At 68.3% G+C, this 56,010-nt stretch carries 52 protein-coding genes and 5 pseudogenes (1 of these 57 only partly in view); 35 read left to right on the plus strand and 22 right to left on the minus strand.

Annotation, left to right across the window (positions count from 1 at the left end):
* Nucleotides 1-54 precede the first annotated feature (54 nt).
* Both ACXIZN_RS42480 and ACXIZN_RS42485 read right to left on the minus strand, forming a co-directional pair.
* Complete coding sequence (locus tag ACXIZN_RS42480; RefSeq protein ID WP_457960352.1) at nt 55-480, minus strand: DoxX family protein; 426 nt, start codon at nt 478-480, stop codon at nt 55-57.
* Between the two features lie 187 nt (nt 481-667).
* Nucleotides 668-1,099, minus strand: a complete 432-nt coding sequence (locus ACXIZN_RS42485) for a DoxX family protein (RefSeq protein ID WP_457960354.1) — start codon at nt 1,097-1,099, stop codon at nt 668-670.
* Between the two features lie 141 nt (nt 1,100-1,240).
* Between ACXIZN_RS42485 and ACXIZN_RS42490 the strand changes: the two genes are divergently transcribed.
* Nucleotides 1,241-1,708, plus strand: coding sequence for an NUDIX domain-containing protein (locus tag ACXIZN_RS42490; protein WP_126732747.1), 468 nt, complete (start codon nt 1,241-1,243; stop codon nt 1,706-1,708).
* Here ACXIZN_RS42490 and ACXIZN_RS42495 read toward each other — a convergent pair.
* Entirely contained in the window at nt 1,698-2,342 is a 645-nt protein-coding gene (locus ACXIZN_RS42495) for an HAD-IA family hydrolase (protein WP_457960356.1), read from the minus strand. The two genes, ACXIZN_RS42490 and ACXIZN_RS42495, sit on opposite strands and share 11 nt — an antisense overlap.
* A 196-nt stretch (nt 2,343-2,538) precedes the next feature.
* Between ACXIZN_RS42495 and ACXIZN_RS42500 the strand changes: the two genes are divergently transcribed.
* From ACXIZN_RS42500 to ACXIZN_RS42510, 3 genes are all read left to right on the plus strand, one after another.
* A complete protein-coding gene (locus tag ACXIZN_RS42500) occupies nt 2,539-4,077 on the plus strand; it encodes a discoidin domain-containing protein (protein WP_457960738.1) in 1,539 nt (512 codons plus the stop codon).
* Nucleotides 4,078-4,143: 66 nt separating this feature from the next.
* A complete protein-coding gene (locus tag ACXIZN_RS42505; protein ID WP_457960357.1) occupies nt 4,144-5,388 on the plus strand; it encodes an MFS transporter in 1,245 nt (414 codons plus the stop codon).
* Entirely contained in the window at nt 5,385-6,368 is a 984-nt protein-coding gene (locus ACXIZN_RS42510) for a hypothetical protein (RefSeq protein ID WP_457960359.1), read from the plus strand. Before ACXIZN_RS42505 ends, ACXIZN_RS42510 begins: the two co-directional genes overlap by 4 nt.
* Nucleotides 6,369-6,502: 134 nt before the next feature.
* Here the strand turns inward: ACXIZN_RS42510 and ACXIZN_RS42515 are convergent, their stop codons facing one another.
* The 4 genes from ACXIZN_RS42515 to ACXIZN_RS42530 all read right to left on the minus strand — a co-directional run bounded on the left by ACXIZN_RS42515 (nt 6,503) and on the right by ACXIZN_RS42530 (nt 9,785).
* Entirely contained in the window at nt 6,503-7,048 is a 546-nt protein-coding gene (locus tag ACXIZN_RS42515; protein ID WP_457960361.1) for an O-acetyl-ADP-ribose deacetylase, read from the minus strand.
* A gap of 13 nt (nt 7,049-7,061) precedes the next feature.
* Nucleotides 7,062-7,859: an alpha/beta fold hydrolase gene (locus ACXIZN_RS42520; protein WP_457960363.1), complete on the minus strand. Its 798-nt coding sequence runs from the start codon at nt 7,857-7,859 to the stop codon at nt 7,062-7,064.
* Nucleotides 7,860-7,882: 23 nt separating this feature from the next.
* Entirely contained in the window at nt 7,883-8,527 is a 645-nt protein-coding gene (locus ACXIZN_RS42525; RefSeq protein WP_457960364.1) for a DUF998 domain-containing protein, read from the minus strand.
* A gap of 124 nt (nt 8,528-8,651) precedes the next feature.
* On the minus strand, nt 8,652-9,785 hold the full coding sequence (locus ACXIZN_RS42530; protein ID WP_457960365.1) for a metallophosphoesterase: 1,134 nt from the start codon (nt 9,783-9,785) through the stop codon (nt 8,652-8,654).
* 137 nt (nt 9,786-9,922) lie between these two features.
* On the opposite strand from ACXIZN_RS42530, the gene ACXIZN_RS42535 reads away from it, so the two are divergent.
* Complete coding sequence (locus ACXIZN_RS42535; protein WP_457960366.1) at nt 9,923-10,804, plus strand: hypothetical protein; 882 nt, start codon at nt 9,923-9,925, stop codon at nt 10,802-10,804.
* A gap of 209 nt (nt 10,805-11,013) precedes the next feature.
* Here ACXIZN_RS42535 and ACXIZN_RS42540 read toward each other — a convergent pair whose 3' ends face one another.
* On the minus strand, nt 11,014-13,275 hold the full coding sequence (locus tag ACXIZN_RS42540; RefSeq protein WP_457960367.1) for an ATP-binding cassette domain-containing protein: 2,262 nt from the start codon (nt 13,273-13,275) through the stop codon (nt 11,014-11,016).
* Nucleotides 13,276-13,353: 78 nt separating this feature from the next.
* Here ACXIZN_RS42540 and ACXIZN_RS42545 point away from each other — a divergent pair, with 78 nt between their 5' ends.
* The 5 genes from ACXIZN_RS42545 to ACXIZN_RS42565 all read left to right on the plus strand — a co-directional run bounded on the left by ACXIZN_RS42545 (nt 13,354) and on the right by ACXIZN_RS42565 (nt 17,584).
* The gene (locus tag ACXIZN_RS42545; RefSeq protein ID WP_457960368.1) at nt 13,354-14,136 is read left to right on the plus strand and encodes a TetR/AcrR family transcriptional regulator; all 783 of its coding nucleotides are present in this window, start codon (nt 13,354-13,356) and stop codon (nt 14,134-14,136) included.
* A gap of 10 nt (nt 14,137-14,146) precedes the next feature.
* Nucleotides 14,147-14,578, plus strand: coding sequence for a nitroreductase family deazaflavin-dependent oxidoreductase (locus ACXIZN_RS42550; protein WP_457960369.1), 432 nt, complete (start codon nt 14,147-14,149; stop codon nt 14,576-14,578).
* A 304-nt stretch (nt 14,579-14,882) separates the two neighbouring features.
* Nucleotides 14,883-15,362 (plus strand): pyridoxamine 5'-phosphate oxidase family protein, encoded by a 480-nt coding sequence (locus tag ACXIZN_RS42555; RefSeq protein ID WP_126732877.1) that lies wholly within the window; start codon nt 14,883-14,885, stop codon nt 15,360-15,362.
* Between the two features lie 30 nt (nt 15,363-15,392).
* A complete protein-coding gene (locus ACXIZN_RS42560) occupies nt 15,393-16,940 on the plus strand; it encodes a GAF domain-containing protein (protein ID WP_457960370.1) in 1,548 nt (515 codons plus the stop codon).
* Nucleotides 16,937-17,584 carry a response regulator gene (locus ACXIZN_RS42565; RefSeq protein ID WP_192743127.1) on the plus strand — a complete coding sequence of 216 codons (648 nt, stop codon included), beginning with the start codon at nt 16,937-16,939 and terminating at the stop codon, nt 17,582-17,584. The genes ACXIZN_RS42560 and ACXIZN_RS42565 overlap by 4 nt, the downstream gene beginning before the upstream one ends.
* On the opposite strand, the gene ACXIZN_RS42570 is transcribed toward ACXIZN_RS42565, so the two are convergent.
* Nucleotides 17,581-18,213: a sigma-70 family RNA polymerase sigma factor gene (locus tag ACXIZN_RS42570; RefSeq protein ID WP_457960371.1), complete on the minus strand. Its 633-nt coding sequence runs from the start codon at nt 18,211-18,213 to the stop codon at nt 17,581-17,583. The genes ACXIZN_RS42565 and ACXIZN_RS42570 overlap by 4 nt on opposite strands.
* Before the next feature lie 242 nt (nt 18,214-18,455).
* On the opposite strand from ACXIZN_RS42570, the gene ACXIZN_RS42575 reads away from it, so the two are divergent.
* Nucleotides 18,456-20,225 carry a chitinase gene (locus ACXIZN_RS42575; protein WP_457960372.1) on the plus strand — a complete coding sequence of 590 codons (1,770 nt, stop codon included), beginning with the start codon at nt 18,456-18,458 and terminating at the stop codon, nt 20,223-20,225.
* A gap of 500 nt (nt 20,226-20,725) precedes the next feature.
* Here ACXIZN_RS42575 and ACXIZN_RS42580 read toward each other — a convergent pair whose 3' ends face one another.
* The 3 genes from ACXIZN_RS42580 to ACXIZN_RS42590 form a co-directional block, all read right to left on the minus strand.
* Nucleotides 20,726-22,066: a cellulose binding domain-containing protein gene (locus tag ACXIZN_RS42580; protein WP_457960739.1), complete on the minus strand. Its 1,341-nt coding sequence runs from the start codon at nt 22,064-22,066 to the stop codon at nt 20,726-20,728.
* Nucleotides 22,067-22,104: 38 nt separating this feature from the next.
* A complete protein-coding gene (locus tag ACXIZN_RS42585; protein ID WP_457960373.1) occupies nt 22,105-23,742 on the minus strand; it encodes a glycosyl hydrolase family 18 protein in 1,638 nt (545 codons plus the stop codon).
* Nucleotides 23,743-24,003: 261 nt separating this feature from the next.
* The gene (locus ACXIZN_RS42590) at nt 24,004-24,354 is read right to left on the minus strand and encodes an RpiB/LacA/LacB family sugar-phosphate isomerase (protein ID WP_457960375.1); all 351 of its coding nucleotides are present in this window, start codon (nt 24,352-24,354) and stop codon (nt 24,004-24,006) included.
* Nucleotides 24,355-24,494: 140 nt separating this feature from the next.
* On the opposite strand from ACXIZN_RS42590, the gene ACXIZN_RS42595 reads away from it, so the two are divergent.
* A complete protein-coding gene (locus tag ACXIZN_RS42595) occupies nt 24,495-25,124 on the plus strand; it encodes a TetR/AcrR family transcriptional regulator (protein WP_257484685.1) in 630 nt (209 codons plus the stop codon).
* Here ACXIZN_RS42595 and ACXIZN_RS42600 read toward each other — a convergent pair.
* Entirely contained in the window at nt 25,121-25,666 is a 546-nt protein-coding gene (locus ACXIZN_RS42600; protein WP_457960376.1) for a DM13 domain-containing protein, read from the minus strand. The two genes, ACXIZN_RS42595 and ACXIZN_RS42600, sit on opposite strands and share 4 nt — an antisense overlap.
* A gap of 182 nt (nt 25,667-25,848) precedes the next feature.
* Between ACXIZN_RS42600 and ACXIZN_RS42605 the strand changes: the two genes are divergently transcribed.
* Nucleotides 25,849-26,703 carry a bile acid:sodium symporter family protein gene (locus ACXIZN_RS42605; protein ID WP_457960377.1) on the plus strand — a complete coding sequence of 285 codons (855 nt, stop codon included), beginning with the start codon at nt 25,849-25,851 and terminating at the stop codon, nt 26,701-26,703.
* A gap of 14 nt (nt 26,704-26,717) precedes the next feature.
* Nucleotides 26,718-27,527: an alpha/beta fold hydrolase gene (locus tag ACXIZN_RS42610; protein WP_457960378.1), complete on the plus strand. Its 810-nt coding sequence runs from the start codon at nt 26,718-26,720 to the stop codon at nt 27,525-27,527.
* 7 nt (nt 27,528-27,534) lie between these two features.
* Here ACXIZN_RS42610 and ACXIZN_RS42615 read toward each other — a convergent pair whose 3' ends face one another.
* Complete coding sequence (locus tag ACXIZN_RS42615; RefSeq protein ID WP_457960379.1) at nt 27,535-28,872, minus strand: aspartate aminotransferase family protein; 1,338 nt, start codon at nt 28,870-28,872, stop codon at nt 27,535-27,537.
* Between the two features lie 86 nt (nt 28,873-28,958).
* On the opposite strand from ACXIZN_RS42615, the gene ACXIZN_RS42620 reads away from it, so the two are divergent.
* Entirely contained in the window at nt 28,959-29,855 is an 897-nt protein-coding gene (locus ACXIZN_RS42620) for a LysR family transcriptional regulator (RefSeq protein ID WP_457960380.1), read from the plus strand.
* On the opposite strand, the gene ACXIZN_RS42625 is transcribed toward ACXIZN_RS42620, so the two are convergent.
* Nucleotides 29,776-31,002, minus strand: a complete 1,227-nt coding sequence (locus tag ACXIZN_RS42625) for an MFS transporter (protein WP_457960381.1) — start codon at nt 31,000-31,002, stop codon at nt 29,776-29,778. The two genes, ACXIZN_RS42620 and ACXIZN_RS42625, sit on opposite strands and share 80 nt — an antisense overlap.
* Before the next feature lie 64 nt (nt 31,003-31,066).
* Between ACXIZN_RS42625 and ACXIZN_RS42630 the strand changes: the two genes are divergently transcribed.
* Complete coding sequence (locus ACXIZN_RS42630; RefSeq protein WP_457960382.1) at nt 31,067-31,438, plus strand: MerR family transcriptional regulator; 372 nt, start codon at nt 31,067-31,069, stop codon at nt 31,436-31,438.
* A gap of 88 nt (nt 31,439-31,526) precedes the next feature.
* Nucleotides 31,527-32,666, plus strand: a complete 1,140-nt coding sequence (locus ACXIZN_RS42635; RefSeq protein WP_457960383.1) for a Gfo/Idh/MocA family protein — start codon at nt 31,527-31,529, stop codon at nt 32,664-32,666.
* Here the strand turns inward: ACXIZN_RS42635 and ACXIZN_RS42640 are convergent.
* Nucleotides 32,663-33,406, minus strand: coding sequence for a GAF and ANTAR domain-containing protein (locus ACXIZN_RS42640; RefSeq protein WP_457960384.1), 744 nt, complete (start codon nt 33,404-33,406; stop codon nt 32,663-32,665). The genes ACXIZN_RS42635 and ACXIZN_RS42640 overlap by 4 nt on opposite strands.
* A 59-nt stretch (nt 33,407-33,465) precedes the next feature.
* Nucleotides 33,466-35,349, minus strand: a complete 1,884-nt coding sequence (locus ACXIZN_RS42645; RefSeq protein ID WP_457960385.1) for a GTP-binding protein — start codon at nt 35,347-35,349, stop codon at nt 33,466-33,468.
* A 259-nt stretch (nt 35,350-35,608) separates the two neighbouring features.
* Here ACXIZN_RS42645 and ACXIZN_RS42650 point away from each other — a divergent pair, with 259 nt between their 5' ends.
* From ACXIZN_RS42650 to ACXIZN_RS42700, 11 genes and pseudogenes are all read left to right on the plus strand, one after another.
* Nucleotides 35,609-39,175: a discoidin domain-containing protein gene (locus tag ACXIZN_RS42650; RefSeq protein ID WP_457960386.1), complete on the plus strand. Its 3,567-nt coding sequence runs from the start codon at nt 35,609-35,611 to the stop codon at nt 39,173-39,175.
* A 106-nt stretch (nt 39,176-39,281) separates the two neighbouring features.
* Nucleotides 39,282-40,187 carry an NAD(P)/FAD-dependent oxidoreductase gene (locus tag ACXIZN_RS42655; protein ID WP_457960387.1) on the plus strand — a complete coding sequence of 302 codons (906 nt, stop codon included), beginning with the start codon at nt 39,282-39,284 and terminating at the stop codon, nt 40,185-40,187.
* Nucleotides 40,188-40,216: 29 nt separating this feature from the next.
* The gene (locus ACXIZN_RS42660; RefSeq protein ID WP_457960388.1) at nt 40,217-40,816 is read left to right on the plus strand and encodes a TetR/AcrR family transcriptional regulator; all 600 of its coding nucleotides are present in this window, start codon (nt 40,217-40,219) and stop codon (nt 40,814-40,816) included.
* Nucleotides 40,806-41,687 (plus strand): crotonase/enoyl-CoA hydratase family protein, encoded by an 882-nt coding sequence (locus tag ACXIZN_RS42665; RefSeq protein WP_457960389.1) that lies wholly within the window; start codon nt 40,806-40,808, stop codon nt 41,685-41,687. The genes ACXIZN_RS42660 and ACXIZN_RS42665 overlap by 11 nt, the downstream gene beginning before the upstream one ends.
* The gene (locus tag ACXIZN_RS42670; RefSeq protein WP_457960390.1) at nt 41,684-42,574 is read left to right on the plus strand and encodes an AurF N-oxygenase family protein; all 891 of its coding nucleotides are present in this window, start codon (nt 41,684-41,686) and stop codon (nt 42,572-42,574) included. Before ACXIZN_RS42665 ends, ACXIZN_RS42670 begins: the two co-directional genes overlap by 4 nt.
* A gap of 16 nt (nt 42,575-42,590) precedes the next feature.
* A complete protein-coding gene (locus tag ACXIZN_RS42675) occupies nt 42,591-42,836 on the plus strand; it encodes a hypothetical protein (RefSeq protein ID WP_457960391.1) in 246 nt (81 codons plus the stop codon).
* Nucleotides 42,837-43,018: 182 nt separating this feature from the next.
* A pseudogene (locus tag ACXIZN_RS42680) lies at nt 43,019-43,123 on the plus strand (ATP-binding cassette domain-containing protein); the annotation flags it as partial.
* Between the two features lie 337 nt (nt 43,124-43,460).
* Entirely contained in the window at nt 43,461-43,622 is a 162-nt protein-coding gene (locus tag ACXIZN_RS42685; protein ID WP_457960746.1) for a hypothetical protein, read from the plus strand.
* A 17-nt stretch (nt 43,623-43,639) separates the two neighbouring features.
* The gene (locus tag ACXIZN_RS42690; RefSeq protein WP_457960393.1) at nt 43,640-44,881 is read left to right on the plus strand and encodes a sensor histidine kinase; all 1,242 of its coding nucleotides are present in this window, start codon (nt 43,640-43,642) and stop codon (nt 44,879-44,881) included.
* Complete coding sequence (locus ACXIZN_RS42695) at nt 44,878-45,540, plus strand: response regulator (protein ID WP_457960394.1); 663 nt, start codon at nt 44,878-44,880, stop codon at nt 45,538-45,540. Before ACXIZN_RS42690 ends, ACXIZN_RS42695 begins: the two co-directional genes overlap by 4 nt.
* 102 nt (nt 45,541-45,642) lie before the next feature.
* Complete coding sequence (locus tag ACXIZN_RS42700) at nt 45,643-46,800, plus strand: glycosyltransferase 87 family protein (RefSeq protein WP_457960395.1); 1,158 nt, start codon at nt 45,643-45,645, stop codon at nt 46,798-46,800.
* Between the two features lie 74 nt (nt 46,801-46,874).
* Here the strand turns inward: ACXIZN_RS42700 and ACXIZN_RS42705 are convergent, their stop codons facing one another.
* Both ACXIZN_RS42705 and ACXIZN_RS42710 read right to left on the minus strand, forming a co-directional pair.
* Entirely contained in the window at nt 46,875-48,284 is a 1,410-nt protein-coding gene (locus tag ACXIZN_RS42705) for a hypothetical protein (protein ID WP_457960396.1), read from the minus strand.
* 225 nt (nt 48,285-48,509) lie between these two features.
* Nucleotides 48,510-49,583 carry a DUF4917 family protein gene (locus ACXIZN_RS42710; RefSeq protein WP_457960397.1) on the minus strand — a complete coding sequence of 358 codons (1,074 nt, stop codon included), beginning with the start codon at nt 49,581-49,583 and terminating at the stop codon, nt 48,510-48,512.
* 194 nt (nt 49,584-49,777) lie between these two features.
* On the opposite strand from ACXIZN_RS42710, the pseudogene ligD reads away from it, so the two are divergent.
* The 3 genes and pseudogenes from ligD (at nt 49,778) to ACXIZN_RS42725 (ending at nt 51,155) form a co-directional block, all read left to right on the plus strand.
* A pseudogene (ligD, locus tag ACXIZN_RS42715) lies at nt 49,778-50,668 on the plus strand (non-homologous end-joining DNA ligase).
* Nucleotides 50,566-50,778: a hypothetical protein gene (locus ACXIZN_RS42720; RefSeq protein ID WP_457960747.1), complete on the plus strand. Its 213-nt coding sequence runs from the start codon at nt 50,566-50,568 to the stop codon at nt 50,776-50,778. The pseudogene ligD and the gene ACXIZN_RS42720 overlap by 103 nt, the downstream one beginning before the upstream one ends.
* A 41-nt stretch (nt 50,779-50,819) precedes the next feature.
* Nucleotides 50,820-51,155: a hypothetical protein gene (locus ACXIZN_RS42725; RefSeq protein ID WP_457960398.1), complete on the plus strand. Its 336-nt coding sequence runs from the start codon at nt 50,820-50,822 to the stop codon at nt 51,153-51,155.
* 25 nt (nt 51,156-51,180) lie between these two features.
* Here ACXIZN_RS42725 and ACXIZN_RS42730 read toward each other — a convergent pair.
* Together ACXIZN_RS42730 and ACXIZN_RS42735 are read right to left on the minus strand one after the other, a co-directional pair.
* Nucleotides 51,181-52,092: pseudogene (locus tag ACXIZN_RS42730) on the minus strand (cytochrome c oxidase subunit I); the annotation flags it as partial.
* A gap of 13 nt (nt 52,093-52,105) precedes the next feature.
* Nucleotides 52,106-53,122 (minus strand): annotated as a pseudogene (locus ACXIZN_RS42735) (cbb3-type cytochrome c oxidase subunit I); the annotation flags it as partial.
* A gap of 144 nt (nt 53,123-53,266) precedes the next feature.
* Between ACXIZN_RS42735 and ACXIZN_RS42740 the strand changes: the two are divergent.
* The 4 genes from ACXIZN_RS42740 to ACXIZN_RS42755 are packed head-to-tail and all read left to right on the plus strand — an operon-like array spanning nt 53,267 to nt 55,868.
* Nucleotides 53,267-53,821 (plus strand): hemerythrin domain-containing protein, encoded by a 555-nt coding sequence (locus ACXIZN_RS42740; RefSeq protein WP_457960399.1) that lies wholly within the window; start codon nt 53,267-53,269, stop codon nt 53,819-53,821.
* 23 nt (nt 53,822-53,844) lie between these two features.
* Nucleotides 53,845-54,249 carry a hypothetical protein gene (locus ACXIZN_RS42745; RefSeq protein WP_457960400.1) on the plus strand — a complete coding sequence of 135 codons (405 nt, stop codon included), beginning with the start codon at nt 53,845-53,847 and terminating at the stop codon, nt 54,247-54,249.
* A gap of 27 nt (nt 54,250-54,276) precedes the next feature.
* Entirely contained in the window at nt 54,277-54,702 is a 426-nt protein-coding gene (locus ACXIZN_RS42750; protein WP_457960401.1) for a hypothetical protein, read from the plus strand.
* Nucleotides 54,699-55,868, plus strand: a complete 1,170-nt coding sequence (locus ACXIZN_RS42755) for a zinc-dependent alcohol dehydrogenase (RefSeq protein ID WP_457960402.1) — start codon at nt 54,699-54,701, stop codon at nt 55,866-55,868. Before ACXIZN_RS42750 ends, ACXIZN_RS42755 begins: the two co-directional genes overlap by 4 nt.
* A gap of 3 nt (nt 55,869-55,871) precedes the next feature.
* Here ACXIZN_RS42755 and ACXIZN_RS42760 read toward each other — a convergent pair.
* Nucleotides 55,872-56,010: pseudogene (locus ACXIZN_RS42760) on the minus strand (ANTAR domain-containing response regulator); its annotated part runs 194 nt beyond the window's last position; the annotation flags it as partial.

The raw sequence follows: 56,010 nt of genomic DNA on the forward strand, positions 1-56,010 counted from the left end.
GCGTGAAGGCCCCCTTCCCTCGGCTCAGCCGAGGGAAGGGGGCCTTCACGCGCTTCAGGACTTGCGGCGCCGGAGCAGGGTGTCGAGCGCGTAAGTGCCCGGGCCGACCACCGCGAACAGCAGGAAGATCCAGGAGTACAGGGCGGCCGTCTCGCCCTTGTTCTGCAGCGGCAGCAGTGCGTCGGGCTGGTGCACGACGAAGTACGCGTACGCCATCGTGCCCGAAAGCAGCACCGCGACCGGGCGGGTGAACAGGCCTGCCAGGATCAGCAGCGAGCCGACAGTTTCGATCACCCCGGCGTACCAGCCCGGCCAGGTGCCGAACGGCACGGCGGGCTTGTCGAAAAGGCCCATCTTCTGCAAACCGTGGCAGAGGAAGAGGAACGCGACCACGACGCGGACGGCGGAGAGGGCGAGCCCCTGCCATTTGGGGGCGGTCGGGCCGATCTCGGTGGTCGTGGCGGCGGCTGTCTGGGTCATGACGCATCCTTCCGGCTCAAGGTGGTCTAAACCATTGATGCGATAGAGGATGCCGGATACCCCCATCGGCAGGGAACTTTCTTTCGGGGGGTAATTCCATGGTATGTCCGAATTTAACGACGACGAAACGCGATTAAGGCCCCTTTCCTGGAGTGGTTCCAGGAAAGGGGCCTTAATCGCGTTTCCGTCAGCGGCGGCGCAGGGTGTCGAGGGCGAAGGTGCCGGGGCCGATCGCGGCGATCAGCAGGAAGATCCAGCAGTAGAGGGTCGACAGCTCGCCCATGTTCTGCAGCGGCAGCAGGCCTTCCGGGGCGTGCACGGTGAAGTAGGCGTACGCCATCACGCCGGACAGGAGCACCGCGACCGGCCGGGTGAACAGGCCGACCAGCACGAACGCGGCGCCGACGAGCTCGATCACGCTGCCGTACCAGCCGGGCCAGGAGCCGAGCTCGACCGAGCCGCCCGCGCCGTCGACGCCACCGAAGAATCCGAATCCCTGCAAACCGTGGCAGAGGAAAAGGAACGAGACGACGATCCGGACGGCGGACTGGATCGCGCCCTGTGCCTTGGCGGCACGCGGGGTGGTGGTGGTCTTGGCGGGGGCGGTGGTCTGCGTCATGGTTCCGGTCCTTCCGGGAGTGGCTGTCGGGCGGCTTCTGACAACGCGTCGGGCGGGGACGACGCGAATCGACACCCGGGCGGAAACTTTTTTCGCGGGCCGGTCACCTCACCCGGTCGGAGTAAGGCCAGACTGGACGGCATGGCGGGTAAGACGAGTGCCGGGATCCTGCTCTTCCGCAGGTCGGGCGAGGTGACCGAGGTGCTGCTCGGGCATATGGGCGGGCCGTTCTGGGCGAAGAAGGACGCGGGCGGCTGGTCGGTGCCCAAGGGCGAGTACGAGCCGGATGAGGCGCCGGAGGCCGCGGCGCGGCGCGAGTTCCAGGAGGAACTGGGCTTGCCGGCGCCGGAGGGGGAGTACCTCCCGCTCGGCGTCGTGAAGCAGTCCGGCGGCAAGGTCGTGACGGTCTGGGCGGTCGAGGGAGACCTCGACCCCGCTCAGGTGGTGCCGGGCACCTTCGAGATGGAGTGGCCGCCGCGCTCGGGGCGGACACAGGAGTTCCCGGAGGTCGACCGGGTCGCCTGGTTCGGGCTGGCCGAAGCGGAGGAGAAGCTGCTCAAAGGTCAGCGCCCGTTCCTCGTCCGGCTGGGTGAACTGCTCAACGGCTGAGTAACTCGCCGAGTGGTTTGTCGGCCAGCGAGCCCAGTACGAGGTCGGCGTGGTCGAAGTCCAGCACCGCGGTGATCGCGTTCGGCACCGCGACGCATTCGAGCCCGGCGGCCTTCGCCGCGGTGACGCCGTGCGGCGAGTCCTCGAACGCGATCGCCTCGGACGCGGGCAGGTCCAGCGCGGCGAGCGCGGCCAGGTAGAGGTCCGGGCTCGGCTTCGCCTCATGGAGGTCTCCCGTGAGGACGGCCTCGAACGCGTCCGCGAGGCCCAGCCGGTTCAGGTGCGTGGTGACCCAGTCGCCGGTCGAACTTGACGCGATGGCCAGCCGCAAGCCGCGCTCCTTGGCGTCTTCGAGGTATTCCTCGACGCCGGGCCGCGGCCCCACCGATTCCAGCAGCTCGGTGACCCTGGCGCGGACGCCGGTGCGGACCGCGACCCGGTCCAGGTTCTCGTCGTTCTCCTCCAGCAGCTCGAACATCGCGACGGCGGTGTTCTGCGTGCCGATCACGGTGTGCCAGACGTCGAGGGGGAGTTCGCCGCCGCGGGCGCGGAAGGTCTCCTGCCAGGCCACGAGGACGGCCGCCTCGGTGTCGACCAGCGTCCCGTCGAAGTCGAAGATCAATGCGCCGGTCATGGGACGAGTCTACGTCTTGACTCACTGAGTGGTACGGATTACCGTACGCATTCGTTAGGAAACTTACCAAACGAACACGTGTACTCGAAGTGAACGCCGCGCACCCGTCCCTCTCAACCCGCCGCCACGGATTCCCGGGGAGATCGATGTGAAGGCCCGAACCCGACTACTGCCACTAGGCGCGGCCGCCATCCTGTTGCCGACGCTGCTCAGCGGAAACGCCCAAGCCGCTGATATCCTTCTGTCCCAAGGTAAAGCCGTCCTGGTCTCCTCGGTGGAGTCCTCATCCTACGGCGGTCCGCTCGCCGTGGACGGCAAGAGCACCACCCGCTGGGCGAGCGCGGAAGGCGTCGACCCGCAGTTCATCCGCATCGACCTCGGCGGCCCGTCGGCCATCAACCGGGTCAAGCTGAACTGGGAGGCGGCGTACGCCTCCGCGTACCGGCTGGAAGTCTCCAACGACGGCTCGGCGTGGACCCCGATCAAGTCCGTCACCAACGGCAACGGCGGGACCGACGACCTCACCGGGCTGGCCGCGCGCGGCCGGTACCTGCGCCTCGTCGGCACCAAACGCGCCACCAGTTACGGCTACTCCCTTTGGGAGATGCAGGTTTACGGGACGTCGGACTCCTCCGGCGACACGCAGGCGCCCACCGCGCCGTCGAACCTCAAGGCGGGTTCGGTCACTTCGTCCACTGTGGACCTGACGTGGACCGGCTCGACGGACAACGTCGGCGTCAGCGGTTACGAAGTGCTGCGCAACGGCCAGGTCGTCGGCACTACTGAAAGCGCTTCCTACACCGACAGCGGGCTGAGCGCGTCCACCGCGTACACCTACACCGTCCGCGCGAAGGACGCCGCCGGCAACACCTCGGCGGCCAGCAACCAGATCCAGGCGACCACGCAGGCGGGCGGTTCTTCGTTCGTCCTCGCCGCCTCCGGCGACATCGCCGAACAGTGCACCGCTTCGTCGTCTTCGTGCATCCACCCGAAGACGGCCGCGCTGGTCGGCCAGATGAACCCGGCCGCGGTCATCACCATGGGCGACAACCAGTACGACGACGCCCATATCGAGGACTTCACGAAGTACTTCGACAAGACCTGGGGCAAGTACAAGAACATCATGCACCCGGTCCCCGGCAACCACGAGACCTACGACCACACCCCGCTGGGCGCCTACAAGCAGTACTTCGGCAAGATCGCGACGCCGAACGGGAAGACCTACTACAGCTGGGAAATGGGCAACTGGCACTTCGTCGCCATCGACAGCACGGAGTTCTCGCCCGGCCTCGCCGCGAACGCGATCAGCGACGAGCAGCTGAACTGGATCAAGCAGGACCTGAAGAACAACACCAAGCCCTGCGTCGCCGCGTACTACCACCACCCGCGCTACACCTCGGGCGACCACGGCGACAACAGCAAGATGGCCACGCTCTGGGAGACCCTGGTCCAGAACAAGGTCGACCTGGTGCTCAACGGGCACGACCACCACTACGAGCGGTTCCACCCGCAGAACGCCGACGGCGACAAGGACCCCGCGGGTCCGGTGCAGATCATCGGCGGCGGTGGCGGGGCGAGCCTGTACCCGGTCAAGACCGAGCACCCGGCCACGGCGAAGGCGATCTCGACCTACGGCGTGCTCAAGCTGAACATGTCGGACAACGCCTTCTCGACCCAGCTGATCGGGCTCGACGGCAAGACGATCGACTCCTCGCCCACCTACACCTGCCACTGATCCTCGCGATCCGGGTGCCGGGTCGCGCCGCGACCCGGCACCTCCTCACGGCGCTGGAGGTCTCCCATGTACATCGCCACCAGTAGGGGAGCGGACGCCGCGGCGGACGTCCCTAAGAGCGGCGTGAAACGGGCCGTCACCGGGAACGTCGTCGCGCTCGGCCTGGTCAGCCTGGTCACCGACATCTCGTCGGAGATGGTGACCGCGGTCCTGCCGCTCTACCTGGTCCTCGGTCTCGGTCTCAGCCCGCTGCAGTTCGGCGTGCTCGACGGTCTCTACTCCGGTGTCACCGCCGTCGTCCGGCTGGTCGGCGGGCACCTCGCGGACCGGTGGCAGCGGCTCAAGGCGGTCGCCTGCTTCGGTTACGGTCTCTCGGCGTTAGGCAAGATCGGCCTGATGATGGCGGGGTCGTCCACCCTCGCGATCGGCGCCGTGCTCGCGGCCGACCGCACCGGCAAAGGCGTCCGGACCGCGCCGCGGGACGCGCTGATCACCTTGAGCAGCGAGCCGGAACACCTCGGCCGCGCGTTCGGTGTCCATCGCGCGATGGACACCTTCGGCGCGTTCCTCGGCCCGCTGGTCGCGATGGCCGTGCTGTGGCTCAGCCTCGGCAGCTACGACTCGGTGTTCTTCACGAGCTTCTGCGTCGCCGCGATCGGCGTGATCATCCTGGTGGTGCTCGTCAAGGACCACCAGCCCAAGCCGCGAGCCGAGCGCCCCAAGGTCTCCTTGCGGGAGACCGCGGGCCTGATCCGGCAGGCGTCGTTCCGCCGGATCTGCGTCTGGGCCGCGCTGCTGGGCCTGGTCACCCTCAGCGACTCGTTCCTCTACCTCGTGCTGCAGCGCCGCTGGGAACTCGGCGCGGTCTTCTTTCCCTTGCTGCCGCTGGGAACCGCCGGCGTGTACCTGCTGCTGGCCGTCCCGTTCGGCAGGCTTTCGGACCGGATCGGCCGCTGGAAGGTGTTCCTCGGCGGGCACGTCGCGCTGGTCGTGGCGCTGCTGGCGCTGCTCGGGCCGGTGGACGGCGGCATCCTCGCGGTGCTGGCGCTCGTGCTGCACGGTGTCTTCTACGCGGCCACCGACGGCGTCCTGATGGCCGCCGCCGGGCCGTTGCTGCCCGAGCACCAGCGGGCGAGCGGGCTGGCGCTCGTGCAGACCGGGCAGGCGACCACGCGGATGCTCGCGTCCGTCCTTTTCGGACTCGCGTGGACCACCTGGGACCTGCATGCCGCGGTACTGGTCGCCGCGGGCGCGCTGGCCGTGGTGGTGGTCGCCGCGGCGGTCCTCCGTCCTTTGCGGACCTACGCGTGAAGGCGCGGATCCTCGGCGTGGTGGTGGCGGTCGTCGTCCTGATCGCGGCGGCCGTCGGCTACGGTGTCGTCTCCCGGGACCGCGGGCCGGACGTCAACTCCGTCGCCGTCGTGTCCGGGCAGCCGGTTTCGGTGCGGGCCAAGGGACAACTGCTGTTCCGCAACACCGCCGAAGGCCCGGACTTCGGCCATCTCGCGACCGTCCCGGTCGACCGCCCCGGCGAGCCCCGGAAGGTGTCCGGTCTCAGCTGCGACCGGTTCGCCGCCTCGGCGGGGACCGCACTGTGCCTCGCCGCCCAGCCCGGCGTGCTGCCGCCGATGACCGATGTCATCGTGCTGGACAAGGACCTCAACGAGATCCGCCGGATCGAACTGCCCGGCACGCCCAGCCGCGGCCGGGTCTCGCCGGACGGGAAACGCGCCTACTGGACGTTGTTCGTCAACGGGGATTCCTACGCGGAGACCGGGTTCTCGACCAGGGCCGGGATCTTCGACCTGACGACCGGGAAGCTGATGAAGAGCATCGAGGAGATGGGGCTCCTGCTCGACGGCAAGCCGTACTACTCGTCCGACGTGAACTACTGGGGGATCACCTTCACCCCCGACGGCAAACGGTTCTACGCGACCGTGGGGACGAAGGGGAAGACGTACCTGGTCGAGGCGGACTACGAGAAGCTCGTCGCGAGGATGATCCGGGAGAACGTCGAATGCCCGTCGCTCTCACCGGACGGGAAGCGGATCGCCTTCAAGAAGAAGGTTTCCGCCGATCTCGCGGCGCCGTGGCGGCTCGCCGTCCTCGATCTGGCCTCCGGGAAGGAGACCATGCTGGCCGAGACGCGCAGCGTGGACGACCAGGCGGCCTGGCTCGACGACCGGACCGTGGCGTACGGCGTGGACTCGGCGATCTGGGCGGTTCCGGCGGACGGGAGCGGGGCGGCAAGGGAGCTGGTCCAGCAGGCCGCTTCACCCGCGGGCGTGTAGCGGCCCGTAACTCGCGTGATCAGAGGCGTAACTCGCGTGATCAGAGGCGTAACTCGGTGATCGGCGTCTGATCACGCGAGTTACGTCTTCAAGCACGCGAGTTACGTCTTCAAGCACGCGAGTTACGTGCCTGATCACGCGAGTTCGGCGCCACCCAGGCCCATCGCCTCCGCTTGCTCGCGGAACACGTCGTACGCCGCCTTCCCGAAGAGCACGAACCGCACCAGTTCCACGGAGCACGACCCGGCCGAGAGCGTGTCCACCACGGTTTCGAGGGTGATCTCCGCCGCGGATTCGACCGGCCAGCGGTAGATCCCGGTCGAGATCGCGGGGAACGCCACGGTGTGCGCGCCGAGATCGGCGGCGACGTGCAGTGAGTTGCGGTGGCAGGAGGCCAGCAGCGCGGACCGGTCTTCGGAATCGGACCACACCGGCCCGACGGTGTGCACCACCCAGCGCGCCGGAAGGCGGCCCGCCGTGGTGGCGACCGCCTCTCCGGTCTTCAGTCCCTTGCCGTAGTGACCCGCGCGCAGGGCCCGGCATTCGGCGAGGATCTCCGGCCCGCCGCGCCGGTGGATCGCGCCGTCCACCCCGCCGCCACCGAGCAGTGACGAGTTCGCGGCGTTGACCACGACGTCGACCCGCTGTTCGGTGATGTCGCCTTCGACCAGTTCGATCATCGTGATCGCTCCGTCAGTCGGTGAAGTACTCGATCAGGACCGGGGCCACGGCCTTCGGCTTGAGCATATGCGTCTGGCCTTCGATCGTGCGGTGCTCGGCACCGGGGACCGCCTTCGCCAGCGCGGCGACACCGTTGCGGATCCACGCGGGGCTCTTGCCGCCGTCCATGACCAGCGTCGGCACGGAAACGTCCGCCCAGCGGCCCTCGGGCAGCGGGGTGCCGTCGTGCAGGCCGTCGAACAGGGCGGCGTCGTAGCGCAGGGTCGGCGCGACCTTCTTCAGCTTCGGCCACGCGGGCATGAACTGCATCATGAACACGACCGGGGCCGGGACGCGGACGCCTTCCCGCATGAAGGTCTTGATCGCGGTGCCGGGCTTGCCGGTGGCGATGGCCTTCTCCAGCCGTTCGGCGTAGTCGGCCGGGACCGGCGGGCGGGTGTCGTCGACGACCAGCGGGAATTCGTAGACGGCCAGTTTCGTGATCGGGAGCCCGGCTTTCGCGGCTTCGAGGGCGAGCGCGGCGCCGGACGAGATCCCGTAGACGCGGGCGGTGCCGCCCGCTTCCTTGATCAGCGCGGCGATGTCCTCGACCTCGCGGGCGACGGAGAACGGCGCGGTGTCGCCGCTCTCGCCGCGGCCGCGGCGGTCGTAGGTGTAGACGGTGAAGTGCGCGGCCAGTTCGGCGGCCAGCGGCTTGGCCGGGCCGAACTCGCGGTGGCACATCGCGCCGTCGACCAGGATGACGGCGGGGCCGGAGCCGGTGCGGGTGTAGGCGATGGTGGTGCCGTCTTGCGAGGTCACGGTGCTCATGGCGGGAATTCTCCTAGGGTTGTCTAGCGGCTTGCGCGGAGGATGACGGCGGTGACCCAGCCCCAGGCCAGCATCACGGTGGCCCAGAAGGCGAGCATCACGACGGCGTTCGCGTTGCCGGAGCTGATCCCGGCGAAGGCGGTGAAGAACGCGATGCCGGTGGCGCGGGAGTAGACGGCCCAGCCGCGGTGGCCCTCACGGGAGAAGCGGCTCGCGAACACGAAGGTCGCGACGATCAGCGACAGGAAACCGATCGAGCCGGCGGCCATGTGCAGGACGCCCGCGGTGCTGATCGTGGCCTGGCCGGCGCCGACCGGGAAGCCGTTGCCGGGGTCGGCCTTGAAGACCGCGGCGAACAGCAGGCTGACGCCGAAGACGCCCAGCAGCCGTGGCCCCCACGTGCTGCCTCTTCCCGGTTCGAGCGTCCGGCTCAGGCCGATCGCTCCGGCGATCATCAGGACGCCGGTGACCAGGAAGTTCGTCACCTGGATCCAGCCCGCGTCGCCGTTGCTCAGCATGCTCGCCGGGTGCTTCGTCACGTCGAAGCCGTCGCGGACGGCGGCCTGGGTGAGCGTGGTCAGGAAGTACAGCGGGCCCGAGACGGCGCCGCAGACGAGCAGGGCGCGGGCCGGTAGTGCGACGTGGGTACGGGTGGCGGTGATGGTCATCGTTTCGGCCTTTCGGGGCGGCGAGTGCGTTGGCACAACTCTCGCCCCGAAAGTCTCAGTTGTCAAGACAAAAAAAATTGTCGGTTGGGCCGCTGGGACACCGTGAGGTGTCGCGACGGGGTGGCTACTTGCCGTTTCGCAAGGTCAGGAGGGTGATCTCGCTCGGCGCGAAGACGCGCAGCGGCGGCCCCCAGAAGCCGGTGCCGCGGCTCGTGTACAGCTGCGTGCGCTCGCCGTGGCGCGAAAGACCGGCCAGGACGGGCTGGTCGAGCCGGACCAGCAGATGGAACGGCCAGATCTGGCCGCCGTGGGTGTGCCCGGAGATCTGGAGATCGATGCCGGCCTCGGCGGCCTGCTTGACCTGCTTCGGCTGGTGGGCGAGCAGGACGACCGGGGTGCTCGCGGGGACGCCGTCGAGCGCGGCGGGAAGGTCGGGGCCGTGGCCGGGCAGGCCGGACGCGGCGCCCGTCGGGTCGTCGATGCCGGCGAAGACGAGCGTGTCCCCGCCGCGGCTGACGGGCAGGTGCCGGTTGTGCAGCGTCTCCCAGCCGAGGTCGCGCATATGGTCGAGCCAGGCCTGCGCCTCGCCGAAGTACTCGTGGTTGCCGGTGATGTAGAACTTGCCGAGTTTCGCCCGCACCTTCCCGAGCGGCGCGACCTGTCGCGCGCGTTTGGCGACCGAACCGTCGGCGAGGTCACCCGCGTGGGCCACGACGTCGGCGTCGAGCTCGTTCACCACTTCGACGACCTTCTCCGACCACGCCGTCCGGTTCAGCGGGCCGAAGTGGGTGTCGGTGATGATCGCGAAGCGGAGACCGTCGAGCCCCGCGCCGAGGCGGGGGAGCACGACGTCGAGTTCCTTGAGCCTCGGCACGCGTCGCGCCTCGAACATCCCGTACGCCGCCAGCGCCGCGAAGGCGACCAAGACGACGCCGGACACGATTCCCGCCGCACTGTCCACTCCGGACACCGCGAGGACGAGCCGCAGCACGTTTCCGAGCACCGACAAGGAGAACAGCAGCCAGATCAGCCCGAGGGAGAGGTCGCCGACCTTCGCCGCGAGATCACGCTGCCACGGGCCGTGGCCGAGGACCATGCACGCGGGCACGGCGAGGGCGGCGGCGGCGAACACGATCGTGCCGAGGACTTCGAGCGCGGCCGGGAGTTCGGGGGAGCCGACGATCGTCCACCACGGCACACCGAAGAGGAGGGCGAGAACGGCGATCAGCGCGGCGACGCGGACAAGGATGCGGGGCATGATGTCGGCCAGAGTAACAGCCCATTGGTCTCTACCGCCGTCTTCGCTGAGGACGTCTCAGGTACGTAGGCGGGCGTACGCGAGATGTCGCTTCACGGCCGACGCTTTCCGTCTGGCCGGGGAAGACACTCTTCGGCATGAAGTCACGGACGATCGAACGCGTCGCCTACGCGACCGGGGCGCTCCTGTTCCTCAGTGGTCTCGTGCACGCGGTCGTGCTGGTCACGTCCGGCGGTTCGTGGACCGGGCCGGTGTCGATGCGGAAGGCGGTCACGTTCGGCCTCTCGTTCGGGCTGACGCTGATCACCGTCGCCTGGGCGACGTCGTACGTCGCGGTGCGGCCGCGCGTGCGGAACGTGCTGCTCGGCGTCTTCACCGGGGCGAGCGTCGTCGAGACGGTGCTCGTGAGCATGCAGGCCTGGCGCGGGGTGCCGTCGCATTTCAACTTCGAGACCGGCTTCGACAACGCCGTGTCGACCACGCTCGCCGCGGGCGGTGGCGTCATCATCCTGACGGCGGTCTCGTTCACGGCGGCGGCTCTGCGCGGCGACGGGGAGGCGTCGGCGAGCATGCGGCTCGCGGTGCGGTTCGGGCTCGTCGCGCTGCTGGTGGCGCTGGGCGCGGGCGCGGCGATGATCGCGAGCGGCGTCGCCGAGGCGCGGGGCGGGAACCCTCAGGCCGCGTACACCACAGCCGGCGCGCTGAAGCCGCTGCACGCGGTGGCGATGCACGCGATCCTCATCGTGCCGGGGCTCGCATGGCTCCTGCGGTTCGCGGAGTGGACGGAACGGCGGCGCGTGCGGCTGGTGTGGTTGGCGATCGGTGCCTATTCGGTGCTGACCGCGGTGGTGGGACTGGAATCGGTCGCGGGGGTTTCGCCGCTGGCGGCCTCGCCGGTCGAAATGGTGACGTCGGGGGTCGCTTCGGGGGTGCTGGGGCTTATCGGTGCGGTGGCCGTTCGTGAAGCGGTTCGGCGCCGGTCCCGAGTGTCGCTCTTGGTGAGGGGTGTGTGGAAATAGGGACGTTCAACGACCCTATTTCCACACACCCCTTCGCGATCGGACCGGTCACGCGGGACTGCCCTAGCGGCCCACGTAAGTGCGAAGGTGCCGCGCCGTGAGCGTGTCACCGGAGGCGACCAGATCCGCNGGGTGTGTGGAAATAGGGACGTTCAACGACCCTATTTCCACACACCCCTTCGCGATCGGACCGGTCACGCGGGACTGCCCTAGCGGCCCACGTAAGTGCGAAGGTGCCGCGCCGTGAGCGTGTCACCGGAGGCGACCAGATCCGCCGGAGTCCCCGTGAACACCACCTGGCCGCCCTCCGAACCGGCGCCCGGCCCGAGATCCACGATCCAGTCCGCGTGCGCCATCACCGCCTGGTGATGTTCGATCACCACCACCGTGTTCCCATCGTCGACGAGCCGGTCCAGCAGCCCGAGCAGCTGGTCGACGTCGGCGAGGTGCAGACCGGTGGTCGGTTCGTCGAGGACGTAGGTCGCCGACTTCTCCGCCATCCGGATGGCCAGTTTGATCCGCTGCCGTTCCCCGCCGGACAGCGTCGTGAGCGGCTGCCCGAGCCCGAGGTAACCCAGGCCGACGTCGGCGAGCCGGTCCAGGATCGTCCGTGCCTGCCCCGAGGGGAAGAACTCGCGCGCCTCGGCGACCGGCATCGCCAGGACCTCGCTGATGTCCTTGCCCCGCAGCTTGTACGTCAGGACTTCGGCGGTGAACCGCTTGCCTTCGCATTCCTCGCAGACGGTCGCCACCCCGGCCATCATCGCCAGGTCGGTGTAGATCAGCCCGATGCCCTTGCACTTCGGGCACGCGCCTTCGGAGTTCGCGCTGAACAGGGCCGCCTTGACGCCGTTGGCCTTGGCGAACGCGGTGCGGATCGGGTCGAGCAGGCCGGTGTAGGTCGCCGGGTTGCTCCGCCGCGAGCCGCGGATGGCCGACTGGTCGAGCACCACCACGTCGTCCCTTGTGGACAGTGAGCCGTGGATGAGCGAGCTCTTGCCCGATCCGGCGACCCCGGTGACCACGGTCAGCACGCCCAGCGGGATGTCGACGTCCACCCCGCGCAGGTTGTGCCGGGTCGCGTTCCGGATCGGGATCTGCCCGGTGGCCACGCGGACGTCGGTGCGCAACCGCGCCCGGTGGTCGAGGTGCCGCCCGGTCAGCGTGCCGGACGCGCGCAGTCCGGCGACGTCGCCGGTGTAGCAGATCCGCCCGCCGTTCGGCCCGGCGCCGGGGCCGAGGTCGACGACGTGGTCGGCGATCTCGATCGTCTCCGGTTTGTGCTCGACGACGAGCACGGTGTTCCCCTTGTCCTTCAAGAGAAGCAGAAGACCGTTCATACGCTGGATGTCGTGCGGGTGCAGCCCGACGGTCGGCTCGTCGAAGACGTAGGTGACGTCGGTGAGGCTGGATCCCAGGTGCCGCACCATCTTCACGCGCTGCGCCTCGCCGCCGGACAGCGTGCCGGATTCACGGTCGAGGCTCAGGTAGCCGAGGCCGATCTCCACGAGCGAGTCGAGGGTTCCGCGCAGGGTCTGCATCAGCGGCCCGACCGACGGATCGTCGATCTTGCGCAGGAAGTCGGCCAGGTCGCTGATCTGCATCGACGAGCAGTCGGCGATGTTCAGTCCCTCGATCTTCGAGGACAGCGCCGCCTGGTTGAGCCGCGCGCCTTCGCACGACGGGCACTGCCGGAAGGTGATCGCCCGGTCCACGAACGCCCGGGCGTGCGCCTGCATCGACTCCTTGTCCTTCGACAGGAACAGCCGCTGCACCTTGACCAGAAGGCCTTCGTAGGTGGTGTTCATCCCGCCGAGCTTCATCTTGGTGGCGGGTTTGTGCATGAAGTCTTCCCACTGCTGCGGGGTGTAGTCCTTCAGCTTGACCGCGGGATCGACGAAACCGGACTCCGCGAGCCCCTTCCAGTACCAGCTGCCGGGCGTGAAGTTCGGGACGGTGATCGCCCCTTCGTCGAGCGAAAGCTCTTTGTCGACGAGCTGGTCGATGTCGATGCTGGAAACCTTGCCCAGCCCCTCGCATTCGGGGCACATCCCCTCGGGAAGGTTGAAGCTGAACGCGCCCGACGTCCCCACGTGCGGCGTTCCCAGCCTGCTGAAGACGATCCGCAGCATCGTGTGCGCGTCGGTCGCGGTGCCGACCGTGGACCGGGAGTTGGCGCCCATCCGCTCCTGGTCGACGACGATCGCGGCGCTCAGGTTCCGCAGCGCGTCCACGTCCGGCCGTCCGACCGGGGCCATGAAGGACTGGATGAACGCGGTGTAGGTCTCGTTGATCAGCCGCTGCGACTCCGCGGCGATGGTGCCGAACACCAAGGACGACTTACCCGAACCCGAAACACCGGTGAAGACGGTGAGGCGGCGTTTGGGGATGTCGACCGAGACGTCGGCGAGGTTGTTCTCTCTGGCTCCGCGCACCTGGATCATGTCGTGGCTGTCGGCGGCCGAAGGCATGGCTCTCCCCTGGTTGGAACTCTTTAGCCTGTAAAGTGAGGGTAGCAGAGGTTAGTTTATGCTGTAAGGAGTTGGCAAGTGGTCGTCTACGCGGCGCAGGGGGACCCCCGGCGGTCGATGGCACTGCTGTGGCGGACCGAGTCGCCGGACGCCGAGCGGCCCGGCCCCAAACCGGGGCTTTCGGTGGAGCTGATCGTCGAAACCGCCATCGCCATCGCGGACGCCGAAGGCATGGCGGGCCTTTCGATGCGGGCCGTCGGGGACCGGCTCGGCCGGACGGCGATGGCGCTCTACACGTATGTCCCGAGCAAGAGCGAACTCGTCGACCTCATGTACGACACGGCGCTCGCCGAGCTTCCGGCCGCTTACGACGGCGACGGCTGGCGGGCCGACGCCGCGCGCTGGGCCGAGGATCTCTGGGACTTCTATCTCCGGCACCCCTGGGTCCTGCAGGTCTCGCAGGCGCGGCCGGTGCTCGGGCCGAACGAGTACGTCGTCCTGGAGGCGCTGGTGAAGATCCTGCGCCGGACCGGTTTGCGCCCGACGGCGCTGCGGCGGCTGGTCAGCGCCCTGTACTCGTGTGTGCGCGAGCCGGCCAGGACGGCCTCGGAGGCGCGGCTGGCCGAGAAGGTGACGGGGCAGTCCGACGACGAGTGGTGGTACGCGCGCTCCGCGCACCTGAAGGAGGTCTCGCCGGATTTCGCCGAGCGCTTCCCGACGCTGACCTGGATGGAGAGCGAGCACGCGTTCCGGATGGAGGACGAGACGGTGTCCTATCTGGAGCAGGAGGCGAGGGAGGCCTTCGAGTTCTCGCTGAGGGTCATCCTGGACGGAATCGAAGTCGCGACGAAAGCGGAGTAGCCTTCTCCGCATGCCCTCCGATTTCGCCTTGAAGACCATGAACGCCGTCCACCGCGTCATCCAGAAGGTCAGCGGCGGCCGCGCCGGCTGGCAGGTCGCCGGGATGACCGTCCTGGAACTGACCACCATCGGCCGCAAATCCGGCCAGCCGCGCACCGTCCTGCTGACTTCGCCGCTGCGCGAGGGCGACGCGTACGTCATCGTCGCCTCGCGCGGTGGCGACGACCAGCACCCGGCGTGGTTCCTCAACCTCCGCGACAACCCCGACGTCCAGGTCACCCTGAAGGGCGAGAGGGCGAAGCCGATGGTCGCGACCGTGGCAGACGCCGAGCAGCGCGCCCGCCTGTGGCCCAAGATCACCGCGGACTACAAGAACTACGCGCAGTACCAGACCAAGACCGACCGGGAGATCCCCGTGGTGCTGCTGTCGCCCAAGGCGTAGGGACGCTCAGGTTTCGGTGGTCGTGTCGCGAAAGCCACTTTCGGGACATCTGACGTCCCGAAAGTGGCTTTCGCGAGCCACTTTCGGGACATCTGACGTCCCGAAAGTGGCTTTCGCGACACGGGGCCCGGCCGGCCACCGCGACCCGGCTCGGCTGCGCGGCCAAACCTGACGGAACGCGTTGCGAAAGTGGCTTTCGCAACCTCCCCGCATCCCCCGCACGGGCCGGGTCCATCGGCCCTACCGGCGAGTCGGTAAGCCGGGGACCGTGGATCTCGACGAAGCACACGACGAGAACGCGGGGATGCCGATGTCCGACTCCTTGGGTCTCGAGACGCTCGGCCGCGAGCAGTGCCTGGCGCTGCTCGCGGGCGCCGGGCTCGGCCGGGTGGTGTTCACTTCGCGCGCCATGCCGGCGATCCAGCCCGCGCGGTTCGCGCTCCACCACGGCGCGATCGTGGTGCGGACCCCGGCACAGAGCGCGTTGTTCGCCGGGATACTCGACAGCGTGGTGGCGTTCGCCGTCGACGAGTTCGCCAAGGACCTGGGGACGGGCTGGTTCGTCACCGTCGTCGGCCGCGCCTCCGAGGTGCGTGATCCGATCGTGATCGCCGAGCTCGAGACGCTGCCGCTGGGCTGCTGGACTGGTCAGGCCGACTCCCGCTACCTCCGGATCCCGATCGAGTCGGTGACCGGACGGAGGATCCTCGGCGCTCGCGGTAACGAAGCACTGTCCGTGATCGACGCACCAGATGAGCGATCCGGGCGCGTCTGTCATTCCTGACCCCACTGCCCGGGGAGTTACTCCGGGACGGTGACGCCAGTGCGGCGGGTGAGTGCGGCGAGCGACGCCAAAGCGCCCAGGATTCTGGACGCGGTGGCCGGGATCGCCCACGATCTCAGCCTCTCCGACGTCCTGCGGCGCCTGGTCGAATCGGCCTGCGAGCTGACCGGTGCGCCGTTCGGCGCGCTGAGCGTGCTCGATTCGGACGAGTTCATCCGCTTCGGCGACGCCTGGGAGCGGCCACCGTCCGAGGACGAAGCCCGGGCGGTGCCGATCCGTATGCGCGGCCGCATCTTCGGGCTGCTGTACCTCGCCCGCAAACCGGACGGTGAGGACTTCACCGAAACCGAGGACGACCTGCTCGTCGCGCTCACCGCGGCGGCCGGTGTGGTGATCGAGAACGCCGCCCTGTTCGACCAGGTGCAGCGGCGCGAGCGCTGGCTCGAAGCCTCCTACCACGTCACCGGCGCGCTCCTGGCCGACCAGGATCTGACCGCGACCCTCCGCCTCATCGCCGAACGCGCCCGCGTCGTCGCCGGCGGTTCGGCGGGCGCGGTCGCCCGGCCGCGCGGTGACGGGATGCTGGTCTTCGAGATCGTCGAGCCGCCGGGGCCGGACGCCGACCGGATCGCCGGGGTCACCGTGCCTGCCGAGGGCACCGCGACCGGGCTGGCGTACACGAGCGGCAAACCCGTCGTGGTCCGGGAGTACGGCGACAAGGTGATCGAGCACCAGGGTGGCCGCGGCGTCTCGATGCCCGCGATGATCAAGGACCTGGATTCCACGGTCGCCGTCCCGTTGATCGCCGGCGAGGAGAAACTCGGCGTCCTGCTGGTGGCGAAGTTCCGCGACAAGACCCCGTTCTCCGCCTACGACGTCCAGCTCGCCGAGACCTTCGCCGGGCACGCCGCGCTCGCGGTCGAGTTCGCCCGCGCGCAGCAGGACAGGCAGCGTCTCGCCGTCTTCGAAGACCGTGACCGGATCGCCCGGGACCTGCACGACCTGGTGATCCAGCGGCTCTTCGCGATCGGGCTCGGCCTGGAGGGGCTCAGCAGGCTCGCGGGCGAACCCGCCGTCTCCGACCGCGTGGCGGGCTTCGCACACGAGATCGACCGCACCATCCGCGAGATCCGCAACAGCATCTTTTCCCTGCAGGAACCGGCGGAGGCGCAGGGCAGCCTCCGGTCGGAGCTGCTGCGCGTCGCGCTGGACGCGGGCTGCGCGTCGGAGCCCCGGGTCGGCTTCGACGGGCCGCTCGACTCGGCGGTGCCGGACACGGTCCGCTCCGATCTCATCGCGACCCTGCGCGAAGCACTGTCCAATGTGGTCAGACACGCCGAGGCGACGGCGGTCTCGGTCGATGTCTCCGTCGACCGCGACGGCCGGTGGCTGAAACTTTCGGTGGTGGATGACGGCGTCGGCATGCCCGCCGAACCCGGCCATCGCAGCGGCGTGGCGAACCTGGCCGAACGCGCGGCCCGCTGGAACGGCACGTTCGCCGTCGAAGCGGCGCCGGAAGGCGGGACGAAGCTCGACTGGTCGGTGGAGCTGCCGGCCCGACAGGGGAGTGTGCGATGACGATCTCGGTGTTCCTGCTGGACGATCACGAACTCGTCCGCACCGGGCTGAAGACGGTCTTCGAGGCCGAAGACGATCTCACCGTGGTCGGCGAAGCGTCCACGGCCGCCGAGGCGTACGTGCGGATCCCCGCGGTCAAACCGCAGGTCGCGGTGCTCGACGTCCGGCTCCCGGACGGCGAGGGGGTCAGCGTCTGCCGGGAGATCCGGGCGTCGATCGACCCGCCGCCCGCCTGCCTGATGCTGACGTCCTATTCGGACGACGACGCGTTGTTCGGCGCGATCATGGCCGGCGCGGCCGGGTACATGCTCAAGCAGGTCTCCGGTGGCGCGCTCGTCAAGGCGGTCCGCACGGTCGCCGCGGGCGGATCGCTCCTCGACAGCACGCTGACGGCCTCGGTGATGAACCGGCTGCGCGGGGAGAGCGACCTCCCGGACCCGCGGTACGAACAGCTGAGCCCGCAGGAGCGGCGGGTGCTCGACCACATCGCCGACGGGCTGACCAACCGACAGATCGCGGAAAAGCTGTACCTGGCGGAGAAGACGGTCAAGAACTACGTGTCGTCCCTGCTGCACAAGCTCGGTTTCGAACGCCGCACGGCCGCCGCCGTCTACGCCACGCAACGCCGCAAGCCCACCGTCTAGAAAATCGTGAACCCACCGGCGAAATCGGGGTTCTCGCGCAGTACCCGGCGCAGTTCGTTGAGGGCCCGGTGCTGGGTGACGCGGACCGCGCCCGCGCTCGCCATACCCAGCGCGCCGGCGGTCTCTTCGGCGCTGTACCCGTGGATCACGCGCAACACCAGCACGTCGCGTTGTTTCGCCGAGAGGACCTCGAACAGCCGTGACAACCGGCGGCGGCGATCGGCCTTCTCGACCTCCTCGAACGTCGGATTCCACGGCCCGTCCTGCTCGGGCTCGGGATCGGGCACCGGCGCGGACGGGTCGCGGGCGAGGTTGCGGCGGACGTCGGCGACCTTGTGCGAAGCGATCCCGAAGACGTACGGCAGGAAGCTGTTGTCCTGGTAGCTGTAGCGCGGCAGGGCGACGAGGACGGCCATCATGACTTCCTGGGCGCAGTCTTCGGCGTTGGAGACGCCGCGGACCGTCCCGCCCAGCCTGCCCGCGCAGTAGCGGAACACGATCGGCCGCAGGAGCGCCAGCAGCCTGCCGACGGCAGTCCGGTCGCCGCTGATCGCCGCGCGGATCAGCTCGCCGTCCGGTTCTCCCGGGCGGGGCTGATACGTCGGGCGGACGGCTTCGGACACGGTCATCACGCCGGATCTGCCGTTCTCGGCGCGGCCCTGTGCGTTCCCATCGTCCCCACCTCCCGGAAGCCCCAGCCCTGTTTGGCCCTTCCGACGTTACGGAGCGCGCCCTCGCGTCACACCGGTACAGCAGCCCGGAGTAGTCGGGTCTTTCGGCCCTGGTGTCCCAGAGGTATGGACTTTCGCCGGATTGGTCTAGACAATTAGCCCAGTGCGGCGGCAGGCCGCCCTTCCACGGAGGAATCGCGATGAGGCGTTCCAGATCCTTGTCATTTCTGGCCGTTTTGGTGCTCACCTTCACCGGCCTGATCACCGGTGGCGGCACCGCGAGCGCGGCCAACCTGCTCCTCAATCCCGGGTTCGAGGCGGGTTCGACGTCCGGCTGGACCTGCGCGGCGGGCGCGACCGTGACCACGCCGGTCCGTTCGGGCGGTTACGCCGTTTCGGTCACGCCCGGCTCGACGATCGGGAAATGCGCACAGACGGTATCCGTTCAGCCGAGCACGACCTACGCGGTTTCGGCCTGGGTGAACGGGAACCCCGTCTACCTCGGGGTCACGGGCGGGCCGTCGACCTGGACCGCGGCGACCTCCTACACGCAGCTGTCGCTTTCGTTCACGACGTCGGCCACGCAGACGACGGCGGAGGTGTACGTCCACGGCTGGTACGGATCGGGCACCTACTACGCGGACGACATCAGCCTCGACGGACCCGGCGGTGGCACCCCAGGTGCGCCGCCGTCACCGGGGAATCCGGCCGTGGGCGCGGTGACGAGCTCGTCGATCGCGCTCTCGTGGGGCGCCTCGGCGGGGACGGTGACCGGCTACCGCGTGTACGAGGCGGGCAAGGTGGTCGCGACGGTGACCGGGACTTCGGCGACGATCTCGGGACTGGCGGCCTGTTCGTCGCACAGCTATTCGGTGGCCGCCTACAACAGTGCGGGCGAGTCGCCGAAGACCACCGAGGTGGGTGCCACGACCTCGGGCTGCGTCGACTCCGGCCTGCCGAAGCACGCGCTGATCGGCTACCTGCACGCGAGTTTCGCCAACGGCTCCGGCTACACGCGGATGTCCGACGTGCCGGCTGCGTGGGACATCATCAACCTGGCCTTCGGTGAACCGACCTCGGTGACCTCCGGCGACATCCGCTTCACGCGGTGCCCGGTCGCGGAATGCCCGACGGTGGAAAGCGACGCGGATTTCATCGCCGCGATCCGCGCGAAGCAGGCGCAGGGCAAGAAGGTGCTGATCTCCATCGGCGGGCAGAACGGCCAGGTGCAGCTCACCACGACCGCGGCGCGGGACGCTTTCGTCAGCTCGGTGTCCGCGATCATCGACCGGTACGGGCTGAACGGGCTCGACATCGATTTCGAGGGGCACTCGCTGTACCTCAACTCCGGCGACAACGACTTCCGCAACCCGACCACGCCGGTGATCGTCAACCTCATCTCGGCGCTGAAGACGCTGAAGGCTCGCTATGGTGCCGGATTCGTGCTTACGATGGCGCCGGAGACGTTCTTCGTGCAGACCGGATACCAGTATTACGGCGGCCTCGGCGGCGCCGACAACCGGACGGGCTCGTACCTCCCGGTCATCCACGCGATGCGGGACGCGCTGACCGTTCTGCACGTCCAGGACTACAACTCCGGACCGGTGATGGGGCTGGACAACCAGTACCACTTCATGGGCGGCGCCGACTTCCACATCGCGATGACCGACATGATCAAGGCGGGTTTCACGGTGTCCTCGACCGGATTCCGGTTCCCGGGGCTGCGTGAGGACCAGATCGCGTTCGGCCTGCCTGCGGCGGTGAGCGCGGGCAACGGGCACACCGCTCCGGCGGCCGTGCATTCGGCGCTGAACTGCCTGGTGAAGAACTCCGGCTGCGGGTCGTATTCCTTGCGTGGCGGTGCTTCGCCGGCGTTGCGCGGGCTGATGACGTGGTCGATCAACTGGGACCGGTATTACGGGTGGGAGTTCCAGAACGCCCATGAGCCGTTCCTGAACGCTCTGCCCTGATTTCGCGCCCCCCGGCGCACTTAGTCCTCTGGATGCGGTCCTTGCGTGTGCATGTACCGCATCCAGAGGACTGAACGCGGGAGTCCCGGGCGTCGCTTCATGTACTCGGCTCGCCTCGGGCCGTCCGCTGACGTTGCGAAAGCCACTTTCGCATCAGGGCTTCTCGCGGTGGGCGTACCAACCGGCCCAGTGGACGTGCGCGAACACCGGCGGCCGCGTCGCGAAAGCCACTTTCGGGACATCAGACGTCCCGAAAGTGGCTTTCGCGACANGACGGATTCGGCGCGCACGCCCGGCTGACCGGGTTTCCCGGCAGGAGCGCGTGGATCCCGCCGGCTCCGGAACGGGGATGTCGCGAAAGCCACTTTCGGGACATCAGACGTCCCGAAAGTGGCTTTCGCGACGTGCCCTGGCGGCAAGAGCAAAGGGAGCGGGCCCACACCGTGCAGCATCGGTGCGGGCCCGCGGTCAAAAGGGCCATTCGGCCCAAGACAGGGACGTCAGAAAGCCGCGGTGATCCGCGTGAAGTCCCAGTCGTTCTGTGCGATACCACTGCAGTTCTCGGCGACCCCGCCGTTCGGGCAGCCGCGGTCACGGTTGGTCGACCAGAACGCGAGCCTGGCGATCTTGTTGGTCTTGGACCAGTCGGTGATCCGCGTCCAGGTGTCGAGACTCGTCAGTTCGCGTTGGTCCGAAAGACCGTTCATGCCGCTGATGCCGAGGTGGCTGTACGCCGTGGCGTCGTTCCACCCGAAGGTCGACTTCAGCTTGTCCCGCAGACCGTTCGCGGCCCGGATCGTGTTCCCGTACATGTCCGCGCCACCACCGAAATCGAACGGCATGATCGTGTAGACGTCGATCCCGGCGTTCAATGCCTTCGACTGCTCGATGAGCCGGTTGCCCCAGGAGTTCGGGCCGCTGGTCGTCGTGCCGAAGGTGAGGATGGTCTGGATACCGGGGTTGTTCGTCTTCACGATCTTCAGCGCGTTCAGCACGCGGTCCTGCACGACCGCGTTCTCGAACTCGTCGGTGTTCTCGATGTCGATGTCGATCGCCTTGAGACCGTAGGCGTCGATCACCTTCTGGTAGGCCCCGGCGAGCGCTTCCGGCGTCGAGCAGTTCGGGCCGAGCTTATTGCCGCTCCACCCGCCGAAGGACGGCACGATCTGCCCGCCCGCGGCCTCGATCTGCGCGATCGCGTTCGCGTCGACGCCGCCCTGCAGCGGACGGCTGCCGTCCCAGGCCGGGTTGCAGCCACCGGACGACAGGATGAACGCCATCGTGAACCATTTGATCCCGGTCGCGTTCATGACCGTCTGCGGGTTCGGCGGGCTGCCCCAGCCCATGTACAGGTACGGCGCGCCACGGCCGCCGGGCGGTGGCGGAGTGCTCGTGGTCGTCGTCGGGGAGGTCGTGGTCGTGCTGGTGGGCGTGGTCGGCGTCGTGGTCGGGCCGCCACCGCCCGGATCGCACGAACCACCGTTGATCTTGCAGTTCGCCGGGGCGACGTAGCCCCCGGAGTACTTGACGTTGAAGCCGAAGCTGGTGGAACCGCCGTTGGAAAGGTTGCCGTTCCAGGTGTTCTTCACCGTCACGTGCTGCCCGGAGACCGAGTAGCTGCCGTCCCACAGTGAAGCGATCGAGTGCCCCGCGGGGAGGTCGAATTCGACCGTCCAGGCGGGAAGGCTCGATCCGGAGTTGTTGCTGATCGTGTACTTGCCTTCCCAGCCCGAGCCCCAATCGGAACCCTTGCTGAAGGCGGCGCCGACGCCGCCGGCCGCGGAGGCCGGCGCGATCACGAGGACCGCGCCGGCCGTTGCGGCAGCGGCGGCCAGGCCCACGGCCTGGATCCAAGTCCGCTTGCCCACTGTCAGACTCCTCAGTTCAGGCCGTTGCGCATGGCCGTGACGAGCTCGCCGTTGGACGTGTCACCACTGAGCTCCCAGAAGAACGCGCCGCCGAGACCCTGGTTCTTGGTCCAGCCCATCTTTCCGTTGATGGTCGCGGGAGTGTCGTAGCTCCACCAGTTGTTGCCGCACTTCGCGTACGCGGTGCCCGCGATGGTGCCGGTCGACGGGCAGCTGTTCTTGAGGATCTTGTAGTCCTCGATGCCCGCCTCGTAGGTGCCCGGTGCCGCGCCGGTCGCGGTGCCGCCCGGGGCGTCCTGGGTGACGCCGGTCCAGCCTCGGCCGTAGAAACCGATACCCAGCAACAGTTTGCTCGCCGGGACGCCCTTGGCCTTGAGCTTCTGGATGGCGTCGTCGGAGGTGAAGCCCTGCTGCGGGATGCCGGGGTACGAGGTCAGCGGCGAGTGCGGTGCCGTCGGTCCCTGCGCCGCCCAGGCGCCGAAGAAGTCGTACGTCATGACGTTGTACCAGTCGAAGTACGCCGAAGCGGGGCCGTAGTCGGCGGCGTCGATCTTGCCGCCGCTGCTGGCGTCCGCCGTGATCGCGGCGGTGACCAGGAACGAGGAGCCGAACTTGGTGCGCAGCGCCTGTGCCACGTTCTTGATCGCGGCGGGGCCGCTGGTGTCACAGGTGAGACCGCAGGCGTTCGGGTACTCCCAGTCGATGTCGATACCGTCGAAGACGTCGGCCCACCGCGGGTCCTTGATCAGCTTGTAGCAGGATTCCGCGAACGCGGCCGGGTTCTTCGAAGCCTGGCCGAAGCCGCCGGACCAGGTCCAGCCGCCGAACGACCACAGAACCTTCAGGCCCGGGTACATCTTCTTCAGCTTGCGCAGCTGGTTGAAGTTACCGCGCAGCGAACCGGCGTCCCACGAGTCCGCGACACCGTCCACACTGGACGCGGCGTCGTAGAACTTGTCGTAGTCGGCGTAGGTGTCGTCGTTCGCGGTGCAGGAACCGTTGGTGACGTTGCCGAACGCGTAGTTGATATGCGTCAGCTTCGCCGCGGAACCGGAAGTGTGGATGTTCTTGACGTGGTAGTTGCGGCCGTAGACGCCCCACTGCACGAAGTAGCCGAGGTTCTTCTTCGCGCCCGGGTTCGGGTTCGAAGTCGTGGTGGTCGGCGGATTGCTCGTGCTGGTCGACGTCGGGGGATTGGACGTCGTGGTGGTCGGGGTGGTCGGCGTCGTGGTCGGGTTACCGCCGCCAGGGTCGCAGGAGCCGCCGTTGATCTTGCAGTTGGCGGGCGCGGTGTAGGCGCCGGAGTACTTGACGTTGAAGCCGAAGCTGGTGGAACCGCCGTTGGAAAGGTTGCCGTTCCAGGTGTTCTTGACGGTCACGTGCTGGCCGGAGACGGTGTAGCTGCCGTCCCACAGCGAAGCGATCGAGTGTCCCGCCGCGAGATCGAATTCGACCGTCCAGGTGGACAGGCTCGATCCCGAGTTGTTCGTGATCGTGTACTTGCCTTCCCAGCCGGAGCCCCAGTCCGACCCCTTGGTCAGGGTGGCTCCGACCCCGCCCGCCGCGTTCGCCGGCACGGTCACCAGACCGACCGCCAGCGCCGCCACGGCCGTGAACAGGCCGACCAGATGCCATCTTTTTCTCGACATTTCACTCCTTACAACCCGGTGCAGGGAAATGATCTTGGAGATGATTTCGTCAAAGGGAAATCGGCGACATCGCGTTGCCGCGGCCGGAGCCGGGCAGGCGGGGATGCGTCGTCATCGACCACCTCCATGCGGAACGCTTTGTTGCGGGAGACGGTACGTGGTCTGGACCAATATGGGAAGCATCACTACGTAGAGTGGTGATTTTCCTGCGAACGGCCTAATACGTTCGACAGCGTTAACCGTTCACTGGTTCGGTGCCGGTCAACGGCGGAATTCGTCCATTTCGCCGAGCCGGGCGATATTCGCCGATTCGTCGGGGTCGGGCAGGACACCGGAAAGGAAGACGTCGGTGATTTCCACGGCCACGTCGGGGGCCAGCCGTTTCAGGCTCAGCGCCAGCACATTGGCGTCGTTCCATTTGCGCGCGCCCGCGGCGATCCAGGTGTCCCAGGCCAGCGCCGCGCGGACCCCGGGGACCTTGTTGGCCGCGATGGCCGTGCCCGTCCCGGTCCAGCACATCACCACGCCGAAATCGGCCTCGCCGTCCGCGACCGCCCTGCCCACCGCCGCGCCGAGTTCCGGCCAGACGTCCGACGCCGCGGGGCGCAGCACCTCGTGGCCGCTTCGGCGAGATACGCCTGGACGGCGTCCGTGGTGGCGTTCCGGTCGTCGGCGGCGAAGGCGATCCTCATGTCCGGATCGTAACGCCGCGTCGACAGGTGACGAACCGGAAGTCATGGGAGGATCGCGCCGTGGACTCGTCTGCGGAGGAGCACCAGGTCGAGCGTGACCAGGAGATCGCACGGACCCGGATTCTCGACACCGCCGCCCGCCTGATCGGCGAGGCCGGTTTCGCCCGGCTCAAGATCGGCATGATCTGCGCCAGGACCGGTTATCCCAGCGGCGTCGTCTACCAGTTGTTCGGCTCGAAGGAGACGCTGGTGCAGCGGCTCGTCGAGTTCGCCGCGGAGAAGTTCGCCGACGTCTTCAGCGCCGCCGTCGCCACCCGGACCGGCGGGTTGACCCCGAGTCCGATGGACATGCTGCGCGCCCTGCTGGACATCTTCTTCGAGCTGCTCACCGACATGCCGCCGCTGAACCGGGCGTTCGTGGTGCTCTGGACCGACGCGACCGTCGGCGATCCGGCGGTGCGGTCGGCGATGACCGAGGCCGATCGCCGGTACCGGTTCGCCATCGCGCAGACCGTCGCCGCCGGGATCGCGGACGGCTCCATCACCGGCGTCCGCGACCCCGACGCGTACGCGGCGGCACTGGTCGGGCAGCTGCGGGGGATCGCCGTGGCCTCGATCATCGATCCCGGCGGGATCGATCTGCGTGCCGTCCGCGCGGAGATGGAGTACGCCGTGGACCGCCTCGCCTAAACCTTCTTCAACTCGGCCGCGCCGAAGGAGACGCTGAACCGCTCGCACCAGATGGTCACACTCGAATAGCGCGCCAGATCGGTGCCGGCGGGCAGCGTGTAGTTCTGGCTTCCCTTGTTGCCCTTGAGTTTCCCGGCGCTCACGTACGCGCCGTCGTCGAACACGAACCAGCCGCCCTTGCCGGGGATGACCGGCGCGTCGGTGAGCCAGACCCGCAGATCCGGTCCGTTGCTCGTGTCGAGGTTCTCCAGGCGCAGCACCAATGATCCGTCGGCCGCGCGCAGGATCCGGACGTCGCCACTGGTCGTGTGCTCGTGGCTGATCAAGGCGCCGGTGGCCACGACCGAGGGCTCTTTCGGCGCGGGCGTGGCACTTCCCGAAGGCTGGGCCGTCGGTTGAGCCGAGGGCTGGGCGACGACGGGCACGGCCTCCTGGACCGTTTCGTTCACCCAGAGCTTCCACGGCTGGAACCAATAGAGGCCCGCGGCGGCCGCCACCACCAGTCCGACCGCCACCACGGCGAGCACCCGCTTGCGTTTCATGGGGGACATTCAAGCGTACGAACCGTCCGGATCGCCCGGTTCGGGCGGTTACCGAACTCTTACGAGGCCGATCGGGCGGGGTCACGGCTGGGTGTCGGTGCCTTGACCCCGGTCACGCCGCTTGACACGATTGCCGATCTGAAAAGGGCATATCGGACGGAGGCCCCTCGATGGGTTCGGCGATGTTTTCCATCCTCCTGCCGGTAGCGCTGGCACTGGTCATGTTCGGGCTTGGCCTGACCCTGACCGTCGGCGACTTCACGCGGGTGCTGAAGTACCCGAAGGCCGCCGTCATCGCGCTGGTGTGCCAGATGATCGTGCTGCCCGTGGTCTGCGTCGGCCTCATCGTCCTCTTCGGTCTCGAAGGCGTGCTCGCGGTCGGCATGATGCTGCTCGTCGCCTCGCCGGGCGGGACGTCGGCGAACCTGTTCAGCCACCTCGCCGGTGGCGACGTCGCCCTCAACGTCACGCTCACGGCGATCAACTCGGTACTCGCCGTGTTCACCCTGCCGCTGGTGGTGGGCCTGTCGATGGTGCAGTTCCTCGACGGCGGCGCCTCGGTCGGGCTCCAGCCCGCGAAGTTCGTGCAGGTGTTCGCGATCGTGCTGATCCCGGTCGTGATCGGGATGGCGGTGCGGGCGCGGTTCACCGGCTGGGCCGAGCGGATGCGCAAACCGGTCAAGATCGGCTCGGCCGTGGTGCTCGTCCTGGTGATCGCGGCGGCGATCGCGCAGGAATTCCGGACCCTGGCGGACAACATCTGGACGCTCGGGCCGGTGGCGCTGGCGCTTTCCGTGCTCAGCCTCGCGATCGGGTACTACGTGCCCCGGTTGTTCCGGGTGGACCGCGGGCAGTCGATCGCGTCCGCCATGGAGATCGGCGTCCACAACGCCACGCTCGCGATCGCGGTGGCGTATTCCGTGCTCGGCGACAAGGCGATGGCCGTACCCGCCGGGGTCTACGGCGTGCTCATGTTCTTCCCCGCCGGGATCGCGGCGTTCCTGTTGTCCCGCAGCAGGGAGAGCGCGCAGGTCTGAGTTAGTTTGGGGATGTGCCTCGCCTCCCCATCGGTGACCTCCTCGACGTGAACGGTGTCGCCGTCCACGTCCGGCAGGACGGTTCCGGGCCGCCGGTGTTGTTGCTGCACGGGTATTGCGGGTCGGTCCACTGGTTCGACCGGCTCACGCTCGGCCTGGCTTCGACCCATCACGTGATCCGGGTGGATCTGCTGGGACACGGGTGCACCGGTGGTTCCGCGGGTTTGGACGCGGCGTCGCAGGCGCGCATGGTGGCCGGTGTCCTCGATGCGCTGGGCCTCGAGGACGTCCTGGTCGCCGGTCACTCCTTCGGTGCGGACGTCGCCTTGGCGCTGGCCGCGGTCTCCCCGCGAATCGGTTCCGTGGTCCTGATCGGACAGGCGCCGGACTACAGCTACGCGTCTTTTCCGCCGGGCAGTGCGGTGTTGTTGCCGATGGTCAGCGCGCTCGTGCGGCTCGTGGCTCATCGGCCGTGGGTGCGGTTCGCTGCCCGGTTCCGCCGAGGCGGCTGGTTCGGCGATCCCTTGCAGGACTTGGCCGATCACGCCGTCACCGCGCCCGCGATGGCCCGGGTGGTCCTCGTGGAACGGGCGCGGCTGCTCGCGTTTCGTCCTCTCGATGCGCAACTGGCGGCCCTGTCGTTGCCGTGTCTGGTGATTCTCGGGCGACGGGACCGGTTTTACGACTGTGACAGGACATTCGCGCGGTACTCGGCGGCAGGCGCCCGCGTGGAGGTCGTGGAGGACGCCGGGCACTCGCCCTTCCTGGAGCGGCCGGGCGAGGTCGCTCGGTTGCTTCGGGAGTTCCGGGCTCGTGAGTGGTAAGGCGGCCTCAAGACCAGCGCGCGCTGGAGTCTCCGATCGCCTGGTCCAGCACCGCCAGCCCTTCGGCCAGTTCGTCCTCGGTCGCGGTCAGCGGGGGAGCGATCCGGAAGACCCCGCCCATCCCCGGCAACTGCACGATGTTCATGTGCAGCCCCAGTTCGAGGCATCGCCGGGTGACCAGTGCGCCGAGTTCGTCGGAGCTGCGCTTCGTGGCCCGGTCGACGACGAGTTCCACGCCGACCAGCAGGCCCCGTCCGCGGATGTCGCCGACGACGGGATGACGCGCGGCGAGGTCGTCGAGGCCCCGGCGGAGGAAGGCACCCAGTTGGGTGGCGCGTTCGTCGAGCCGGTCGCGGGTGAGGACGTCGAGCACGGTGTTCCCGACGGCCGCCACCAGCGGGTCCGCGACGTGCGTGGTGAAGAACAGGTAGCCGCGGTCGTGCGCCTCCTGCTCGATCTCGGCGCTCGTGATCACCGCCGCGAGCGGGAGGCCGGCGCCCAGCGTCTTGGACAGCGTGAGGATGTCCGGGACGACGCCGTCGCGTTCGAAGGCGTACCAGTTCCCCGTGCGGCACAAGCCGGTCTGCGCCTCGTCGAGGATCAGCAGCATCCCGCGTTCGCGGCACTTCTCCTGGAGGGCGGCGAAGTAACCCACCGGCGGCTCGATGATCCCGCCCGAGCTGAGGACCGGTTCGACGATGCACGCCGCGAGGCTGCCGACGGACTGGGCGTCGATCATCTCGAACCCGAAGTCCAGCTGCCGTTTCCAGTCCAGTTCCCCTTCCGGCGTAAGGAAATCCGGCCGGTAGGAGTTCGGCGAGGGAATGGCGAAGTTGCCGGGCGCGGTCGGCCCGTAGCCCTTGCGGCCCGCGCTGTAGGTCGCGTTCGCCGCCGCTTGCGTCATCCCGTGCCACGACCGGGCGAACGACACGATCTCGTGTTTCCCGGTGACGAGTTTCGCCATCCGGATCGCGGCCTCGTTCGACTCCGCCCCGGTGGTCAGCAGGAGCGCCTTTTCCAGCGGTGACGGCAAAGTCTCGGCCAGCCGACGCGCGAGGTCGACGACGGGACGGCTCAGCATCCCGCTGAACAGATGGTCGAGCGAGCCGATCTGCCGTCGCACGGTCTCGACGATCTCGGGATGCGAATGCCCGAGGATCGCGCTCATCTGTCCCGAAGTGAAGTCGAGGATCCGCCGCCCGGATTCGGTGAACAGGTAGCTCCCGGTGGCGTGGTCGATGATCTCGCGGGTGAAATCGCCGGCCCCGGCGTAGCGCACGAGGTGCCGGTCGGCGTCGGCCCAGAAACGGTCGGCGGTGGACAGGTCGGTGATCGGAGCAGCCATGTCCCGACGGTAAGTCGCCTTCGAGCGACACGTCCAGCTCACGATTCCGGCTGTGCTGTTCGGCCGATCCGTACAACAATGGCCCCATGCTCAACCCCTGGAGGCTCAGCCTGCTGAGCAGGCTGGACACGCTCGGCACCGTCCGCGCGGTCGCGAAAGCGGCCAACCTGAGCGCGTCGAGCGTGTCCCAGCAGCTCGCGGTCCTCGAAGCCGAGACACGGACGCGGCTGCTGGAGCGCACCGGCCGCCGCGTCCGGCTGACCCCGGCCGGGCGGATGCTGGCCCGCCGCGCGAGGGAGATCCTCGACCACATGGACACCGTCGAGGCCGAGTTGCGCGGCCTCGGTGAGGGCCCGGCTGGCCTCGTCCGTCTCGGCGCCTTCCAGAGCGCGATCCACACCATCGCCGTCCCCGCGGTGAACCGGCTGGCGCGCACGCATCCGCGGCTGAACATCGAACTCCTCGAACTCGAACCGCATGTGAGCATGCCAGCGCTCCGGGTCGGCGACGCCGACGTCATCGTCACCACCACGGACTTCGTCGAGCAGCCGCTGGGGCCCGACATCGACCTGGTGCCGCTCGCGACCGACCCGATCGTGCTGGTCGTCCCGCCCGGACATCCCGCGGCGGGCCGCGGGCCCGCCGACCTCGCCGCCTACGCGAGCGAGCCCTGGGCGTTCGACGTCCCCCAGTCGTACATGGCCAATCTCGCCACCCGGCTCTGCCGCGAAGCCGGTTTCGAGCCGCGCGTGATCGCCCGGTTCAGCAACTACATGATGACCCTGCAGCACGTCGAGGCCGGGCTTTCGATCGCGCTCCTGCCCGGCCTCGCCGTCGACCGGCGCTACCGCGTCGCCACCCGCGAGCTCGCGACGCCGGTCGACCGTTCCATCACCGCGGCGATCAGGCGCGGGTCCGCGCCTCGCGCCGCGGTCGACCTGGTTCTCGAGGCGATCCGAAGTCATCCGGAACTGCCGCTGTGAACCCGTGCCGCCGCGCCACGAGCACCACGGCCAGCGTCGGCACGAGCAGCACCAGGACGCTCCAGGGGAACGACTCCGCGCCGTAGCCGTCGAGGAGGACGCCGCCGGCGATCCCGCCGCCCGCCATCGCCGCGTTCCACAGGGTGACCAGCATGGCCTGCGCGATGTCCGCCGCGCCGCCCTTGTCGCCGGCCTGTGCGGCGGCGGTCTGCAGCAGCGTCGGGATCCCGCCCCAGCCGAGCCCCCACAGGGTCACGGCGACGTAGACCAGCGCCGGATTTTCGCCCAACAGCGCCAAAATCGTCGCTCCGAGCGCTACGAGAAGGGTCCCGGCGACGGTCAGCGGACGCAGCCGCCGGTCGATGAAGAGACCCACGAGCCAGATGCTGACCATCGACGCCAGGCCGAACACCAGCAGGATCCGATCCACCGAGCCGCCCATCGACACGTGTTCGAGGAAGGTGGCGATGTAGGTGTAGAGGATGTTGTGCGCCAGCACGAACGTCAGTGTCACGAACAGGACCGCGGCCACGCCCGGGACGGCGAGGGTCCTGCGCACCGGGAGCCTGCCGCCCTTGTCCTGCCCGGGGAAGTCGGGAACGGCCAGCGTGATCCAGCCGAGCAGGGCGAGCGCGAGCACCGACATGAGAGAGAACGTCACCTGCCAGCCGAAGAGGCCGCCGAGGAAGGTGCCTGCCGGGATGCCGAGCGAGAGCGCGAGCGGGATACCGGTCATCACGACGGCGATCGCCTTGCCCCGCACCGGTTCCGGCGCCAGCCGCCGGGCGTACCCGGCCAGCAGCGCCCAGACCACGCCCGCGGCGATCCCGGCGACGAACCGCGCGCCGAGCGTCAGGGGATAGTTCGTGGACAGCGCCGTGACCGTGTTGGCGACGGCGAACCCGGCGACTCCGGTCAGGAGCAGGCGTTTGCGGCGCCAGCCCGCGGTCGCGGCGGACAGGGGGATCGCGGTCAGCGCGGTACCGATCGCGTACACGGTCACCAGTTGCCCGGTCACCGCTTCGCTGACGCCGAGCCCGGCGCTCATCGCGGGCAGCACCCCCGCGGGCAGGGCTTCGGTGAGGACGGTGACGAACGCCGCCGTGGTCAGCGCGAGCAGCGCGCCGAGTGGGAGTTTCGCGGTCATGCTCCGTATGCTCGAACCATCACATAGATGTGAAGGTCAAGTCGGCCGGGGTGAGGTGGCGCACATGCGGATCGGGGAATTGGCGGAGCGGACGGGCACGTCGCGCCGGCTGCTGCGGTACTACGAGGAGCAGGGTCTCATCGTCTCGGAGCGGCTGGCCAACGGCTACCGCGACTACGCCGAATCGTCGGTCGACCGGGTGATCCAGGTCCGCGGCCTGCTCGACGCCGGGCTCCCGACCAGGATCATCAAGCAGATTCTGCCGTGCCTGGACAAACCCAGGCAGATCTACTTCCCGGACGCGACGCCGGAGATGCTCGAAACGCTGGAGGCCGAGCGAGACCGGATGACCAGGCGGGCCGAATGCCTGCTCCGCAACCGGGACGCCATCACCGAGTACCTCGACGCGGTCCGCGCCTACGACCCGGCTTCCTGAGCCGGAGGGACTTTCCTCGCAACGGCCTTGACAGGGTGAGAAAGCGCTTTCAGGATGTGGGCAGGAAAGCGCTTTCAAAGGAGAACGGATGACCACGCGGAAACTCGGCGTCGTGATGAACGGCGTCACCGGGCGGATGGGCTATCGGCAGCACCTGGTGCGCTCGGTCCTGGCGATCAGGGAGGCCGGCGGGGTCGAGCTGGCCGACGGTTCGCGGGTCCAGCTGGAGCCGGTCCTGGTGGGGCGCAACGCGGACAAGCTCGAAGAGATCGCCACCCGGCACGGCCTGACCCGCTGGACCACCGACCTCGACGCCGCGCTCGGCGACGACGACCTCCCGCTCTACTTCGACGCGCAGCTGACCGCGGTCCGCGAGAAGTCGATCGTCCGTGCCATCCACGCCGGAAAGCACATCTACACCGAGAAGCCGGTGGCCGAGTCGGTCGAAGGCGCGCTCGCCCTGGCACGGCACGCCGAGGCGGCCGGGGTCAAGAACGGCGTCGTCCACGACAAGCTGTACCTGCCCGGCCTGCTCAAGCTGAAGCGCCTGATGGACAGCGGCTTCTTCGGCCAGGTGCTGTCGGTGCGCGGCGAATTCGGCTACTGGGTCTTCGAAGGCGACTGGCAGTCGGCGCAGCGTCCCAGCTGGAACTACCGCGCCGAAGACGGCGGCGGCATCGTCGTCGACATGTTCTGCCACTGGAACTACGTGCTGGAGAACCTCTTCGGGGCCGTCAACGCCGTGACCGCGAAGGCCGTCACGCATATCCCGGAGCGCGTCGACGAGAAGGGCGACCGGTACACCGCCACTGCCGACGACTCCGCGTACGCGATCTTCGAGCTCGAAGGCGGGATCATCGCCCAGCTCAACTCGTCCTGGTGCGTGCGGGTGCACCGCGACGAACTGGTCGAGTTCCAGGTCGACGGCACCAAAGGCAGCGCCGTCGCGGGCCTGCACAAATGCGTCATCCAGCCGAGGGAGGCCACGCCGAAGCCGGTGTGGAACCCGGACCTCGCCGAGACGCGGTCGTACCGTTCGCAGTGGCAGGAGGTGCCGGACAACGAGGACTTCGGCAACGGCTTCCGCGCCCAGTGGGAGCAGTTCGTCCGTCACGTCGTGGAGGACGCGCCGCATCCCTACGACTTCATGGCGGGGGTGCGCGGCATCCGGCTCGCGGAAGCCGGCCTGGAATCCTCGCGGGAGAACCGCCGGGTCTCGCTGGCCTAACGGCCGAAAACCGCGCCCGGGTCTTCCGCGATCAGCACCGAGATCTCCCGGATCTTGCGGTTCGTGTGCTGTGACGCCTCGGTGAGCCAGCGGAAGGCTTCCTCGGCGTTCAGCTCCAGACGCGCCATCACGATCCCCTTCGCGGTGGCGATGGCGTCCCTGGTCTCCAGTGCGGCGACCAGGGTCTCCGCCTGTCGTTCGGCGGCGGCCCAGCGGGACGCGGTCAGGATGATCGCCGAAATCGCCGAGGTGAACATCGCGACCAGGGCCGCCTCGACCGGGTCGAAGGCGTTTTCCTCGAAGCTCCAGACGTTGAGCGCGCCGGTCAGCGGCTCGGTCTCCCGCCGCTTGAAGTGCGACTCGTCGGGGACGAACAACGGGCAGGCCAGCGCGGTCCGCACGCCGAGCTGGTCGGCGGCGGCCGCGAAATCCGGCCAGCGCGCGGTCGCGTCGGCGTCCAGGAGGGTCCGGACGATCGACCCGCTCTCGGCGGCTTTCAGACAGGGGCCCTGGTCCGCGCTGTACTGCGCCTTGTCCAGGGGGAGCAGGGATTCGTCGGTGGCGGCGACGGTGCTCGGTTCGTTGTCGGTGTACAGCGTCACCGTGGCCGCGTCCGCGCCGGGCAGCAGCCCGACCACCTTCTTCGCCACCCGTTCCAGCAAGTCGTCGCGGGGCTCGTCGAGCCGCATCGACTCGGTGAGCTCCCGCAACGCCGAAGCGGTGTCGCGAAACTGATCCATCGTGGCCCTTTCCCTCGGACGGCGGATTTCGCCGACCACCAAGAACGTACTCGTTCCGGCTAGCCGGGCATTGACCGATTCGGGCTAACCCGTGGCCGGTGACCCGCCGGTTCGGTGCTCATCAGGCCTTCGCCGCGGGTGAGCCCGGGCAACCGCTGTTCGAACCGGGCGACCTCGCCCGTCGGCAGGACGCCCGTCAGCTCGGCCCGGTCGCCCCGTGCCACCGAGCCGATGACGGTGCCGCCGCACTCGACCAGCCGGGAGAGCGTCGCGGTCACCGCGTCGGCGGGCAGTTCCACCTCGATCCGGCTGACCGGTTCGAGTACCTCGGTTCCCGCCTCCCGGAGGGCCTCCGCCAGCACGAACGGGGTGATCTTGCGAAAGTCGCCCGCCGCGCTGACCGGGCTGAAGTAACCGGTGTGGGTGACGGTCACCACGCAGTCGACGACCTCCCGGCCGGACGGGCCGCTCCGCAGCGTCGCGTCGACGGTCTCCTCGATGGCCTTGTGGAAGGCGAGCGGGAGGGAGCCGAGTTCGACGTCGAGGCCGAAGGTCAGCCCGGAACCGGGTGCGCCCGGGCCGACTCGAAGCCCGAGCGTCGCGAAGTACGGGTTCCGCTTCTCCGTGATGAACCACACCGAATGCCCGGTGCCGACCGGCCGCTCGACGCAGACCGGCCGGGTGAGGCTGAACGTGACGTCGAGGCCGTGCCGAGCGGCGAGCGTCTCCGCGATGATCTCCTTCTGCACCTCGCCGTAGAGCCGCACCGAGATCCGGCGGGTCTCGTCGTCCTGCCGGACGGTGATCAGCGGATCCTGTTCCGCCAGTTCCTGCAAGGCCGCGAACACCGCGGGCGCTTGTGCGGGCAGGGCGGGATTGACCACGGTCTCCAGGGCGGGCGGCGGAAACCGCGTAGCGGCGCCGTCGCCGTCGGGAACGCCGATGAGGTCGCCGATCCGGATCTCCTTGAGACCGGTGACCTTGGCGATCCGGCCGGCCCGCGCGCGGCCCTCGACGGTCTCGTCGCCGAGTTCGAAGACGTGCACCGCGCTGACCTTCGCCTCTTTCGTGAGTCCTCGGCGATGGAATCGGACGTGGTCCCGCGCGCCGATCTCGCCGGAGAACACGCGGACGTAGGCGATCTTCTCGTGCGCGCGGCCGCGTTCGATCTTGAACACGGTGGCGCGCAACCGGTCGTCCGGCACCGGTTTCACCGCGCCGGCAAGGAATTCGCGGATACCGGAGGTCAGCTCGGCGATCCCCGCGCCACTGCGCGCGGAGCCGAAGAAGACGGGGGAGACGAGGCCGAGCCGGGTCTGCCGGACGAGTTCGGCCCGACAGTCCTCGGCCGTCACCGTGTCTTCGAGATACGCGGTGAGGAAGGCATCGCTGTGCTCGGCCAGCCGTTCGGCCGTCCCCGCCGGCAGGGAGGACGGCCGGACTTTCGCGCTCCCCGTGCCGATGCCGTCGACTTCGGACATCGGCACGCAGGCGACACCGAGACGTTCGGCGAGGTCCGCGAGGAGTCCCTCGTAGCGGGCGCCCGCCCGGTCGACCTTGTTGACGAAGATCAGCACGGGGATCCGCAGGCGGGCGAGCGCGCGCATGAGCACGCGGGTCTGCGCCTGCACTCCCTCGACGGCGGAAACGACCAGAACGACACCGTCGAGCACTCGCAGCGCGCGTTCGACCTCGGCGATGAAATCAGGGTGGCCGGGCGTGTCGATCAGGTTGACGCGCAGGTCACCGATGCGGAAGGCCACGACGGCCGAGCGGATCGTGATCCCGCGGCGGCGTTCCAGTTCCATCGTGTCGGTGTGGGTGTTCCCGGCTTCGACGCGGCCGAGGGTGCGGATGGCACCGGTGTGATGGAGCAGGCGCTCCGTCAGGCTCGTCTTACCGGCGTCGACATGGGCGAGGATGCCCAGGTTCAGGTACTCCATGGATGAACGGCTCCAGGGCTGTCGATAGGTCCATACGGCTCGGGGACTCGACAGCTCGGCGCACGCCGTTCTCCTTCTTTCCGGGGAAGCACCTGGTCGGGCCGGACGTTAGCAGCGGGTTTCCGGCCGGTCACACGATTTATGGCCGGGCGTTGACTTGCGGCGCTCCTTGGGCTGTAATTCTTGGACATTTCAGCGCAAGAACATGACAAGAGTCAGGAAGATTCCGCTCAGTCCCCTCCCGGAACAGAGGAATGTCATGAGAACGAAGCGCCCACTGACGTGCGCGGTGGTGTTCGCCGCCCTGTCCCTTCTCCTCACTCCACCCGCCATCGCGGCGAACGACGCCCCGGCATCAGCCGCCGCCGAAGCCGCCGACGCGACCTACACCGCCAGCAGCCAGCTGGCCGGCTACGCCGTTTCGAACGTCGGGGACGGCAACCAGGCCACCTACTGGGAAAGCACGAACAACCAGTTCCCGCAGTGGATCCAGGCCGACCTCGGCGCGGCCACGAACATCGCCCGGCTCGTGCTCAAACTGCCCTCGGGCTGGGAAGCCCGCACCCAGACCTTCTCGGTGCAGGGGAGCGCGAACGGCACGAGCTTCAGCGACCTCGTGCCGTCGGCAGGCCATCGGTTCGACCCGGCGACCGGCAACACGGTCACCCTCGACGTCACGGGGAACACCAGGTTCGTGCGGCTGAACATCACCGCCAACACCGGCTGGCCCGCGGCCCAGCTCTCGGAGTTCGAGGTACGCGGTCCCGCGGGCGGGGACACGCAGCCACCGTCCGCGCCGGGAAACCTCGCCTACACCGAGCCGTCGAGCGGCAGGATCCGGCTCACGTGGTCGGCATCGGCCGACAACACCGGAGTCACGGCCTACGACGTGTACGCCAACGGGCAGCTTCGCGGTAGCGTCGCCGGGGACGTCTTGACCTACACCGACGACCAGCCCGAGAGCGCGACGGTCGCCTATTCCGTGCGCGCCCGCGACGCGGCGGGCAACCAGTCGGCGAGCAGCGGCACCGTGACGAGGACCGGTACCCGCGCCGGGACGAATCTCGCGCTGGGCAAGCCGATCACGGCGTCTTCGGTGCAGCACTCCTACGTCGCGGCCAACGCCAACGACGACTCCACGACCACTTATTGGGAGGGCGCGGCGTACCCGAACCTGCTCACCGTCGCGCTCGGGTCGAACGCCGATCTCGACCGGATCGTCGTCAAGCTCAACCCGGATCCCGCGTGGGCGCAGCGCACGCAGACGATCACCGTCGAAGGACGTGAGCAGGGTGCGGCCGCGTTCACCACGCTGGTGCCCGCGCAGACGTACACGTTCACCCCGTCGAGTGGCAACACCGTCACCATCCCGGCCGGCGGCCGCGCCGCCGACGTCCGCCTGAGGATCACCGCCAACTCCGGTGCCCCCGGTGGACAGGCCGCGGAGTTCCAGGTCTTCGGTGTTCCCGCGCCGAATCCCGACCTGACGGTCTCGGGGGTTTCGTGGTCGCCGCGGAACCCGGTGGAGACCGACGCGATCACCGTGTCGGCCACCGTCCGCAACGCCGGAACGGCGGCCTCGGGCGCGACGAACGTGAACCTCTACCTGGGCACCGCGAAGGTCGGCACGGCACCTGTCGGCGCGCTCGCGGCCGGAGCGTCCGCGACGGTGTCGGCGGACATCGGCACCAGGGAGACGGGCAGCCACCAGCTCACCGCGAAGGTCGACGAGGCCAACGCCGTCGTCGAACAGGACGAGGGCAACAACTCCTACACCGGTGCGACGGCACTCGTCGTCAGCCCGGTGGCCAGCTCCGACCTCGTCGCGGCGACCGCCTGGTCGCCGGACAACCCGACGGCGGGTGACACCGTGACGTTCTCCGCCACGGTGCGCAACCAGGGAACGGTCGCTTCGGCCGTCGGCGCGCACGGCGTCACGGTGACGATCACCGACCAGAACGGCGCCGTCGTCAAGACCCTCACCGGCTCGTACACCGGCGCGATCGCGGCCGGGGCCACGGCACCGCCGGTGAACGTCGGCACCTGGACGGCCGGGAACGGCCGGTACACGGTCAAGACCGTCGTCGCGAACGACGCCAACGAGCTGCCCGCGAAACAGGGCAACAACACGAGCACGCAGGCGTTGTTCGCCGGCCGCGGCGCGAACATGCCCTACGACATGTACGAGGCCGAAGACGGCGTGGTCGCCGGCGGCGCGTCCGTGATCGGCCCGAACCGGAAGATCGGCGATCTCGCGGGCGAGGCGTCGGGCCGCAAGGCCGTGACACTGAATTCGACCGGCTCCTCGGTCGAGTTCACCACCCGCGCGGCCACGAACACCCTGGTGACCCGGTTCTCGATGCCGGACGCCGCGGGTGGCGGCGGGCAGAACTCGACGCTGAACGTCTACGTCGACGGCACGTTCCTGAAAGCCATCGACCTGACCTCGCGCCACGCGTGGCTTTACGGCCCCGAAGCCTCTCCGCAGAACTCTCCGGGAGCCGGGCCCGCTCGGCACATCTACGACGAGGCCAGCCTGCTGCTCGGCACCACCGTGCCCGCCGGGCACAAGATCAAGCTGCAGAAGGACGCAGGCAACGGCTTGAACTACGCGATCGACTTCGTGAACTTCGAGCTGGCCACCGCGTCCGCGAACCCCGACCCGGCGCGTTACGCCGTCCCGGCCGGATTCACCCAGCAGGACGTTCAGGCCGCGCTGGACGAAGTCCGTCAGGACCCGAACCTCACCGGTGTCTTCCTGCCGCCGGGGCAGTACCCGATGACGAGCAAGGTCACCGTGTACGGCAAGCCGGTCACGGTGCTCGGCGCCGGGCCGTGGTTCACGAGGTTCACCGCGCCGAGCGGGCAGGAGAACACCGACATCGGGTTCGACGCGCAGGCGAGCGCGAGCGGTTCGACGTTCGGCGGGTTCGCCGTGTTCGGGAACTACACCTCCCGGATCGACGGTCCCGGCAAGGTCTTCAACTTCACGAACGTCACGAACATGACCATCGACAACATCTGGGTGGAGCACCAGATGTGCCTGCTGTGGGCGACCAATGTGGACAACACGACGGTGAAGAACTCGCGGATCCGCGACATGTTCGCCGACGGGCTCAACTTCACCAACGGCAGCACGGGGAACCGGGTCACCAACAACGAAGCCCGCTCCACCGGCGACGACAGTTTCGCGCTGTTCGCGGCAACGGACCTCAACGCGGGCAACCAGTACGACAACGTGTTCGAGAACCTGACCGTGCTGCTTCCGTGGCGCGCGGCCGGGCTGGCGGTGTACGGCGGGTACGGCAACACCTTCCGGAACCTCTACATCGCCGACACGCTGACGTACTCCGGGATCACGATCAGCTCGCTCGACTTCGGCTACCCGTTCCTCGGGTTCGGCCCGCGGCCGACGACCGTCCAGAACGTGTCACTGGTCCGCGCCGGTGGCCATTTCTGGGGGCAGCAGACGTTCCCGGCGATCTGGATGTTCTCCGCCTCCAAGGAGTTCCGCGGTATCCGGGTGTCCGATGTGGACATCCAGAGCCCGACCTACAGCGGCATCATGTTCCAGACCAAGTACACCGGGAACCGTCCGGAGAACCCGGTCGAGGACACGGTGCTGACGAACGTGTCGATCACCGGCGCGCACCGCAGCGGTGACGAGTTCGACGCGAAGTCGGGGATCGGGATCTGGGTCAACGAGCTGCCGGAACCGGGTCAGGGCCCGGCCGTCGGCTCGGCGACGTTCACCGGGCTCACCCTGAGCGACAACGCCGAGGACATCCGGAACACCACGAGCACGTTCACGATCAACCGCGACTGAGTGCGTGGCGCCCGCCGGGAGCAGGTTTCCCGGCGGGCGGCCCGGGTATGCGGGTGCTGCCCCATTCCCGAAGAGAGGTCATGCCGTGTGCGATGCCGGATATGACGTGGTGATCATCGGTGCCGGACCCGCCGGGTTGACCACCGCGCTGGTGCTCGGCCGGTCCCGGCGCAGCGCGCTGGTGGTCGACGGAGGCGCGGGCCGTAATTCGACGGCCGCGGGCGTGCACGGGCTCCTGGCCTGTGACGGGATGAACCCGGACGCGCTGCGGGCCACCGGTCGCGAGCAGCTGGCGGAGTACCCGGAGGTCCGTCTGCGCGAGGGCAGGGTCCGGTCCGTCGAGGGCGATCGCGGCGAGTTCGTCGTCTCGTTCGAGGACGGGCGTTCGGTGAAGGCGCGCCGGATCGTGCTGGCCACCGGAGTGATCGAGGACCTGCCCGGGATCGCGGGGCTGGCCGAGCGCTGGGGGAAGAGCGTGCTCGGCTGCCCGTACTGCCATGCCTGGGAATTCCGGGACCGGCCCTTGGCCGTCCTGGCCACCGAGGGGCGGCAGGACGCGATGTTCGCCGCCCAGCTGACCCGATGGAGCCAGGATGTCACCTTGTGCGCCAACGGTTTCACGTTGTCCGCCGAAGATGAGGCATTGCTGGGCGAACGTGCGGTCCACGTGCGCCGCGAGCCGGTGCGAAGTGTGGAGGGACCCGAGGACGAAGTCGAACGGGTCACCTTCCGCGAAGGCGACCCGGTGGAATGCGCGGCGGTGTTCCTGCACGCCACCACGCGGCAGGCCGACCCGCTGGCCGGGGAACTGGGCTGTGTGCTCCAGGACGACGGAACCGTGAGGATCGACGACGTCGGATTCACCGGCGTGCCGGGTGTCTTCGCCGCGGGTGATCTGGCGCGGCGGGAGTCGTGCCCGCCGGGCATGACGTTCGTGGTGACCGCGGCCGCCATGGGTTTCGTGACGGCCACCGCGGTGGATCACGAACTGTTCCAGGAAGAGCTGGACTGAAGAGCGGAATCCGTGCTTCACTCCTTGCCATGCCGTACCGCCGTACCCCGAAGACGCAGGCAAGACTGGACTCGCAGCGAGGCGAGATCCTGGCCGCGGCCGTCGCGCTGCTGGCCGAAACCGGTTACGCGGGCTGCTCCATGGCCGCGGTCGCCGCGCGGGCGGGCGTGGGCACCGGCAGCGTGTACCGGCAGTTCCCGTCCAAGGCCGACCTGGTCGTCGAGGTCTTCCGCGAGGTGGTCTCCCGGGAGGTCGACGCCGTCGAGGCCGCCGCGTCCCAGGGTGACGTCCGCGAGCGGGTGGTCGCCGTGATCGAGACCTTCGCCGGGCGGGCGTTGAAGGCGCCGAGACTGGCGTACGCGCTGCTGGCCGAACCGGTCGACGCCGTCGTGGAGGCCGAACGCCTGGTGTTCCGGCGCGCGTTCCGCGAGGTCATCGCCACGAACATCGCCGACGGCGTGAAAAGGGGACTGCTGCCCCCGCAGGACGCGGAAGCGACCGCCGCGGCGCTGGTCGGCGCCGGCGCGGAAATGCTGGTCGGCCCCTTGGCCGGGGACGGCGGACCGGACACGATCCCGCACCTGGTCACGTTCACCCTTCGCGCGCTGGGAGGTTCCGATGGCGTTTGAGACGCTCACTTACCGCGTCGAAGACCGGAAGGCCTACCTGACGTTGAACCGCCCCGAGCGGCTCAACGCGATCAACGACGTCATGCCGCGCGAGATCCGGCAGGCCGTCGAGCTGGCGAACGAGGACGACGCGGTCCGGGTGATCGTGGTGCGCGGCGAAGGCCGGTCGTTCTGCGCCGGATACGACCTCAAACAGTTCGCCGAGGACGACGCCGAAGGCCGCTGGAACCAGGGCCCCGTCTGGGATCCGGTCAAGGACTACCGGGTGATGAAGCGCAACACCGACGACTTCTTCACCCTGTGGCGATCGCTGAAACCCACCGTCTGCCAGGTGCAGGGACACGCGATCGCCGGCGGCAGCGACATCGCCCTGTCCTGCGACGTGCTGATCATGGCGACCGACGCGCGCATCGGCTATCCGCCCGCGCGGGTGTGGGGCTGCCCGACGACCGCGATGTGGGTCTACCGCGTCGGCGCCCAGCGCGCGAAACGGATGCTGCTCACCGGCGACACCATCGACGGCGCCACCGCGGCGGAATGGGGGCTCGCGCTCGAGGCGGTGGAACCCGGGCGGCTCGAAGCGGCCGTCGAGGAATTGGCCGACCGGATGGCGGGCGTGCCGACGAACCAGCTGGTGATGCAGAAGCTGATGATCAACCAGGCCTACGACAACATGGGCCTTTCCGGCACCCAGACCCTCGCGACACTTTTCGACGGCATCACCCGGCACACCCCGGAAGGCCGCTGGTTCCGCGAGTTCGCCGAACGCGATGGTTTCCACGAGGCGGTGGCCTACCGCGATTCCGGGCAGGTCATCCCGGACGGCGGCGGACCGCTGCCCGAGCACAAGGATCCGAGGAGGTCGTCATGACCGCGAACACCGAGAGCGAACGCGTCGCCGAGCGCCTGCAGCGCTCCTCCGCGCGACTGTCCTACGACCCGGACGTCGACGTCGACTGGCTGGCACCGCTGGTCGACGGGGCGTACGGCAAGACGCCCGAGCGATGTTCCTTGTACGGCACGGAACTTTGGGAACGTCTCGACGAAGGCCAGCGCGCCGAGCTGAGCCGCCAGGAGGCGGCGGCCGCGGCGGCGTCGGGGATCTGGTTCGAGCTGATCCTCATGCAAGGCCTCGTGCGCCACGTCTACAACAGCGACCCGACGACGCACAACGCCCAATACGCGCTCACCGAGATCGCCGACGAATGCCGTCACAGCACCATGTTCGCCCGCTCGATCGAGAAGAGCGGCGGCGTCGTCCGGCGCCCGAGCCGCTCGGCACACCGCGCGGGCAAGCTGTTCGGCGCGATCTGCGGCCCGGCGCTGCTGTTCGCCGGCGCCATCTACGTCGAGGAACTCGCCGACGGCATGCAACGCGAGATGATGCGCGACGACAGCCTGCAGCCGATGATCCGGATGATCTCGCGCATCCATGTCATCGAAGAGGCACGCCACATCAGCTTCGCCAAGGACGAACTGGGCCGGGCCTGGGCACGCCACGGCCGCGTCGGCCGCGAACTGATCCGCTGGGCGATCGCCGGGATGGCCTACGTCGCGACGTCGGAGCTGTTGCACCCCAAGGCATACACCTCTGTCGGCCTGGACCCGCGCGAAGCCCGCCAGGTCGCCACCGCGAACCCGCACTGGCGCCGGACCAAGGCGGCGTGGGCGGCCAAGGCCGTCGAACACTTCACCGAGATCGGCCTCATCGGCGGCCCGAGCCGCCGGCTGTGGCGCCGCGCCGGCGTCCTCGACTGAACAAGGAAGGCACTCCATGTCCAAGCTCCTCGGCCTCGGCATCGCCGCGACCGGCCTCGCCCACTTCGCCGCCCCGGCGGCCTTCGAACCCGTGACGAAGCTGGCCTTCACCGACGACGTCCGCAACTGGACCTACCGCAACGGCGCCACCGAACTCGCCATCGGCCTGGCGATCGCGGCAGGCCCCACGCGGAAGGCCGGGTTCGCGGGACTGGCCGTCTACGCGGGCTGGCTGGGCAAGCGCGTCCTCGCCCGGCGCTGATCAGGCGACCAGGAGGGCCGGCGCAGGTCGGCCCTCCTGGCGTTTGACGACCGAATACTTCTGAGCGAAGAAAAGAAACGTACGTCGGTCCACAGTGGACCACTCCGCGGGCGTCGGGATCGCTCACCGCCCGCGGCATCGGGTTCCGCTATCCCGGCGCGTCGGAGCCGACCCTGCGTGGGGTGGACCTCGACCTGCCCGCCGGCGGGATAGTCGGCTTGGTGGGCACCAACGGATCGGGGAAGACAACGCTCGCGAAGGTGCTCGCGGGACTGTACCCGCCGAGCACGGGCCCGCTTCCAGGCCTTCGTCGAATACCGGCTGACGGTCACCGACAACATCGAGTTCGGAAGGCCGGGTGCGGAAGATCCGGCGCGGCGACGGGCCGAAGCCGCGCGCAGCGCCGCCGTCGACACGATCGCCGAACGTCTCGACCACGGATACGACACGGTGCTCGGCGCGGAGTTCTCGGTCGGAACCGACCTTTCGCTCGGGCAATGGCAGCGGCTGGCGCTGGCTACCGCGATTCGCCGTTCGTCGTCCTCGACGAGCCGACGGCTTCACTCGACGCCCAGGCGGAAGCGGAACTGTTCGACAGGTTGCGCGACCTCTTCAAGGGCCAACGTGCGCGGGGCCGATCGGATCCACACCCTGGACCGCGGCCGGATCGTCGAATCGGGCGACCACGGGAGCCTGCTCGCCGCGGGCGGGATCTACGCGAAGCTGTTCCGCCTGCAGGCGGCCGGATACGAAGAGCGTGTGACTACGCAGAGTGAGTTCGCCTGAGTGTAGGGTGATCGACGATGGTCGACCGACAGCGTCCGCGTGAGTGGTGGGAAGTCCTCCGCTACGTCGCGTTCACCGGCACGGACACCTCGCCGACGCGCACGGCGGGGTTGCGCACGCTGCGCAGCGTCGCTCTCACCGGATTCGGCCTGTGGGCGGGTTTCCTCGCCTTCGCGATCGGTTCCGCACCGCCCGCGGTGAAGACGTTCAACGTCGTCATCACCGTGCTGCCCTGTCTGCTGGCGATCCGTTCGCCGCTGTGGGGCTGGCGAGTGCTGCTCGTGGGCATCGTGCTGACGCCGCCGACGCTGCCGCAGATGGTCCAGTTCTGGAGCTGGCCGTGGTCTCCCGGCCTCGCGCTCGCCGCCGCCGTCGTCTTCTACCTCGTCGGGGCGGGCAACGATCAGCGGGAATTGACCTGCGTGGTGCTGATCTCCTTCGCCGTCATGGTGCCCTTCCTGCGCGATTGGCGTGACGCGGCGTTGCTCATGGTCCTGGCCGGCGCGCTGTTCTTCCTCGGCAACACGGTCCGCCAGCGCCGTCTCGCCGACGAAGCCCGGGTCGCCCAGCAGGACCGCCGGATCGCCGAGGAAAGACGGGCGGCGGTGCTGGAGGAACGCGCCGTCATCGCGCGCGAACTGCACGACGTGGTCGCCCATCACATGTCCGTCCTCGCGTTGCGGGCGGATTCGGCACGATTCCGCTTCGCCGGTCCCGGCAAGGCCGACGTCGACGACGGCGTCTGGCGCGAGTTCGCAGACCTCGCCGGGACGGCCCGCGAAGGGCTGACCGAACTGCGCAGACTGCTCGGCGTCCTCCGTTCGGAGGACCGCGAGGTCCTGACCGCCCCGCAGCCGGGACTGGCGATGATTTCCGAACTCGTCGAGCGGGTCCGGGCCGTCGGCACCCCGTGCGAGCTCGACGTCGGCGGCGACCTGGACGCCGTCCCCGCCGGGGTCGCGCTGTCGGTCTGCCGGATCGTGCAGGAGGCGCTCAGCAACGCGATCCGGCACGCTCCCGGCGCACCGGTGTCCGTCGAACTCGTGACCGGTCCGCGTTCGATCCGGCTGGTGATCGAGAACGGGCCGGGGGAGAGGCCGCTGCGAACCGGGCAGACCGGCACCGGTCACGGGCTGCTGGGAATGCGGGAGCGGGCCGCTATGCTCGCGGCGGATCTGGAAGCGCGGGTGAGACCGGACGGTGGTTTCCGGGTCGCGCTGACGGTTCCACTCGACGACGGGGGGCGTTCGGAACCGTGATCACGGTGGTCATCGCCGACGACCAGACCATGGTCCGGCAGAGTTTCCGCGCCGTCCTCGACGCGCAGGAGGACATCCGGGTGGTCGGCGAGGCACCCGACGGGGCCGCGGCCGTCGCCCTCTGCGCCGAACTGACACCGGACGTGGTGCTGATGGACGTCCGCATGCCAGGGCTGGACGGGCTCGAGGCGACCAGGCGCATCGTGGAGAAGTGGCACGAGGTCCGCGTGCTGATGCTCACCACCTTCGACATCGACGAGTACGTGTTCGGCGGGCTGCGGGCGGGCGCGAGTGGCTTCCTGCTGAAGGACGCCCCGCTGGACGACCTGGTCACCGCCGTCAGGGTGGTCGCCGCGGGCAACGCGCTCTTCGCGCCGGCGATCACCAAACGGCTGGTCGGCGAGTTCACCCGGACCCACGCCGCCGCGCACACGGGCAACACCAGGGTGGCGGACCTGACCGCGCGGGAAACCGACGTGCTCCGCCTGATCGCGCGCGGCCTGTCCAACTCCGAGATCGCCGGGGCGCTGGTGATCGCGGAGCAGACCGCGAAATCCCATGTCAGCAGGGTGTTCACCAAACTCGGCGTCCGTGACCGCGCCCAAGCCGTCGTGGTCGCCTACGAGGCCGGGCTCATCGTGCCGGGCGCCGACACCTAGTACCGGGGTACGGGTCCGCCGCCCCGCGCTACCCGGGTAGCGGTGACAAGACGGTTCCGCCGGGCGATGTGCCGCGGCCTCGAAACGGAGATCGTTTCACCCATGGTTCGGATCAACGCCCCGATCGCGGTCGGCACCGCGGTCACCGTGCTCGTCGCGATCGCGTTCGCCTGGTGGCTTTCGGATATCCCGCTGGGGGTCGACTCGGCCGTCTACCGCGCCGGTGGGTCCGCCGTGCTCCACGGGGAGCCGCTGTACGAGCACCTGACCGCGCTACCCGGCTGGGTGCCGGAACTCCCGTTCACCTATCCGCCGTTCGCCGCACTGCTCTTCGTCCCGCTGACCGCGCTGCCGGCGCACGTGTGCTGGGGGCTGCTGGCGATCGCGGCGGCGCCTTCGCTCTATGTCGCGCTCCGGCCCTTCACCGAGCGCGCGTACGTCCCGCTCCTGCTGCTCGCCGCCTTCGCCCTGCAACCGGTGTGGCAGACGATCGGGCTCGGCCAGGTCAATCTTCTCCTGATGGCCGTCGTGGTCGCGGATGTGCTGCTGCTGCGCGAATCGCGCTTCCGCGGGATCGGGATCGGACTCGCGGCGGCGGTCAAACTGATCCCGCTCATCTTCATCGTCCACCTCCTGCTCGTCCGGCGGATCGCGGACGCGGCCCGCGCCTCGGCCGCCTTCGTCGGCGCGACGGCGCTCGCGTTCGTCCTCCTGCCGAAGGATTCCTTGCGCTACTGGACGTCCGCGATCTTCAACAGCCACTTCGCGGAGATGAAAGGCTGGGTGGGAAACCAGTCGTGGCAAGGATTCATCGCACGGACGCTGCCGGAGGGCCGCGTCGCGACAGTGCTGATCGGCTGCTTCGGCGTCCTTTGCGCGGTGGTGATGATGTGGCTCGTCCGACGTCTCCACCGCGTGGGCGACGACCCCGCCGCCCTGCTGGTGACCGCGGGCTGCGCCTTGCTGGTCAGCCCGATTTCGTGGACGCATCACTGGGTGTGGGCGGTACCGGCCCTCGGCTACCTGTGCACCAGGGTCCGGCAGCCGGTGGTGGTGGCGATCCCCGCCGTCGTGTTCACCGGCTGGACGGTCGCCGTGGTCCCCGGTGGCGGCGGCGCCGAACGCACCTGGAACCTCGGCCAAGCCGTCGTCGGCAACGCCTACCTGATCGCGGCGCTCGCCCTGGTTTTCGTGCTCTACCGCCGGCTGTCCGATGTGGACAGCGAGAACGCCGTTCCCGTCGTGGCACGGGGGAGATGATCGGTGACTCAGGCCAGTGACGCTGGTGAAGGCCACCTTGCGGGTATCCACTCCCGCGAGGTGGCCTTTGCGCTTTATACGGGTCCTTCCTGCGGTTCGGGGATCGCTTCGAGCGGTCGCCCTTCGCTCTTCAATATGCGGAGCGCCATGACCGCTCCATCACCATCCATGGTTATGATTCCCGTCCAGTCCCGCTGTACCGCCGCCCAGCGCCTCTTGCACTCGGCGACCACCTCCGGCATCGTCTCCGCGTAGGCCCGGGCGCCGTCACCCGTCTTGAGGATCTCGTGCAGTTCTTTCGGCATCGCCGAGAAGACCTCGACTCGCTCACGTGCGAACCGGAAGACGTGGTCGGTTCCGACGAATGCGATCCCGCCGAGTTCGATGCGAACGTCACATTCCGCGTTGACTGCCTGCGGAGAGTGATCGGCGCCCAGTCGCCGTTGCTGCCGCACGGTCAGGTACTTGTACGCGTTGTCGCGATCGCCGACGAAAGTCAGGAGCGCCGCAGCGCTCGCGCGGACCAGCACCCGGGAGAACCACTCGAACCTGGCCGATGTGATGTGGAATCCGGGACGGCTCGGGGTCTGGCCCTGTGCGTCGACGGTCTGGATGTCCGGGAAGAAGTTCTCTTCCCGCACTGGGCCGTACGGGTCGGGAGAGGGCTTGCCTGGTTCGGCGAGTACACCGCCGCCCACGGGATCGAGCAGGCGTATCTCGATCCCGCCTTCCGCGACGAAAGCCGTCGACATCAGCAGGCTCGGCAGCGGATCGGCACTGCCGCGCCCATCGCCGAGTGCGATCACTTGGACCCGCTCGGCCGAGGCCATCAGCTGATTGTGCTGTGCGCTGGGCTGGCCGTGTGACCCACGTCCGTCGACCAGCGCGATACGCAAGGGCTCACCCGCTTTCCTGCCAACGAGAAAATGCCCAGGTCTGCTCCGTCGTGTGCCCTTCGCCTCCGCACCTTGACCCCGCAGTGCCCAGCCTGCGTCGAGTGCGAGGTCCACGTCGACGGGCTCGAAACGGTACCCAGGATGCCTTCGCTGCAAGATCTCTCGCGCCGCAGTCAGCGCGAACGCTGCACCGAGTTCCTGCGCTTGCACGCCCTTGCGGTGATACCTCGGGTCATGTCCATCGGGTGAGAGTGCCATCCGGCCACCATGAGCTTCCAGCGTGGTGAGGTAGCGCAAGCAGTTCCAATGCTGGGAGAGGCCGCGCGATGGGTTCTGCCCGGACAGCGTGGTCGCGCGGCCGAACGTCTGCAGCAACTCCCACGGCGTGATCATGAAGCCGTTTCGGTGTTCGGCCGGAGGGACGGGCCCGATTTCAGGCTTGCGCAGCACCTCCGGTTTTTCGTCTTTGGAACGCTTCTCGTCTTGTTTCGCGATGTAGCGGGCTACGGCTCCGGACAGCTCTGCGGTGGAGTGAATCGCCACATGAGAGCTCTGCAAGAGCTTTTCCAACGCGTCTCTGAGCTCCATGGTTTCCCGTCCCCTCGTGCGTCCGCCGTGATGCACCGCCTTCCAACTCACCGGATTTCCCGGAATTTGTCTGCCGCCTGAAGGATGACGATCCGCGCAGGGCGGTTGACGCTGCGTATGCCTTGTTTGGTGAACAGCGGAAACTTTCCGCTCAGCTGCCTTCCACACCACTCGTTCGGCCCAGCGGTACTACCCACCCGAGTGAGTTCCTTGCAGGACGGCAGCTCAGTTCCACAGTCGGACGGATTGTGCGTCGAAGAAGGCGATCTCTAAGCCGACCTTCGCGTACGACGTCGCTCGACGTGATTGCATGTACTGTACGGCCTTAATCGTCGCTTCGTTTGACGGCGAGGCGACGTCGCCGAAGAGGGATACGACCAGTCGGATGATCTTCGAGTGGATAATGGCGTCCATGATGTGTGCGTCGTTCTTGCTGAACGACATCCCGTACGACGGCAAACCGCCGCTGATCGCTGCGAGTGACCGAAGTGCGCGACCGAGGTAGTCACTGGTGCCGATACGGGCCGGCTTCTCGCTGCTCGTCCCTTCTGCCACGTATAGAGGGAACGAGTCCGCTTCGAGCTGGGCGCGGATCTGGTCGATCAGCGGTTCGTTGGTCCGGCGCCACGTCAGCTTCTTCAAGCCACCCTCGCTGCGGTACAGGTGAAGGGCTCCGTGGAGGTAAAATACGTTCTGTGAACGGGGATCCAGGTGGTTCCACACGACGTAGTCGGTAGCCTCCCCGGGATCTCGAAAGCCGTCGTCCGCCTGCCTTTCCTGCAGGTTTTCCTCGGGAAAGTCTTGCATGAGAGTCCAGTAGAGCAAGAGGTCGTAGTTCGCGGTGTAGATACGGTCGAACTTTTCCAGGAACCTGCGGACTCGTGAGTAGACTTCGGCGTCGATCTCGTACGGCCGTCCAGGGTGAAGCGCCGCGAGGATGTGAGCCAGGGCATCCTCGAGCTTCGAGGCTTCCTCGTCAAGTGTCGCGGCTTCCGCCGAGTACTTCGTTGCATCGAGCGCGCAGAGCCCGATAGCGGCGTCCTCGAGCGTCTTGATGACAATCTCGAAGTCCTGAGTGTCCAACTTCTGGAAGAGGTGCTGGGCAGTAGCGCTGAGCATGCCTTGCGCCTCGGCATGGGATCGCAAAGCCGAGTATGAGAACCTGGCGGGGTCGAAGGCGATGCTGAACCCGTTTCCCAGTATCAGTCGGGTAGGCGACGCTCTGCCCTTGGAGTTTGTCGGTTCGCTCAGCCAGGCGATGGCCCGTCGTAGTCCATGAAGTCCACTGGTCCACCTCAAATCCGTTTCTGCAGAGAGTGTCCAGGCTTATGTGCCGTGGGCCAACTGCTGGCTGGAGCGCCATTCCTGTCAGCAGAGCTTGGAAAAGTCTCTCACCATGCGCTGGCCTTCGACGGTGGTTCACGAAGGGTGAGGTCATCAACTACTACTCCCGCGTCGCCCCGGTCCTGTTGTCCCATCTGGCCGGGCGGCCGGTGACGAAGGGTGAGGTCATCAACTACTACTCCCGCGTCGCCCCGGTCCTGTTGTCCCATCTGGCCGGGCGGCCGGTGACGTTCATCCGCTTCCCGAACTACTACTCCCGCGTCGCCCCGGTCCTGTTGTCCCATCTGGCCGGGCGGCCGGTGACGTTCATCCGCTTCCCGAACGGTGTCGGCGGCGAGCAGTTCTTCGAGAAGAACGTCCCGCACGGCGCGCCGTCGTGGCTGCCGACCGTCCGGATCGCTCGCAGCGGCAGCCGGGGCTCGACAGAGTCGATCACGTACGCCTTGTTGGACGAACTCGCCGCCGTGGTGAGGGCGGCGAACATGGCCGCACTCGAACTCCACGTTCCACAATAGACCGTCGGCGATGACGGAACACGTCGCCCGCCGGACCGGCTGGCGTTCGACCTCGCCCCCGGGTCGGGCACCTCGATCGTGCACTGCTGCCGTGTCGCCGAACGACTGCACGACGCCCTGACAGACGACGGGTTGGCCCCGTGGGCGAAGACGTCCGGCTCGAAGGGCATGCAGCTCTACCGCGCCATCACCACCGACGACCCTGCGGCGCCGTCGGCGTACGCCAAGAAACTCGCCCAATGCCTGGCCCGGGAGACACGGGACCGGGTAACCGCGGTGATGGCCAAAGCCCAGCGGACGGGGCGGGTGTTCATCGACTGGTCGCAGAACAATCCCGCCAAGACCGTCGTGGCCCCGTATTCGCTGCGTGGCCGCGACCACCCCACCGTCTCCACTCCGATCACCTGGGACGAAGTCCACGCTTGCCGCCGCCCAACAGCTGGTGTTCGTACCGTGCGACGATCGGGCCGCGGATCGTGTCCGGGGCCGCGACCGTGGACGAGGAGCGGGCACTCGAATCCCTGAAGCCGATCGCGAGGACTGGGGCGGGCACCGTCCTCGTCGGCCATGGCCGGGCCTGGACCGAAGGCGCCGAGAAGATGGTCGAACTCGCGCGGCGGCGTGGCCTCTCGTGACGTCGGCTGTTTGACGGCCGTGTGACGGGGTATGGGCAGGCATGACGCGGAGCACGGCGGGAGCGGTCTGGCAGGTTCGGTTCGTCGAGCGGTTCCGGTATCGGGTGGAGTACTGCTGCCGCGGTTCCGGCGCCGGGACGTTCGAGGTGGTGCTGACACCGTGGTTGCGTGAGGCGGTGGACCTGTCGGCGGCGGACGACGCCCTGGCCTTGTGCGCGGCCGGGCTGGTCCTCGACTCGCTGCTCCCGGCCGGGACGCCGATACCGCGAGAGGTCGACCTCGAGACGGTGGTCTACGCCGATCCCTCCTTCGTCACCGAACTGCGCGGGCGCTTGCGGCACGGGACCGATCGGGAACTGGTCACCGAATCGGCGTGAAGAGGCCTGGCTCCGGTGGCCATGGTCAACGTCCGCGGGGGTCGCTGCTGGGGCCTTGGTCGTCGGGCTGGGTGGCGGAGGCGGCGATTTCGGCCGGGTCCGCGGCGTTCCCAGGGTGGCCGGTCGTGCGGTGGGCTTCGTCGCGGATGCGTTCGATCATGTGCGGGTAGTGCAGTTCGAAGGCGGGGCGTTCGGAGCGGATCCGGGGCAGTTCCAGGAAGTTGTGCCGGGGTGGCGGGCTGGTGGTGGCCCATTCCAGTGAGTTGCCGAAACCCCAGGGATCGTCGACGTCGACCGGTTCGCCGTAACGGTAGCTTTTGAACACGTTCCAGATGAACGGCAGCACGGACAGGCCGAGCAGGAAAGCGCCGATCGTCGAGACCATGTGCATACCGGTGAACTGGTCACTGTGCAGGTAATCCGCGTAGCGGCGGGGCATACCGGCGTTACCGAGCCAATGCTGGACCAGGAAGGTGACGTGGAAGCCGATGAACGTGGTCCAGAAATGCCATTTGGCGAGCCGCTCGTCCAGCAGCCGGCCGGTGATCTTGGGGAACCAGAAGTAGATCCCGGCGAAGGTGGCGAAGACGATGGTGCCGAACAGGACGTAGTGGAAGTGCGCCACCACGAAGTAGGTGTCGTGGATGTGGAAGTCCAGCGGCGGTGAGGCGAGGATGATCCCGGTCAGTCCGCCGAGCAGGAACGTCACCAGGAATCCGACCGACCACAGCATCGGTGATTCGAAGGTGAGCTGTCCTTTCCACATGGTGCCGATCCAGTTGAAGAACTTGATCCCGGTCGGCACCGCGATGAGGAAGGTCATGATGGAGAAGAACGGCAACAGGACCGCGCCGGTGGCGAACATGTGGTGCGCCCATACCGCCACCGACAGCGCGGTGATCGCGATCGTCGCGAACACCATGGTCTTGTAGCCGAANGCCGATCCAGTTGAAGAACTTGATCCCGGTCGGCACCGCGATGAGGAAGGTCATGATGGAGAAGAACGGCAACAGGACCGCGCCGGTGGCGAACATGTGGTGCGCCCATACCGCCACCGACAGCGCGGTGATCGCGATCGTCGCGAACACCATGGTCTTGTAGCCGAACAACGGTTTCCGGCTGAATACCGGGATGATCTCGCTGACGATGCCGAAATACGGCAGGGCGATGATGTACACCTCGGGGTGGCCGAAGAACCAGAACAGGTGCTGCCACAGGATGGCGCCGCCGTTGGCCGGGTCGAAGACGTGCGCCCCGAGATGCCTGTCGGCCATCAGGCCGAACAAAGCCGCCGTCAGGATCGGGAACGCCAGCAGGATCAGGATGCTGGTGAAGAAGATGTTCCAGGTGAAGATCGGCATGCGCCACATCAGCATCCCCGGACAGCGCAGGCACACGATCGTGGTGATCATGTTGACCGCGCCCAGGATCGTCCCGAGGCCGGTCACGATCAGCCCGGCGATCCACAGATCCCCGCCGACGCCCGGTGAATGCACGGCCGTTGACAACGGTGTGTAGGCCGTCCAGCCGAAGTCCGGTGGCCCGCCCGGCGTCAGGTAGCCGCCGAGCACGATCATCGCGCCGAACAGGTACAGCCAGTACGAGAAGGCGTTCAACCGCGGAAACGCGACATCGGGCGAGCCGATCTGGAGCGGCACCAGGAAGTTCGCGAAGGCGAACACGTTCGGTGTCGCGTAGAGCAGCAGCATGATCGTGCCGTGCATGGTGAAGAGCTGGTTGTACTGCTCCGGCGACAGGAACTGAAGACCGGGACGCGCCAGTTCCCCGCGCATCAGCAACGCGGTCAGGCCGCCGATCAGGAAGAACCCGAATGACGTGACCATGTACATCACGCCGATCGTCTTCGGGTCCGTCGTCCTCATCAGCTTCAGCAGGGTGTTTCCCCGCCTGCCTTTCTGACGAGGCGCGTGCGGTACCGGTAGTGGCCGTGCCGGCGTCTGGGTCATGGAACTCCTGTCCCTGCGTCTCGGAGGTCGCAGGCGTGTACCCGCCTTTTCGGTCGTCACACCTGTTCGCGGTCATGTGTGAAGCACGGCGAGGCGGGAATCCGGCGGCAACCACATGTTTCCGCCGGACAGAGGGAAGAAAAAGTGCCCGACACCGAAAACGAAGACGTCATCGCCCTGTTGCACCGTCAGCACGACGAGATCCGGCTGCTGTTCACCGAACTGGAGACCGCGAAAGGAGAACAGCGCCGGGACCTGTTCCGTGACCTCGTCCGGCTTCTCGCCGTGCACGAGACCGCCGAAGAAGAGGTGATCCACCCGGAAGTGCGCGGCTTGCCGGACGGCGAACACGTAGTGGAAGCCCGTATCGGCGAGGAACACCGCGCCAAGCGGCTGCTCGTCACCTTGACCGAGATGGGGCCGGAGGCCGAGGGCTTCGACACCCTGCTCGTCCAGTTGCGCGAGGACGTTCTCGCGCACGCGGAACACGAAGAAAAAGAGGAGTTCCCGCTGCTGCGGGCGGCGCACGGCCCCGAACGGCTCCGCGCCATGGCCGCGACCGTGCGGGTGGCGGAGGCGATCGCGCCGACCCGCCCCCACCCCGGCGTCGAGAGCGCGACGGCGAACCTCCTGCTCGGCCCGCCCATCGCGATCATGGACCGCGCCCGCGACGCCATCCGCGACGCCCTCGGCCGCTGAGCTACGCGCGAGAGAAGGAAACCATGCCCGACAATGACCAGTCTTACGACGCCCCACAGGACACTGGCGCCCCCGACCAGGCCGAGACCGATCCGGCGGCACTGTCCAGCGCCGAGGATCTCGACGAAGACCGCCTGCGCGTCGACCCGCTCGAAGAGGGAATGGACCCGCCCGAACACTGGAGCGGGGTGACCAAGTACGGCATGACCCCCTGGGAGCAGGCGCACCCCGCCCCGCTCGGTGAGCGGCTGGCCGAAGAACGCCCGGACGTCGACGAAACGGCGGAGGCCGCCGACCGTGAGCGGAAGGAGCGTGCGGATGACATCAGCCCGGACAGTGTCGAATACGCCGAAAGCCTCGGGATCGCGGCCGATTTCGCCGGCGGTTCCGTGCCCGACGAGATCCGCACCCCACCACCACCGGACTGATCGAGCCCGCCGAGGAAAGGCAGACGAATGACATCAGCACGAACAGTCGCCGCGGCCGCCGTGGGTGGGGCAGGCGTGGTCGCCTTGACCGTCATCCGAGGACTGCGCGGGCCGGCCGCCGACCATGACGACCATTGGCTGGCGGTGACCGTCAACCGCGCGCCCGACGACGTAGGGACGATGGACTCGTTGCCGGAACCGCTGGCGCGGCTGGGCGACGGGATCGAACTGCGCATCGTGCCCGCCGCGGGGGACAAGGGCACCGAATTACGCGCCCGCCCGGCGGGGACCGAGGTGTCGCGCGGGGATCTGCGTTCCGCGCTCCGCAAGGCGAAGTCGCTCATCGAAACGGGAATCGTGCTCGAGGCGGATCCTCCGTCCGCTCATCCCGGGCCCCTCGGCAAGGTCCTGCGAAAGGTGACCCGCAACGCGCAGAAAGGTGGACGGCTGTGAAGGCACTCTGCTGGGAAGGTGTCAACGACGTCCGGGTGCAGAACGTCCCGGACCCCCGCATCCAAAACGACAAGGATCTCATCCTGAAGGTCGGGCTCAGCACGTCCTGCGGCTCCGATCTGCACCTGCTGACCGGGCACATCCCCTTCATGCAGGCAGGTGACGTGATCGGGCACGAGTTCATGGGCGAGGTCGTCGAGACCGGCCCGGGCGTGACCCGCCACAAGCCCGGTGACCGGGTGGTCGTGTGCTCGTTCATCGGCTGCGGCGAATGCTGGTACTGCCGCCGCGACCTCTGGTCGTTGTGCGACAACACCAACACCAACCCGGGAATCACCCAGGGCCTCTGGGGCGCCGACCCCGGAGGCATCTTCGGGTACTCCCACGCGATGGGCGGCTTCAAGGGCAGCCACGCCGAATACGTCCGCGTGCCCTTCGCCGACCACACCGCCATCCCGATCCCCGAAGGCGTCGACGACCTGAGCGCGTTGTTCGCCTCGGATTCGGTGCCGACCGGCTGGATGGGCGCCGATCTCGGGGGTGTCCAGCCTGGCGACGTGGTCGCCGTCTGGGGCTGCGGCGCGGTCGGCCAGATGGCCGCCCGCGCGGCACAACTCCTGGGCGCCGAACGGGTTTTCGTCATCGACCGGTTCGACTACCGGCTCGACCAGGCCGAACGCGTCTTCGGAGTCGAGACCTTGAACTACGAGCACACCGACATCGGCGCCGCGCTGCGCGAAGCGACCGGTGGCCGGGGCCCCGACGTGTGCATCGAAGCGGTCGGCTGCGAAGCCCACAGCTTCGGTCCCCAGAACGTCTACGACCAGGTCAAGAGCAAGCTCAAACTGGAGACCGACCGGCCCATCGCCGTCCGCGAAGCCATCCACAACTGCCGCAAGGGCGGCTCGGTGTTCGTGCTCGGCGTCTTCAGCGGATTCGTCGACAAATTCCCCCTCGGCGCCATGATGAACAAAGGCCTCACCCTGCGCGGCGCCCAGCAACATGGCCAGCGCTACATCCCCATGTTGCTGGACCGCCTCGCCAAGGGAGAACTTTCGACCGGCCACCTCGCCACGCACGTGCTGCCACTGGACGACGCACCCCACGGCTACGACCTGTTCAAGAACAAGAAGGACGACTGCGTGCGCGCGGTTTTCCGCCCGTGAAGCTTACTTGGCGAGCGTGCCGGTGGCGTGAGCGACGAACCGGATGGCGACGTCGCGGAGTTTGGTGTTCTCGCGCTGGGATTGCTCGACGAGCAGGGTGAAGGCGTCGTCGGCGCTGATCTGGCGCAGCGCCATGAGGATG

The sequence above is a fragment of the Amycolatopsis sp. TRM77291 genome (genome assembly GCF_054166285.1).

Excerpts from the sequence above, each read along its gene's own strand:
- ACXIZN_RS42495 (WP_457960356.1), bottom strand. The coding sequence starts at position 2,342 with ATGACCGGCGCATTGATCTTCGACTTCGACGGGACGCTGGTCGACACC.
- ACXIZN_RS42650 (WP_457960386.1), top strand. The coding sequence starts at position 35,609 with ATGAGAACGAAGCGCCCACTGACGTGCGCGGTGGTGTTCGCCGCCCTG.
- ACXIZN_RS42550 (WP_457960369.1), top strand. The coding sequence starts at position 14,147 with ATGCCCTCCGATTTCGCCTTGAAGACCATGAACGCCGTCCACCGCGTC.
- ACXIZN_RS42700 (WP_457960395.1), top strand. The coding sequence starts at position 45,643 with ATGGTTCGGATCAACGCCCCGATCGCGGTCGGCACCGCGGTCACCGTG.
- ACXIZN_RS42585 (WP_457960373.1), bottom strand. The coding sequence starts at position 23,742 with ATGTCGAGAAAAAGATGGCATCTGGTCGGCCTGTTCACGGCCGTGGCG.
- ACXIZN_RS42540 (WP_457960367.1), bottom strand. The coding sequence starts at position 13,275 with ATGCCTTCGGCCGCCGACAGCCACGACATGATCCAGGTGCGCGGAGCC.
- ACXIZN_RS42555 (WP_126732877.1), top strand. The coding sequence starts at position 14,883 with ATGCCGATGTCCGACTCCTTGGGTCTCGAGACGCTCGGCCGCGAGCAG.
- ACXIZN_RS42505 (WP_457960357.1), top strand. The coding sequence starts at position 4,144 with ATGTACATCGCCACCAGTAGGGGAGCGGACGCCGCGGCGGACGTCCCT.
- ACXIZN_RS42515 (WP_457960361.1), bottom strand. The coding sequence starts at position 7,048 with ATGATCGAACTGGTCGAAGGCGACATCACCGAACAGCGGGTCGACGTC.
- ACXIZN_RS42750 (WP_457960401.1), top strand. The coding sequence starts at position 54,277 with ATGACATCAGCACGAACAGTCGCCGCGGCCGCCGTGGGTGGGGCAGGC.
- ACXIZN_RS42645 (WP_457960385.1), bottom strand. The coding sequence starts at position 35,349 with ATGGAGTACCTGAACCTGGGCATCCTCGCCCATGTCGACGCCGGTAAG.
- ACXIZN_RS42525 (WP_457960364.1), bottom strand. The coding sequence starts at position 8,527 with ATGACCATCACCGCCACCCGTACCCACGTCGCACTACCGGCCCGCGCC.
- ACXIZN_RS42630 (WP_457960382.1), top strand. The coding sequence starts at position 31,067 with ATGCGGATCGGGGAATTGGCGGAGCGGACGGGCACGTCGCGCCGGCTG.
- ACXIZN_RS42570 (WP_457960371.1), bottom strand. The coding sequence starts at position 18,213 with ATGACCGTGTCCGAAGCCGTCCGCCCGACGTATCAGCCCCGCCCGGGA.
- ACXIZN_RS42620 (WP_457960380.1), top strand. The coding sequence starts at position 28,959 with ATGCTCAACCCCTGGAGGCTCAGCCTGCTGAGCAGGCTGGACACGCTC.
- ACXIZN_RS42675 (WP_457960391.1), top strand. The coding sequence starts at position 42,591 with ATGTCCAAGCTCCTCGGCCTCGGCATCGCCGCGACCGGCCTCGCCCAC.
- ACXIZN_RS42660 (WP_457960388.1), top strand. The coding sequence starts at position 40,217 with ATGCCGTACCGCCGTACCCCGAAGACGCAGGCAAGACTGGACTCGCAG.
- ACXIZN_RS42625 (WP_457960381.1), bottom strand. The coding sequence starts at position 31,002 with ATGACCGCGAAACTCCCACTCGGCGCGCTGCTCGCGCTGACCACGGCG.
- ACXIZN_RS42665 (WP_457960389.1), top strand. The coding sequence starts at position 40,806 with ATGGCGTTTGAGACGCTCACTTACCGCGTCGAAGACCGGAAGGCCTAC.
- ACXIZN_RS42690 (WP_457960393.1), top strand. The coding sequence starts at position 43,640 with ATGGTCGACCGACAGCGTCCGCGTGAGTGGTGGGAAGTCCTCCGCTAC.
- ACXIZN_RS42635 (WP_457960383.1), top strand. The coding sequence starts at position 31,527 with ATGACCACGCGGAAACTCGGCGTCGTGATGAACGGCGTCACCGGGCGG.
- ACXIZN_RS42565 (WP_192743127.1), top strand. The coding sequence starts at position 16,937 with ATGACGATCTCGGTGTTCCTGCTGGACGATCACGAACTCGTCCGCACC.
- ACXIZN_RS42530 (WP_457960365.1), bottom strand. The coding sequence starts at position 9,785 with ATGCCCCGCATCCTTGTCCGCGTCGCCGCGCTGATCGCCGTTCTCGCC.
- ACXIZN_RS42725 (WP_457960398.1), top strand. The coding sequence starts at position 50,820 with ATGACGCGGAGCACGGCGGGAGCGGTCTGGCAGGTTCGGTTCGTCGAG.
- ACXIZN_RS42615 (WP_457960379.1), bottom strand. The coding sequence starts at position 28,872 with ATGGCTGCTCCGATCACCGACCTGTCCACCGCCGACCGTTTCTGGGCC.
- ACXIZN_RS42600 (WP_457960376.1), bottom strand. The coding sequence starts at position 25,666 with ATGAAACGCAAGCGGGTGCTCGCCGTGGTGGCGGTCGGACTGGTGGTG.
- ACXIZN_RS42575 (WP_457960372.1), top strand. The coding sequence starts at position 18,456 with ATGAGGCGTTCCAGATCCTTGTCATTTCTGGCCGTTTTGGTGCTCACC.
- ACXIZN_RS42745 (WP_457960400.1), top strand. The coding sequence starts at position 53,845 with ATGCCCGACAATGACCAGTCTTACGACGCCCCACAGGACACTGGCGCC.
- ACXIZN_RS42640 (WP_457960384.1), bottom strand. The coding sequence starts at position 33,406 with ATGGATCAGTTTCGCGACACCGCTTCGGCGTTGCGGGAGCTCACCGAG.
- ACXIZN_RS42670 (WP_457960390.1), top strand. The coding sequence starts at position 41,684 with ATGACCGCGAACACCGAGAGCGAACGCGTCGCCGAGCGCCTGCAGCGC.
- ACXIZN_RS42520 (WP_457960363.1), bottom strand. The coding sequence starts at position 7,859 with ATGAGCACCGTGACCTCGCAAGACGGCACCACCATCGCCTACACCCGC.
- ACXIZN_RS42605 (WP_457960377.1), top strand. The coding sequence starts at position 25,849 with ATGTTTTCCATCCTCCTGCCGGTAGCGCTGGCACTGGTCATGTTCGGG.
- ACXIZN_RS42490 (WP_126732747.1), top strand. The coding sequence starts at position 1,241 with ATGGCGGGTAAGACGAGTGCCGGGATCCTGCTCTTCCGCAGGTCGGGC.
- ACXIZN_RS42480 (WP_457960352.1), bottom strand. The coding sequence starts at position 480 with ATGACCCAGACAGCCGCCGCCACGACCACCGAGATCGGCCCGACCGCC.
- ACXIZN_RS42535 (WP_457960366.1), top strand. The coding sequence starts at position 9,923 with ATGAAGTCACGGACGATCGAACGCGTCGCCTACGCGACCGGGGCGCTC.
- ACXIZN_RS42485 (WP_457960354.1), bottom strand. The coding sequence starts at position 1,099 with ATGACGCAGACCACCGCCCCCGCCAAGACCACCACCACCCCGCGTGCC.
- ACXIZN_RS42705 (WP_457960396.1), bottom strand. The coding sequence starts at position 48,284 with ATGGAGCTCAGAGACGCGTTGGAAAAGCTCTTGCAGAGCTCTCATGTG.